Source organism: Pseudomonas sp. 1L-B-1-E-C1, from assembly GCF_057291835.1.
On record NZ_JBXAWN010000011.1, the window covers coordinates 227,937 to 268,812 of the forward strand.

At 61.1% G+C, this 40,876-nt stretch carries 30 protein-coding genes and 1 other RNA gene (1 of these 31 running past the window's edge); 12 read left to right on the plus strand and 19 right to left on the minus strand.

Annotated elements, in window-relative coordinates:
- Positions 1-262 carry the 5' portion of a hypothetical protein gene (locus tag AC0Z4S_RS20285; protein WP_485624367.1) on the minus strand. The gene continues 221 nt to the left of window position 1, outside the view, so the window shows 262 of its 483 coding nt (coding positions 1-262); it begins with the start codon at positions 260-262; its stop codon lies off the left edge, out of view.
- A gap of 154 nt (positions 263-416) precedes the next feature.
- On the opposite strand from AC0Z4S_RS20285, the gene fnr reads away from it, so the two are divergent.
- Complete coding sequence (fnr, locus tag AC0Z4S_RS20290; protein ID WP_485624368.1) at positions 417-1,151, plus strand: fumarate/nitrate reduction transcriptional regulator Fnr; 735 nt, start codon at positions 417-419, stop codon at positions 1,149-1,151.
- 75 nt (positions 1,152-1,226) lie between these two features.
- Complete coding sequence (locus tag AC0Z4S_RS20295; RefSeq protein ID WP_007918333.1) at positions 1,227-1,775, plus strand: adenine phosphoribosyltransferase; 549 nt, start codon at positions 1,227-1,229, stop codon at positions 1,773-1,775.
- A 90-nt stretch (positions 1,776-1,865) separates the two neighbouring features.
- Here AC0Z4S_RS20295 and AC0Z4S_RS20300 read toward each other — a convergent pair whose 3' ends face one another.
- The 5 genes from AC0Z4S_RS20300 to dnaX all read right to left on the minus strand — a co-directional run bounded on the left by AC0Z4S_RS20300 (position 1,866) and on the right by dnaX (position 7,635).
- Positions 1,866-3,014 (minus strand): acyl-CoA dehydrogenase family protein, encoded by a 1,149-nt coding sequence (locus AC0Z4S_RS20300; RefSeq protein WP_485624369.1) that lies wholly within the window; start codon positions 3,012-3,014, stop codon positions 1,866-1,868.
- A gap of 154 nt (positions 3,015-3,168) precedes the next feature.
- Positions 3,169-3,771 (minus strand): recombination mediator RecR, encoded by a 603-nt coding sequence (recR, locus tag AC0Z4S_RS20305; RefSeq protein WP_064363871.1) that lies wholly within the window; start codon positions 3,769-3,771, stop codon positions 3,169-3,171.
- A 66-nt stretch (positions 3,772-3,837) separates the two neighbouring features.
- Complete coding sequence (locus AC0Z4S_RS20310) at positions 3,838-4,872, minus strand: NADP-dependent oxidoreductase (RefSeq protein WP_485624370.1); 1,035 nt, start codon at positions 4,870-4,872, stop codon at positions 3,838-3,840.
- A gap of 273 nt (positions 4,873-5,145) precedes the next feature.
- Positions 5,146-5,484 carry a YbaB/EbfC family nucleoid-associated protein gene (locus AC0Z4S_RS20315; protein ID WP_003223337.1) on the minus strand — a complete coding sequence of 113 codons (339 nt, stop codon included), beginning with the start codon at positions 5,482-5,484 and terminating at the stop codon, positions 5,146-5,148.
- Positions 5,485-5,550: 66 nt separating this feature from the next.
- A complete protein-coding gene (gene dnaX, locus AC0Z4S_RS20320) occupies positions 5,551-7,635 on the minus strand; it encodes a DNA polymerase III subunit gamma/tau (protein ID WP_485624371.1) in 2,085 nt (694 codons plus the stop codon).
- Positions 7,636-7,780: 145 nt separating this feature from the next.
- Between dnaX and AC0Z4S_RS20325 the strand changes: the two genes are divergently transcribed.
- A complete protein-coding gene (locus AC0Z4S_RS20325) occupies positions 7,781-8,530 on the plus strand; it encodes a substrate-binding periplasmic protein (RefSeq protein ID WP_485624372.1) in 750 nt (249 codons plus the stop codon).
- Between the two features lie 105 nt (positions 8,531-8,635).
- On the opposite strand, the gene AC0Z4S_RS20330 is transcribed toward AC0Z4S_RS20325, so the two are convergent.
- The 8 genes from AC0Z4S_RS20330 to AC0Z4S_RS20365 form a co-directional block, all read right to left on the minus strand.
- A complete protein-coding gene (locus AC0Z4S_RS20330; protein WP_485624373.1) occupies positions 8,636-10,603 on the minus strand; it encodes a hypothetical protein in 1,968 nt (655 codons plus the stop codon).
- A gap of 36 nt (positions 10,604-10,639) precedes the next feature.
- Positions 10,640-11,128 (minus strand): hypothetical protein, encoded by a 489-nt coding sequence (locus tag AC0Z4S_RS20335; protein ID WP_485624374.1) that lies wholly within the window; start codon positions 11,126-11,128, stop codon positions 10,640-10,642.
- A gap of 205 nt (positions 11,129-11,333) precedes the next feature.
- An RNA gene (gene ffs / locus AC0Z4S_RS20340) (signal recognition particle sRNA small type) lies at positions 11,334-11,430 on the minus strand.
- A 134-nt stretch (positions 11,431-11,564) separates the two neighbouring features.
- Complete coding sequence (locus tag AC0Z4S_RS20345) at positions 11,565-12,728, minus strand: zinc-binding metallopeptidase family protein (RefSeq protein ID WP_485624375.1); 1,164 nt, start codon at positions 12,726-12,728, stop codon at positions 11,565-11,567.
- Positions 12,729-12,916: 188 nt separating this feature from the next.
- Positions 12,917-15,274, minus strand: coding sequence for an NAD-dependent DNA ligase LigA (ligA, locus tag AC0Z4S_RS20350; protein WP_485624376.1), 2,358 nt, complete (start codon positions 15,272-15,274; stop codon positions 12,917-12,919).
- 161 nt (positions 15,275-15,435) lie between these two features.
- Positions 15,436-16,299 (minus strand): cell division protein ZipA, encoded by an 864-nt coding sequence (gene zipA / locus AC0Z4S_RS20355; protein ID WP_016773851.1) that lies wholly within the window; start codon positions 16,297-16,299, stop codon positions 15,436-15,438.
- Between the two features lie 259 nt (positions 16,300-16,558).
- Positions 16,559-20,047 carry a chromosome segregation protein SMC gene (gene smc, locus AC0Z4S_RS20360; protein ID WP_485624377.1) on the minus strand — a complete coding sequence of 1,163 codons (3,489 nt, stop codon included), beginning with the start codon at positions 20,045-20,047 and terminating at the stop codon, positions 16,559-16,561.
- Positions 20,048-20,049: 2 nt separating this feature from the next.
- On the minus strand, positions 20,050-20,709 hold the full coding sequence (locus tag AC0Z4S_RS20365; RefSeq protein WP_039763015.1) for a GntR family transcriptional regulator: 660 nt from the start codon (positions 20,707-20,709) through the stop codon (positions 20,050-20,052).
- A 268-nt stretch (positions 20,710-20,977) separates the two neighbouring features.
- Here AC0Z4S_RS20365 and xdhA point away from each other — a divergent pair, with 268 nt between their 5' ends.
- The 4 genes from xdhA (at position 20,978) to guaD (ending at position 27,116) form a co-directional block, all read left to right on the plus strand.
- On the plus strand, positions 20,978-22,432 hold the full coding sequence (gene xdhA / locus AC0Z4S_RS20370) for a xanthine dehydrogenase small subunit (RefSeq protein WP_485624378.1): 1,455 nt from the start codon (positions 20,978-20,980) through the stop codon (positions 22,430-22,432).
- Complete coding sequence (gene xdhB, locus AC0Z4S_RS20375; RefSeq protein WP_485624379.1) at positions 22,425-24,824, plus strand: xanthine dehydrogenase molybdopterin binding subunit; 2,400 nt, start codon at positions 22,425-22,427, stop codon at positions 24,822-24,824. Before xdhA ends, xdhB begins: the two co-directional genes overlap by 8 nt.
- Before the next feature lie 116 nt (positions 24,825-24,940).
- Entirely contained in the window at positions 24,941-25,798 is an 858-nt protein-coding gene (gene xdhC, locus AC0Z4S_RS20380; RefSeq protein WP_485624380.1) for a xanthine dehydrogenase accessory protein XdhC, read from the plus strand.
- Between the two features lie 13 nt (positions 25,799-25,811).
- Entirely contained in the window at positions 25,812-27,116 is a 1,305-nt protein-coding gene (gene guaD, locus AC0Z4S_RS20385) for a guanine deaminase (RefSeq protein ID WP_485624381.1), read from the plus strand.
- 157 nt (positions 27,117-27,273) lie between these two features.
- On the opposite strand, the gene AC0Z4S_RS20390 is transcribed toward guaD, so the two are convergent.
- Positions 27,274-28,038, minus strand: a complete 765-nt coding sequence (locus AC0Z4S_RS20390; protein ID WP_485624382.1) for a GntR family transcriptional regulator — start codon at positions 28,036-28,038, stop codon at positions 27,274-27,276.
- Positions 28,039-28,392: 354 nt separating this feature from the next.
- Between AC0Z4S_RS20390 and AC0Z4S_RS20395 the strand changes: the two genes are divergently transcribed.
- On the plus strand, positions 28,393-29,583 hold the full coding sequence (locus tag AC0Z4S_RS20395; RefSeq protein ID WP_485624383.1) for a benzoate/H(+) symporter BenE family transporter: 1,191 nt from the start codon (positions 28,393-28,395) through the stop codon (positions 29,581-29,583).
- 133 nt (positions 29,584-29,716) lie between these two features.
- Here AC0Z4S_RS20395 and AC0Z4S_RS20400 read toward each other — a convergent pair whose 3' ends face one another.
- Positions 29,717-30,061, minus strand: a complete 345-nt coding sequence (locus AC0Z4S_RS20400; RefSeq protein WP_016773843.1) for a YggL family protein — start codon at positions 30,059-30,061, stop codon at positions 29,717-29,719.
- Positions 30,062-30,295: 234 nt separating this feature from the next.
- Between AC0Z4S_RS20400 and dacB the strand changes: the two genes are divergently transcribed.
- Complete coding sequence (gene dacB, locus AC0Z4S_RS20405; protein WP_253500633.1) at positions 30,296-31,756, plus strand: D-alanyl-D-alanine carboxypeptidase/D-alanyl-D-alanine endopeptidase; 1,461 nt, start codon at positions 30,296-30,298, stop codon at positions 31,754-31,756.
- 90 nt (positions 31,757-31,846) lie between these two features.
- On the opposite strand, the gene AC0Z4S_RS20410 is transcribed toward dacB, so the two are convergent.
- Both AC0Z4S_RS20410 and rlmKL read right to left on the minus strand, forming a co-directional pair.
- On the minus strand, positions 31,847-34,231 hold the full coding sequence (locus tag AC0Z4S_RS20410; RefSeq protein ID WP_485624384.1) for a sensor domain-containing diguanylate cyclase: 2,385 nt from the start codon (positions 34,229-34,231) through the stop codon (positions 31,847-31,849).
- 145 nt (positions 34,232-34,376) lie between these two features.
- Positions 34,377-36,647: a bifunctional 23S rRNA (guanine(2069)-N(7))-methyltransferase RlmK/23S rRNA (guanine(2445)-N(2))-methyltransferase RlmL gene (gene rlmKL, locus AC0Z4S_RS20415; RefSeq protein WP_485624385.1), complete on the minus strand. Its 2,271-nt coding sequence runs from the start codon at positions 36,645-36,647 to the stop codon at positions 34,377-34,379.
- A gap of 530 nt (positions 36,648-37,177) precedes the next feature.
- Between rlmKL and rmf the strand changes: the two genes are divergently transcribed.
- Positions 37,178-37,393 (plus strand): ribosome modulation factor, encoded by a 216-nt coding sequence (rmf, locus tag AC0Z4S_RS20420; protein WP_003223300.1) that lies wholly within the window; start codon positions 37,178-37,180, stop codon positions 37,391-37,393.
- Positions 37,394-37,637: 244 nt separating this feature from the next.
- Here the strand turns inward: rmf and AC0Z4S_RS20425 are convergent, their stop codons facing one another.
- On the minus strand, positions 37,638-38,660 hold the full coding sequence (locus tag AC0Z4S_RS20425) for a quinone-dependent dihydroorotate dehydrogenase (protein WP_460117789.1): 1,023 nt from the start codon (positions 38,658-38,660) through the stop codon (positions 37,638-37,640).
- 217 nt (positions 38,661-38,877) lie between these two features.
- Here AC0Z4S_RS20425 and AC0Z4S_RS20430 point away from each other — a divergent pair, with 217 nt between their 5' ends.
- Positions 38,878-40,089: a CmpA/NrtA family ABC transporter substrate-binding protein gene (locus AC0Z4S_RS20430; RefSeq protein ID WP_485624386.1), complete on the plus strand. Its 1,212-nt coding sequence runs from the start codon at positions 38,878-38,880 to the stop codon at positions 40,087-40,089.
- A gap of 15 nt (positions 40,090-40,104) precedes the next feature.
- The gene (locus AC0Z4S_RS20435) at positions 40,105-40,680 is read left to right on the plus strand and encodes an ANTAR domain-containing response regulator (RefSeq protein ID WP_007916390.1); all 576 of its coding nucleotides are present in this window, start codon (positions 40,105-40,107) and stop codon (positions 40,678-40,680) included.
- The last annotated feature ends 196 nt before the right edge of the window (positions 40,681-40,876 follow it).

A 40,876-nucleotide genomic window follows, 5' to 3' on the forward strand; every position in this document is an offset into this window, starting at 1 on the left:
TCTGGATTTTGCGGATCATCTTCAGCAACTGCTGGATGTTCTCCGGCAAGCCGCTGTTGTCGATGTCGCTGTTCTCGCCGCCGACAGCAGCGGATTTGGCGATGGCCGCGCCGGACAGCGACACTTTGACGCCCTCGACCAAGGTCGGGGTTGCCGTACGCGACAAGTCGTCATCGCGGTCGATTGCAACGTCGGGACTGATTACCTCGAGCGCGGCAGCAACGCCGCTGCTACCGGGGCCTAACGTGCCAATGGCGGTCATCGGAGCCTTCCCTGGATGAATGCAGATAGTTGTTTATCGGCCGCAGGTGCTGCGGCTTTATGTCTGTGGGACAACGCCGCCGCGTGCTGGCCTGAATGTCCTTGCGTGGGTTACCCTTACGGCTTATGTGTGTTTTCCCACAAGGATTGAAGAAATGTCCGAGCCAGTCAAACTGCGCGCTCACACCCAGGCCCACTGCAAGCATTGCAGCCTGGCCCCGCTCTGCCTGCCACTTTCGCTGAATCTGGAAGACATGGATGCGCTGGACGAAATCGTTAAACGCGGCCGCCCGCTGAAAAAAGGTGAATTCCTCTTTCGCCAGGGCGACACCTTCGATTCCGTTTATGCAGTACGCTCCGGCGCTCTGAAAACCTTCAGCCTGAGCGATGCCGGCGAAGAGCAACTGACTGGCTTCCACCTGCCAAGCGAACTGGTCGGGCTGTCGGGCATGGACACCGAGAAACACCCGGTGTCGGCCCAGGCGCTGGAGACTACTTCGGTCTGCGAAATCCCCTTCGAACGCCTCGACGAACTGGCCCTGCAATTGCCGCAACTGCGCCGCCAGTTGATGCGGGTGATGAGCCGCGAGATCCGCGACGATCAGCAAATGATGTTGCTGCTGTCGAAGAAGACCGCTGACGAGCGCATCGCCACTTTTCTGGTCAACCTGTCGGCACGCTTCCGCGCTCGCGGCTTCTCGGCCAACCAGTTCCGCCTGAGCATGTCGCGCAATGAAATCGGCAATTACCTGGGCCTGGCGGTGGAAACCGTGTCGCGGGTGTTCACGCGCTTTCAGCAGAACGAGCTGATTGCCGCCGAGGGCAAGGAGATCCATATCCTCGACCCAATCCAGCTGTGCGCGCTGGCCGGCGGTTCGATCGAAGGCTGATCACGACCCGCGGTTGAGCGAATCGTTTCAGCCGCGGGTATACTGCGCCGTTTGCAGCCCTGCCAGGACACCCCGATGGTCTTCGACTCCTTCGACATCAAATCCCTGATCCGCCCCGTGATCGACTTCCCCAAGCCGGGCGTGATCTTTCGCGACATCACCCCGTTGTTCCAGTCGCCGACGGCCCTGCGCCTGGTGATGGACAGCTTCGCCCATCGCTACGTCGAAGCCGACTTCACCCACATCGGCGCCATGGATGCCCGTGGCTTTCTGATCGGTTCGGTGTTGGCCTACCAGTTGAACAAGCCGCTGGTGCTGTTCCGCAAGCAAGGCAAATTGCCGGCGGACGTGCTGGCTGAAGGTTACGCAACCGAATACGGCGAAGCGTTTCTGGAAGTGCACGCCGACAGCCTGTGTGAAGGCGATTCGGTGGTGATGTTCGATGACCTGATCGCTACTGGCGGCACGCTGATCGCCGCGGCCAACCTGATTCGCCGCATGGGCGCGCGGGTGCATGAAGCGGCGGCGATCATCGATCTGCCAGAGCTGCAAGGCTCGCAGCGTCTGGAGGACATGGGTATTCCTACCTTCTGCCTGACGCAGTTTGCGTTGACCGATAAATAATCAAGATCAAAAGATCGCAGCCTTCGGCAGCTCCTACACAGGGATCCGCATTTCCCTGTAGGAGCTGCCGAAGGCTGCGATCTTTTGCTTTTAGAGCCCCATCTGCTTGCTGATGATTTCGTTCATCACCTCCCGCGTCCCGCCACCAATCGACAGAATGCGGTTATCCCGATACAGCCGCTCCACCAGGCTTTCACGCATATAACCGAGCCCGCCGAGAATCTGCACGGCTTCGGTGGTGATCCGGTCGGAGGTGTCGGTGGCGAAGTTCTTCGCCATGGAAATCTCCTTGATCACGCTCTGCCCCGCCGCCATTTTCGCCGCTTGCCGATAAGTGAACTCCCGGGACACTTCCAGCGCTGTGGCCATTTCGGCGAGGCGATGTTTGATCACCTGAAATTTGCCGATGGGTTTGCCGAACGCCTCACGTTCGCGCGCCCATTTCAAACTCTCCTCCAGCGCCAATTGCGCCGTCATGTTGGCCATCAGCGCCAGCGCCAGCCGTTCGCTCTGGAAATTGCCCATGATGCAGGCAAAGCCCATGTTCTCTGCGCCGATCAAGTTTCCTACAGGCACGCGGCAATCGTCGAAGAACAATTCAGCGGTGTCCGACGCCCACCAGCCCATTTTCTTCAGTTGCCGACCGACGCTGAAACCTGGGGTGCCCTTCTCGATCAGCAACAGGCTGATGCCGCCGAAGCCCGGCGCACCGGTGCGCACCGCGACGGTGTAGAAATCCGCGCGCACGCCGCTGGTGATAAAGGTTTTGCTGCCAGTGACCCGGTAGCAATCGCCGTCGCGCACGGCACGGGTTTGCAGGTTGGCGACGTCGGAACCGCCACCGGGCTCGGTCACGGCCAAGGCGCTGATCTTCTCGCCGCTGAGCACTTGGGGGACGACCCGCTCTCGTACTTCAGGCCGCGCCCATTTGACGATCGGCGGCAAACCGATATCCAGCGAGCCCAGCCCCGCTACGAAGCCGCCAGAGCCACAGCGCATTAGTTCTTCACTGGCGGCGACCTTGGCGAACAGATCGCCTTCATGGCTGCCACCGAGCGCCTCGGGATAGCCGATGCCGAGAATGCCCGCCGCTCCGGCCTTGAGGTACAGCTCACGGGGAAAGCTTTCGGCTTCTTCCCACTCATCGATGCCCGGCAGGATCTCGCGTTCGACGAAACGTCTGACACTGTCGCGGACCAATTGGTGGCTGGGGTCGAAGTATTCCTGAAAGGCAGGCATGGGCGAGCTCCACGGAAGGGTTCGCCGACGTTAACCGAGCGCTTGCTTGGTATTCAAGATGCAGAAGATCAAAAGATCGCAGCCTTCGGCGGCTCCTACATTGGAATGCGTTCCCTTGTAGGAGCTGCCGAAGGCTGCGATCTTTTGATTTTTATCAGAGGGAAATCGGTTTGCGCCCGGCAAACGAATGCGCCAGCGTGCCGCCGTCGACCAGCTCCAGCTCACCGCCCAGCGGTACGCCGTGGGCAATCCGCGAAGCGATCAGGCCTTTGTTCTGCAACAACTGCGCGATGTAATGGGCGGTGGCCTCGCCTTCGACCGTCGGGTTGGTGGCGAGAATGACTTCGGTAAACGTCCCGGCCTCTTCAATCCGCGCCATCAATTGCGGAATGCCGATCGCTTCCGGTCCCAATCCGTCCAGCGGCGACAAATGCCCCTTGAGAACAAAATAGCGGCCACGGAAGCCGGTCTGTTCCACCGCATAAACGTCCATCGGCCCTTCGACTACACACAGCAGCGTGTCATCGCGGCGCGGGTCGGCGCATTGCGGACACAAGTCGTCCTCGGTCAGCGTGCGGCACTGGCGGCAATGGCCGACGCCTTCCATGGCCTGGCTCAAGGCCTGGGCCAGGCGCGTGCCGCCGCTGCGATCACGTTCGAGCAACTGCAACGCCATGCGCTGAGCGGTTTTCTGACCCACGCCCGGCAAGGTGCGCAGGGCGTCGATCAGTTGGCGAATCAAAGGGCTGAAGCTCATGGGTAAACAGTCCGACTAAACAACGAGACGCGGTTTATACCCGCGCCTCTGGCCAGCGTCAAATCCTCAGTCCTGGGCGACCCGGACCACCAGTTTGCCGAAGTTGCGCCCTTCCAGCAGACCGATAAACGCTTCGGGCGCCTGCTCCAGGCCTTCGACCACGTCCTCGCGGAATTTCACCTTGCCGTCGCGAACCCACGGCACCATGTGGCTGATGAATTCCGGCTGACGATCACCGTAGTCGTCGAAGACGATGAAACCCTGGATACGCACACGTTTGGTCAACAGCGTGCGTTGCAACAGGGGCAGGCGATCCGGTCCAGTGGGTGCCTCGGCAGCGTTGTAGCCGGCGATCAGACCGCACAACGGGATGCGCGCCTTGGGGTTGAGCAATGGCACCACCGCGTCGAAGACATGGCCGCCGACGTTCTCATAATAAATGTCGATGCCGTTGGGGCAGGCCTTGGCCAGTTGCTCGGCAAAGTCATCGGCCTTGTGGTCGATGCAGGCATCGAAACCCAATTCCTCGACCACGTATTTGCATTTCTCGGCACCGCCAGCCACGCCAACTGCACGCAGGCCTTTGATCTTCGCCACTTGCCCGACCACCGAGCCGACGGCGCCGGACGCCGCAGCCACCACCAGGGTTTCGCCTTCTTTCGGCTGACCGATGTCCATCAGCCCCATGTACGCGGTCATGCCCGGCATGCCCAGTACGCCGAGAGCCATCGACGGACTCGGCAGACCGGCGGGAATCGGCATGATGTTGCGGCCGTCGCTGATGCTGTGGCTTTGCCAGCCAGTCGCACCCACCACCAGATCGCCGGTGTGGAATTTCGGATGATTGGATTGCTCGACCCGGCTGACCGCGCCGCCGGTCATGACTTCGCCGATTTGCACTGGCGCAGCGTAGGACGGTGCGTCGCTCATGCGTCCGCGCATGTACGGATCAAGCGACAGGTACAGGGTTTTCAGCAGCACCTGACCGTCCTGCAGATCCGGCAAGGCCTCGCGCTCGAGACGGAAGTTTTCCGGAGTCGGCGCACCAGTCGGGCGCGAGGCGAGGACGAAGCGTTGGTTAAGGGTGAGAGGGTCGGACATGTCGGCGTCTCCTGTGAATGGGGAATTCAGCGAGTATAGGGAGCAGACCGTTAAGGTTTTTGGGCGTTCGATGTTTCGCACTGCACCCCATTCATGCAGGAGCTGCGGAACGCTGCGATCTGTTGATCTTGCTTGTAAAACAACAGAATCAAAAGATCGCAGCCTCGTTTCACTCGACAGCTCCTACAGCGTGCGGTGTTACTGGGCCAGAAACAAAAATGCCAGGCGCGATGCCTGGCATTTTGTGTAGCTCATCTGCCGCGCAGTGGCGAATCAGAACGGCAGCTTCATACCCGCTGGCAGGTTCATGCCGGCGGTCATGCTGCCCATTTTTTCCTGGCTGTTGGCTTCGATCTTGCGCACGGCGTCGTTGACGGCGGCGGCGACTACGGCTTCCAGCATCTCTTTGTCATCTTCGCTCAGGCCTTCGACCAGGCTTGGGTCGATGCTCACGCTTTTAACGTCGTGACGACCGGTCATCACCACGGTGACCATGTCGCCGCCGGCCTTGCCGGTGACTTCGGCGTTGGCCAGTTCTTCCTGCATCTTGGCCATTTTTTCCTGCATCTGCTGCGCCTGCTTCATCAGGCCGGCCATGCCACCTTTCATCATGGGAATCACCTCAAACGTACTTGGATAAAACAGCGCCCGGCCCTCGTGGCCGAGCACCTTCAGTTATTAGCCTTGGGTGACCAAGGCGTCGACAGGTTCAATAGTATCGCTTCGCACCACCGCACCGAACTGCTGAACCATCTGCTGGATGAACGGATCACCATGGATCGATTCCTCCGCCTCGCGCTGGCGATTGGCGCGGCGGCGGGAGGCGGCCTGGGCCGGGGTTTCCTGCTCGGGCTTGATCAGCTCGATGGTCAGCGTCAGCGTGCGCCCGTGGAACTGGTTCAACGCATCGTTGAGACGCCGTTGTTGCGTGGCGTTGAACAGTGCGCTGTGGGCAGGATCAAGGTGCATCAGCCAATGATCGCCATCGACCGCAATCAACGTGCAGTTGGCGGCGATGCTGCCGGTCATGCCGGAAATCGGCAATTTCGGGAACAGCTCCAGCCATTGCAGGGCGAGACCGGTTGCCGGCGCGGCGGCAGGTTCCGGCTCGGGCTCGGGTTCAGGGTCGGCGGCGTGTTCGCTGGCCAGTTCGTCGAGGTAGCTATAGGCCGAATCCATGTCCGGCTCGATGTAGTCCTCGTCCAGCGGCGGTTCGTCGTCGAGGTCGATGCCCGGGGTGGCTGCGTCGACGTCAGCGACGGACGGCTCGGGAATCGGCGCGGCGGCCCACTCCGGCGCATCCGGCACCACACTGTCCGGGGTCGGCAGCGGCATCGGCGGCAATTCCGGCTGCTCGCCAGCGGTTTCCAGCACCGGTTCGACGGCGGGTTGCTGAACGGGCGCAGGTTCGGGCTCGACTTCTACCGGGTCGTTCCACGGCACATCGACCACAGCTTCGACGGCGACGGGCTCAGGCTCCGGTTGCGCTTCGACCACCGGCGCCACAAGTTCTGGCTCGGGAGTCGGCGCCGCTACCGGTGCGGGAGCAGGTGCCGGCGCAACAGCCGCAGCGACCACCGGCGCAGGCTTCGGCGCGGCAGCCACTGAGTTTGCGGAATCAACTGTGGCCTGGCTGATCCCCACTGGCTTTAGCGGTTGCCTCGGCGCGTCCGCGGTATCCGCCGGGCGGAACGCCAGCATCCGCAGCAAGACCATTTCGAAACCGCCACGGGGGTCCGGCGCCAGCGGCAAGTCGCGGCGACCAATCAGACCCATCTGGTAATAGAACTGCACGTCTTCGGCCGGCAACGCCTGGGCCAGGGCCAATACGCGATCACGGTCGCCGTGGCCATTGTCGACGCCTTCCGGCAACGCCTGAGCGATGGCCACACGGTGCAGCACGTTGAGAATTTCCGAGAGCACGCCGTTCCAGTCCGGGCCTTGCTCGGCCAGATGCCGCACGGCTTCGAGCAGCGCCTTGGCATCGCCCTCGATCAGCGAATGCAGCACGTCATAGACCTGACCGTGATCCAGCGTGCCGAGCATGGCCCGCACGTCGGTCGCGAGGACCTTGCCTTCACCGAACGCGATGGCCTGATCGGTCAGGCTCATGGCGTCGCGCATCGAGCCATCGGCGGCGCGGCCGAGCAGCCACAGTGCATCGTCTTCGAACGGGACGTTTTCCGCCGTGAGCACGTGGGTCAAATGCTCGACCACACGCTCGGGCGTCATGTTCTTCAGGGAGAACTGCAGGCAGCGCGAAAGAATAGTTGCCGGAAGTTTCTGCGGATCGGTGGTCGCCAGGATGAACTTGACGTAGGGCGGCGGCTCTTCGAGGGTTTTCAGCAGCGCATTGAAGGAATGGCTGGAAAGCATGTGCACTTCGTCGATCAGATAGACCTTGAAGCGCCCACGACTTGGCGCGTACTGCACGTTATCGAGCAGTTCGCGGGTGTCTTCGACTTTGGTGCGGCTGGCGGCGTCGATTTCGATCAGATCGACAAAACGGCCCTCATCGATCTCGCGGCACACCGAGCATTCGCCGCAGGGGCTGGAGGTGATACCGGTCTCGCAGTTCAGGCACTTGGCAATGATCCGCGCAATGGTGGTCTTGCCGACCCCGCGCGTCCCGGTGAAAAGGTAGGCGTGGTGCAGCCGTTGGCTGTCCAAGGCATTGATCAGAGCCTTGAGCACATGGGTCTGGCCGACCATTTCGCGGAACGAGCGCGGACGCCATTTACGTGCAAGAACCTGATAACTCATCGAAAACCGTCGCAGCGAAGGAAGCAGAAGCGGCTAATGCTAGCGGAGCAAGGGCAAAATTGCATCCGGTGTCCTCGTCTAATATGGCTAAGCTGCATCAGCAGAGGCTTTTATCGGCTCGGGACGGCGAATGACCGGAGCGTTTATGCGGTGGGCCCTGGGGGCATTGCTGGGAATCAGCCTCAACGCGATGGCCGCACAAGCGCCGTTGCGCTTCGCCGTGCCGGATAGCTGGGCGATGCCGATGGTGCAACTTCAAGGCGGCAGACCGACCCAGGGCATCCTGCACGACATCCTGCTCAGTCTGGCGACCCAGGTTGGCGCACCGGCGCAATTCATCGTCCTGCCGCGCGCGCGGGTCCAGAGCGCCATGGAACACGGCGACATCGATGTGCGCTGCTATGCCGCACAGTCGTGGCTGCCGAATCAGTCCGGCGATTACATCTGGAGCGTGCCGCTGTGGTTTCAGCGTGACCTGCTGGTCAGCCGCGAAGATCAATCGGCGCAGATCAATCCCGCCGATCTGCCGCGACAGGCCATCGGCACCGTCCTCGGTTACAGCTACCCGACCCTGCAATCACTGTTCGACGCCGACCGGTTGCAACGCGAAGACGCGCGCAATCAGGAACAGGTGCTGGAAAAGCTCCTCGCCGGACGCTATCGCTACGCGGTAAGCAATCAGTGGACGCTGGACTGGATCAATCAGCGCCTGTTGCCGGAGCAGCAGTTGCGAGGGGTCGCGGTGCTGCAGGAACAGCATATCGGCTGCTATGTCAGGAACGACCCGAAAGTGCCGGTGCAGCGGATTCTGCGGACGTTGCTGCGGATGAAAATGTCCGGCGAGATAGACGACATCATCCGGCTCTACACCGGCAGCTCTTCAACCACACCCTAACCCCTGTGGGAGCGAGCCTGCTCGCGAAAGCGTTGTGTAAGGCCACTCAGATGTTGAACGTGCCGACGCCTTCGCGAGCAGGCTCGCTCCCACAGGGTTGGCCGCTCAATAACCGTGCGATTCGCGGAATTTCGGCTCGCGGCTGTGGTGATAATCGATCCATTCCACCACGTCATAAGGCAGGTACAGCTGCTGCCGGGCGCGGGACACGGCGATGTACACGGCGCAGATGCGCTGATCGAACTCATAGGCGTCCTTGAATTTCTCATTGCTGAGCAAGGCCCGCGTCAACAGCACGCGCCTGAACTCCATGCCGCCGGCCTGCTCGGCCATCATCAACAGACAGGCCTTGCCCGGCTCGATGATCCTCTGGCTCAGTCGGGTCAGGTCGGCAATCCTGAAGCCTTCTTGCAGCTGCGCTTCGATCCACAGAAAGGCTTCATCGAAGCGGTTGGCCTCGCGCACTTGCCGCCAATCGGCCATGTCGCTGAAATACGGGTGCGGCCCTTTCTCGCTGGAGCCGGCATTGTAGAAGTCGCGGCGGAACAGCTCGATAGCGGTGGTCATGAAATGCTTGATGTCGTCCTGCGCTTCCCGGTCGGGAAAACTGAAGGCGCAATTGCAATCGTGCAGGTGGATGGCCCACATCATCGTGTCCCACGGTGACGCGGTCAACACCACGCAACCCTCGGGCGGTACGAAGGCTTGCGGGTAGTACTCGATATCGACGTCAGCATGGCGAGCACCTTCAAACGGCACTTTGCTCTTCTGCGTGTGGCGCGAGATCAGCGGATTGACCAGGCGCTCGACGTTGCGCCCCGAGCGCACCGAATAGCAGATATCGCTCTGGCGCACTTCACGCTTGCGCTTGAGCGGCTCGCCCTTGGCCCGCTGATATTCATCGCCGAGGGTGATCAGCACCTGCTTCCCGCGCTCGATGATCTGCAACAGCGATGCCGGCACATCCTGGCTTTCGTCGATGATCACATGGGTGTAGCGCGGCGGGACGCGGCAACCGGCCAGACTGGCGCGCTTGATCATCAACAACGTCTGAAATCCGCTCTGGCTGGCCCAGGCCGGGTTGGCTTCGAGATAGACCCACAGGCGACTGGAGTACTCCAGCAGCGCTTGCGAGTCTGCGCCGGTCAAAGGCTGCTGGAAATGTGGCAGATGCCTGGCGGACAGCGTGTGATCTCTTGATGCGCAATACAGCTCCAGCACGCGCAGACAGACCTCAAGGGTGCCCTGCCCGTCGTGGTGGCGAAAGCCGAACATATTCAGTTCCTGCGCCAGCGCCTGCTTGCTCGGGATCCGCGCTGGCGTCCTGGCCATATGCAACCGGGGGCCTAGCAACTGGGCCTGGGCAAAGTCGAAAAAGGTCTGGCCAATTTCCGTGTCGTGCACTTGCATGATGTGCTTGCGCAGCGTCGCCAGTTTTGCCGGGGTACGCGCCAACACCAGGGTTCGCTTCGAGCGCAGGCATTCGATCAGCGCGCTGAGCATGTAGCTCTTGCCGATCCCCGCATAACCCTGCACGTGCAGGTCTTCGTCGAGATTGGCGCGAAAGGTCCGCAGCAGCTTGTCCTGCGCGGCGCTTAACCAGTGCTCACGCTCGCGCGGTGTGACCATTTGCTGACTGAACGGGTTGTTCTGTTTCTGATGGCGAATCTTGTAGTCGACATCCCATTGCCCGTCGGGCAACAGGTATTCCTGCGCAGTGACTTCGTCAGCCATGAGAAAACGCAGGTTCAGGCCCTTGAGTGCATTGAGGCCGAAATACAACTTGCGCGAATCGAACAATCGCCGCGCCTCGGAAATCAGTCCCGTCGATCCAGAGCGCCGGGAGGTGACGGACCAGTCAATGAGTCGGGCGAGAATTTTCTCTGCCGCGCTGGCGCTCAAATCCTGTTCCGCTGCCTGGGCGAGGTTCTGGATAACCAGCACCGCCGCCAGTTCCGGGTCAGACAGGTCGGCCAGTGCCGCTTCACCCTCGGGCTGCAACAACGCCATACATGCATCATGGCTGATCGGTAGAAGTACCGGGGTGGCCAAATCAAAATGTTCCGGGTGCATACAACCTCGCCGCCTGGGCTTTGACACAACACCAGATCAGTCCTGGTCATTCTCGTCGCGCAGTTCATGGGTGGGCGGCAAGCATCCCTCATTGCCGGCCTCGGGGTGGATCCGCAGCTCGAAGAAGTAGTCGCCCAGCGTCCCGGACATGCCGCGTCGATCTGCGCAGTCAGTCACCGAGCCCGCATCGATCTGTGCCTGCACTTCGTAGAGCGCCATTTCCAGCAGTTTGCGCAGGTGTTCAGGGCTTTTAGCGGTGGCGTGCAGTTGCACGTGGTACTTGCCGGACTCCGACTCGGTGATGGCTGGCTGCGCCTCCACTTCGACCGGCTGCGCCGTTTCTTCAACCGCGTTGAACACGGTCGAAGCCGCCAGAATCGCGGCATGCTCTTCATCCATCAGGTCGAGCACTCGCGACAGCTCCAGCGTGCGCTCGGGCTGTTCCTGCATCTGCGCTTTGACTTCCAGACGACGTAACTGCCATTCGCGCAGTTTTTCCCGGGTCAGATCGTCAATTTCACCCACTTGCCTTACCTCTCGATGCCAGGCGAGGGAGTATGCCACTGTTCGGTGTCGGCAGCCGCACGGGCAACGAAACGCTGCGCTGCTCATCTGAGCGTTTCTGATAGCGGATCAACGCCAAAAGCCAAATCGCAGGCATAAAAAAACCGCAGTGGGCGAAACCCATGCAGTTCTGTCTGAAACCTTGGCTGGTTCGTTAAGGTGGTGCCCCCACCAGCCACACCCCGGCACACAATGTTCCCGCTGTGGCTGCTGCCTTCCGGCTCTGACCAGGTTCACGGGTAATCGTTGCGGGGGGACCGATGGGGTCACCATAACGACGCTTGCCTGTCGGCGAGCCGCGCCATTGTACCTGTCTGAGATGAAGTTACAACCGTTGGTTGCAGATAAAAAACATGAACGGGTTCAAGGACATAAAGATCGCAGCCTGCGGCAGCTCCTACAGGGCCAGGACTTCGTCTGCGCGACCGCCCGCCTGCTGGATCACCAGATGAATGAAGTGCAGCTTGGCGATTGCCGCTGCTGGCAGTACGAACGGGTAGAAATCCGGCTGGCCCATGCTGCGCGACAGTTCGTTGAGCATGCCGGCCAGTTCGATCCATGCGTTGACGAATGACAGAAACGCGCTCCCGCCGGGATGCTCGGGGTCGTACAGAGTGCTGGTCGGAAACGGCTGGTAGTCGAAATCCATTTCCCGTGCGCTCATGCCGAAGCCCAGCGCGGTGTCCACCGCGTCCATCATGTGCAGGTAATGCGCCCAGGTTTCCGCCCAGTCTTCCCACGGGTGCATGGTTGCGTAGGCGCTGACGTAGTGTTGCGGCCAGTCCAGTGGCGCGCCTTGCTGATAATGCCGGTCCAGCGCCTCGGCGTAACTGGCACGCTCATCGCCGAACAGGTTGCGAAATGCGCCGAGCCAGGGACCGTTGGCGATGAGGCGATCCCAGTAATAGTGGCCGACCTCGTGGCGAAAATGCCCGAGCAGCGTGCGATAGGGCTCGTGCATCTGCGCCCTGATCTGCTCGCGATGGGCATCGTCGGCTTCCTGGATATCGAGGGTGATGAGGCCATTGGCGTGGCCGGTCATCGGCGCATTGCCCTGCAAGTCGACTCCAATGAAGTCGAACGCCAGCCCGGTTTCTTCATCCATGGTTTTCGGGATCACCGGCAGGCCGAGAGTGATCAGTTGCGCGACCAGGCGGCGCTTGGCGATTTCGACCTTGCGCCAGCGCTCAGGGTTCTCCGCAACGGACAGGTCGGGGATTGTGCGGTTGAGGCTGCAAGCGATGCACAAGGTATCGTGATCGTTGGCCGGCAGCAGCCAGTTGCAGGCGGCGGGCATGTCGAGGTTGGCGCAGCGGCGGAACAGGCCGGCGTCGGGATCGACGTCGAGCGTCCAGGTGCCCTCTTCCGGCCCCGGTTGCAGCGAGGTCAGGCGACTTTGTTCGGGTTGATAACCAAGCAAGGCGTTACAGGCCAGGCACTGACTGTTGCGAAAGAACAGCGACTGGCCACAACGGCACGGCCAGACTTTGCTGTTGCGTGAGGATCCGGCCACGAACGGCGCGATGATGCGGGAACTGAGCTGCTCGAAAAAGCGGTGCATGGCGATCTCTCCCTGGGACTGGCCAAGACTAGATCATCCTGACAGCAACATCGTTCCCGCACTTTTCCGGGGTGCAGAGCAAAAGATCGCTGCCTTCGGCAGCTCCTACAGGAGATCAGCAAACATCCACAACTGCGCGGCGAAGCACTTACCGTGCAGGAGCTGCCGCAGGCTGCGATCTTCTGATCTTAAACGGCGACGCCGTGGGTTTTGAGGAAGGCGATAAACGCTTCTTCGTCCATGACCTTCACGCCCAGCTCATTGGCCTTGGTCAGTTTCGATCCGGCACCCGGGCCTGCAACCACGCAATGGGTTTTCGCCGAGACGGAACCGGCGACCTTGGCGCCGAGGCTTTCCAGGTGATCCTTGGCCACATCCCGGCTCATCAGTTCGACCTTGCCCGTCAGCACCCAGGTTTCGCCGGACAATGGCAAACCTTCAACGACTTTCTTCTCGCTCTGCCAATGCATGCCGAAATTGCGCAGTTGTTGCTCAGACTGCTCGGCGAGTTGGCGATTCTCGGGCGAGGCGAAGAACTCGCGCACCGAGTTGGCCTGTTTCTCGGGCAATGCCTGACGCATGTCCAGCCAGTCAGCGTTCATCACCGCCTCGAGTGAACCGAAGCGGTCGGCCAGTTTCTGCGCACCACCGGGGCCGACGAAAGGAATATGCAGCTTGTCGAGCAAGCCGCCTAACGTGGTACTGGCGGCGAACTCCGCACCCAACTCGCCTTGGTCCTGGATCTGCAAACCATGGCCGAGCAATTCGGTAATCACCTGCCGGTTATGCGCATCCTCGAAGAAACTGTGAATCTCGTGCGCCACTTCCAGGCCGACATCCGGCAGGTAGGTCAGCACATGCGGCAAGGCCTGCTGCACGCGCTCCAGTGAACCCAGCGACCGTGCCAGCACCTTGGCTGTTTCTTCGCCGACATCGGGAATGCCGAGGGCGTAGATGAAACGTGCCAGGCTCGGTTGCTTGCTGTCTTCGATGGCTTTGAGAAGCTTGTTGCTCGAGACCTCGGCAAAGCCTTCCAGATCGACGATGTCGTCGAATTTCAGCGCATACAGATCGGCCGGAGAACTGACCAGACCTTCATCGACCAGTTGCTCGACGCTCTTGTCGCCCAGACCTTCGATGTCCATGGCCCGGCGCGAGACGAAGTGGATGATCGCCTGCTTCAGCTGCGCGCCACAGGCCAGTCGGCCGACGCAGCGATACACCGCGCCTTCGCTGAAGGTCTCCTTGCCCTTGCTGCGTTTGACCAGTTGCGTGCGCTCAACGTGGGAGCCGCAGACCGGGCAGCTTTCAGGAATGGCCACCGGGCGCGCGTCATCGGGGCGACGCTCGGTGACCACCTGCACCACTTGCGGAATCACGTCGCCGGCGCGGCGGATGATCACCGTGTCGCCGATCATCAGGCCCAGTCGCGCGACTTCGTCCATGTTGTGCAATGTGGCGTTGGCCACGGTGACGCCAGCGACTTTCACCGGTTTCAGACGCGCCACCGGCGTCACCGCGCCGGTGCGGCCGACCTGGAATTCAACGTCGAGCAGCTCGGTGAGTTCTTCCATCGCCGGGAATTTGTGCGCGATCGCCCAGCGCGGCTCGCGGGCGCGGAAGCCCAGCTCACGCTGATCGGCAATGCTGTTGACCTTGAACACCACACCGTCGATTTCATAAGCCAGCGCATTACGCCGTGCGCCGATGTCGTGGTAGTACGCCAGGCATTCATCGATGCCCTTGGCCAGTTTAAGTTCGTGACTGATCGGCATGCCCCACTTCTGCAACTGCTTGAGGTTGCCGATGTGGGTGTCGGAAATATCGTGGGACACTTGGCCAATGCCGTAGCAACAGAATTCCAGCGGCCGGTTGGCGGTGATCTTCGAATCGAGCTGGCGCAGACTGCCTGCTGCCGCGTTACGCGGGTTGGCGAAGGTCTTGCCGCCGATCTCCAGTTGCGAAGCGTTGAGGCGCTCGAAACCGGCCTTGGACATGAACACTTCGCCGCGTACTTCCAGCGTCGCCGGCCAGCCCTCGCCGTGCAGTTTCAGAGGAATGTTGCGCACGGTGCGCACATTGACGCTGATGTCTTCGCCGGTGGTGCCATCGCCACGGGTAGCACCGCGCACCAGCAAACCGTCCTGATACAAAAGGCTGACCGCCAGGCCATCGAGCTTCGGCTCGCAGCTGTATTCAACCGCCGAGCCGCCACCGAACAGATCGCCCACCGGCACGTCGAGACCTTCGTTGACGCGGCGATCGAACTCGCGCATGTCGGACTCTTCGAAGGCGTTGCCGAGGCTGAGCATCGGGATTTCATGACGCACCTGGGTGAACGCAGTCAGCGCCATGCTGCCGACGCGCTGGGTCGGCGAGTCGCTGGTGATGAGTTCCGGATTGGCCGCTTCCAGCGCCTTGAGCTCGTGGAACAAGCGGTCGTATTCGGCATCCGGAATACTCGGCTCGTCGAGAACGTGGTAGCGATAGTTATGCTGATCCAGCTCAGCGCGCAGCTCTAGAATGCGGGTTTTGGCGGCGGTCATGGGTGTTCTCTCATAAAGCAAAAGAGCAGCCGAGGCTGCTCCAGTTCATTCCATTATCGGCGGCGGGGCCAAAAGATCGCAGCCTCGTTGCACTCGTCAGCTCCTACAGTATCGCGACCCTCTGTAGGAGCTGCCGAAGGCTGCGATCTTTTGATCTGGCCTTAGCGCTTCTGGGTCAATGCGCGGCGTTCGAATTCAACAATGCGCTGACGGTAGTGTTCGATGGTCTGCGCGGTCAGAACACTGCGCTGGTCGTCTTTCAATTCGCCGTTCAGTTCCTGGGACAGCTTGCGTGCTGCCGCCACCATCACGTCGAAGGCCTGCTTCGGATGACGCGGGCCTGGCAGACCGAGGAAGAAGCTCACCGCCGGGGTGCTGAAATGGTCGATGTCGTCCAGATCGAAAATGCCCGGCTTGACCGCGTTGGCCATGGAGAACAGCACTTCGCCGTTGCCGGCCATGCTTTCGTGACGGTGGAAAATGTCCATCTCGCCGAAACGCAGGCCGCTTTCGAGAATGTTCTGCAGCAGCGCAGGGCCTTTGAAGCCGGCCGGGTCGCGGCAGATCACGCTGATCACCAGGACTTCTTCGGCTTGCGGCTGATCCTTTTCCGCCACGGCCGCTGCAGGCTTGCTGTCTTCGGCGAAATCGTCATCACGGCTGCTGAAGCTCGGACCGCCGTCCAGATCGAGGTCGAGGTTCAGGTCGCCCTGCGCCGGACCATTGCTGCCGCGCTTGCCACGTTTCGAACCGGATTCACGCGGCTCGCGGGCTTCGCGGTTGGGCATGCTCACCGACGGCAGATCGTGCTCGTCCAGTTGCGGCTCCTTGTGCGTGTCCAGCACGCGGGCCGGGCCCAACAGCTCGGCGCTGGTGTCCTCGTCCGGCAGATTGGACAGGCTCCGGTCGAGACGGAATTTCAGCTTTCCCTTGCCGCCGCGCATACGGCGCCAGCCATCGAAAAGAATACCGGCTATCACAATGATGCCGATGACGATCAGCCACTCGCGCAGACCGATTTCCATGTAATCCCGTGCCTCTATAAAAAATGCTGAAAAATAAGGGGTTTACACTGCGTAAACCGCTTTAAAACGTGGCGCCAACTCTATGTTCTGACAGGCGTTTTGCCCACGTATACGAAAAATTGACATTAAACTAGCACGACCAAAGACAACTTTACACCGTCTGTCTCATTTGGCTTGCGCGAATATGTCGATTGGCCATCCAGCCGACGTCAGTAAAAAGTCCTACAGACCTGCAAAACTATTCCGACACCACAGCGACTCAGGCATCCACCATCGCCATCGCCTCCTCGACATCCACCGCCACCAGTCGCGAACAACCCGGTTCATGCATGGTCACGCCCATCAACTGCTCGGCCATTTCCATGGCGATCTTGTTGTGGGTGATGTAGATGAACTGCACGGTCTGCGACATCTCTTTGACCAGGCGTGCATAGCGTCCAACGTTAGCGTCATCCAGTGGCGCGTCAACCTCATCGAGCATGCAGAACGGTGCCGGGTTCAACTTGAAGATGGCAAAAACCAGGGCCAGTGCAGTCAGGGCTTTTTCGCCGCCGGAGAGCAAATGGATGGTGCTGTTCTTCTTCCCGGGCGGCTGCGCCATGATCGTCACCCCTGTATCGAGTAGATCTTCGCCCGTCAGTTCCAAATACGCGCGCCCGCCACCGAAAACTTTCGGGAAAAGTGCCTGTAAACCGCCGTTGATCTGATCAAAGGTATCTTTGAAACGGTTACGGGTTTCCTTGTCGATCTTGCGGATGACGTTTTCCAGGGTCTCCAGCGCTTCGACCAGATCGGCGTCCTGCGCATCCAGATAACGTTTACGCTCAGATTGTTGCGTGTATTCATCGATGGCCGCGAGGTTGATCGCACCCAGGCGCTGAATCCGCGCGTTGATCCGTTCGAGTTCTTCTTCGGCTTCGCGTTCACTGGCTTGTGCGGTCAATGTCGCAAGCACGCCGTTGAGATCGTAGCCGTCTTCAAGCAGTTGATCCTGCAAAGCCTTGCGCCGTACGGTCAGGGCTTGCCATTCCATGCGTTGTTGTTCGAGCTGGCCTCGAATCAACTGCGATTGCTGTTCGGCCTGGGTGCGGCGTTTTTCCGCGTCGCGCAATTCACGATCGGCGTCTTCCAGGGCGATCTGCGCAGTCTTGAGTTCTTCATCGACGGTCATGCGCTTGTCGAGCAGTTCTTCGAGTTTCAGACGCAACTCTTCCAGCGGTGCCTCGCCCTCCTCCAGATTCAGACTCAACTGTTCGCGCTTTTCGGTCAGACGCTCGGCCTGCATTTCCAGACGCTCCAGCGCCTGCCGGGTGGAATCGTGCTGGGCACGCAACGAGCCGAGACGCACGGCCAATTGATGGGCGTGATCCTTGTGCTGCCGCGCTTCCTGACGCACGCGGTCGAGGCGTTCGCGCAGGCTGTCGCGCTGGGCCAGCAGCAACTCGCGCTGCTCGGTATCCAGTGCCATGGCGTCCAGCGCTTCCTGCAATTGCATGCGCGCTTCGCCGACCTGTTCGTGCTCAAGCTCACGCTGTTCGGCGAGTTCGACCAGCTCTTCATCGAGCCGGGTGCGGCGCAATGTCAGTTGCTCGGCCTTGGCTTTGCCGGCGGACAACTGCGCTTTCAGTTCGCCTTGCTGGCGCGCTTCGTCCTGCAGCAAACGGCGCAGATGTTCGCGGCCGTTTTCCTGCTGACGCTGTTGCGCACGCAAGGTTTGCAGACGGGTTTCCATGGCCTCGACCGTGGCTTCGCGCTCTTCGCGCTCCAGTTGCAGGTCTTCGATTTCCTGGCCGCGGGCGAGCATGCCGCTTTCCGCTTCGCTGGCGCGACGAACGCGTAAAAAGTGTCGTCCCACCCAATAGCCATCGCGACTGATCAGGCTTTGCCCGGCGCTCAACTGACCGCGCAAGGCCAGCGCCTGTTCAAGGCTGTCGACCGGTTTGACCTGGCCAAGCCACGGCGACAGATCGATCTGCGCCTCGACTTTGTCCAGCAGACTGCCGGCCACCCGCACGCCATCACTGGCCGGGCTGAGCAGGCGCAAATCGCCTTGAGTGAAACCGGACAAATCAAAACCGCTGAAATCGTCGACCAGCACCGCTTGCAGATCGGCGCCGAGCACGGTTTCCACCGCCAGCTCCCAACCGGCCTCGACCTTCAGGCCCTCGGCCAGACGCGGACGCTCGGCAAGATTGTGTTCCTTCAACCATTCAGCAGTGCCGGTGCCCGGATCGAGTGCGGCCTGTTGCAAGGCTTCCAGCGACGCCAAACGACCGTTGAGCCGCTGTAGATCGCCCTGCGCCTGCTGCTGCGCGGTCAACGCCTGCTGTAATTCCTGACGCAGTTGTTCGAGCTTTTCGACCTGCGCTTCTTCGCTGGTCTGCAGATCTTCCAGGGTCGCTTCGGACTCGGCGAGTTGCTCGTTGAGGGCCATGATCGCCGCGTCTTCCGGATCGGCTGAAAGCAACGCGCGCTCTTCGCCGAGGCGTTTCTGCCGATCGGCCAGGCGCTCCATGCTGTTTTCCAGCTGCTGGATCCGCGACTGTTGCACTTCGGCCTGACGGCGCGGTTCGGCAGCGGTCAGGTTGAAAGCGTCCCACTGCTCCTGCCAGCCGTGCATGGTGGTTTCGGCTTCTTCGAGGGCCGCAGCGGCTTCCTCGGCGGCGGCGCTGGTGACTTCCTGCTCGGGGGTGAGCATGTCCAGCTCTTCGCCGAGGGTCAGCAGCAGGGTGCGGTCGTGGCCCAGGTGCGATTCGGTTTCCAGACGCGCGCGTTCGGCTTCCTTCAGATCGTCCTGCAACTGGCGCAGCCGCTGCTGGCCGTGCTGAATGCTCTGCTCGACCCGGGCAATGTCGCCGCCGACCGAATAGAAGCGGCCCTGCACCAGATTGAAGCGTTCGGACAGGTCGTGGTGGCCGTCGCGCAGGCGTTCAATGGCCGCGTCAGCGTTACGCTGTTCAGCGACCAACACTTCGAAGCTGACTTCCTGGTTGCCGATGATCGACTCGCGCTGGCCGACCTGCTCGTTGAGATCCTGCCAGCGCAGGGCCGACAGTTGCGCCTTGAGCTGACGCTCTTCGGATTTGAGTTCCTGGTACTTCTTGGCGGCCTCGGCCTGGCGGTGCAGGCGTTCGAGCTGGCGCTCCAGCTCTTCGCGCAGGTCGGTCAGACGCGCGAGGTTTTCATGGGTGCGGCGGATGCGGTTTTCAGTCTCGCGGCGGCGCTCCTTGTACTTGGAGATGCCCGCTGCTTCTTCGATGAAATTGCGCAGGTCTTCGGGCTTGGATTCGATCAGCTTGGAGATCATCCCCTGTTCGATGATCGAGTAGCTGCGCGGGCCGAGGCCGGTGCCGAGGAAAATGTCGGTGATGTCGCGTCGACGGCATTTGGTGCCGTTGAGGTAATAAGTAGTCTGGCTGTCGCGGGTGACTTTGCGGCGGATGGAAATCTCCGCGTAGGCGGCGTATTCGCCCAGCAGCGTGCCGTCGGAGTTGTCGAACACCAGTTCGATACTGGCCTGGCTCACCGGTTTGCGGCTGGTCGAGCCGTTGAAGATGACGTCGGTCATCGACTCGCCACGGAGGTTCTTCGCCGAACTTTCGCCCATCACCCAGCGCACGGCGTCGATGATGTTCGACTTGCCGCAACCGTTCGGCCCGACGACCGCCGCCATGTTACTGGGGAAGTTCACCGTGGTCGGGTCGACGAAGGACTTGAACCCCGCCAGTTTGATGCACTTTAGCCGCACGCTCAGGCAACCGTCAGCGCAGACACCACCAGATCGCAGCTGCGCTGGGCGTACGCCGTGAGCACGATGCGGATCTGCGGCAAATCACGGGCGAGGACGGCGGCGAGCAGGCGTTCGAACAGTTCGAGGAATTCGCTCATTTCCGCCTTGCGCTGTTCGAGGGCGAGAAAATAAGCGCGGCTCATCGCCGGCTGGAGGTTCTCGACGGTTTCCTGCAGGTACGGATTGTTGGCAAACGGATAGGCGGCGCGCATCACCGCGAAGCTGTCGTCGACGAAGCTGCGGATATCGCCGCGCTCGTAATTGGCGGTCAGGCGCTGCTGGATCTGCACGAACGGCGCCATGTCCGACTGCACTTGCCAGCCATTCGCTACGGAATTGCCGAGCAGGATGTACAGCTCGCTCATCAGCGTGCACAGGCTCTGCACCTTGTGCGGCGTCAGCTCGGTAACATGGGCGCCACGACGCGGCAGGATCGCGATCAGGTGACGGCGCTCGAGGATCAGCAAGGCTTCGCGGACCGAACCGCGACTGACGTTGAGCGCCAGCGTGACCTTCTGTTCCTGGATGCGCTCTCCCGGCTTCATTTCGCCACGAATGATGCGTTCGGCGAGGTGGTGAGCGATTTGCTCGGCGAGGCTGTCCGGCGCCTTGAACGTCATGGTTGTCCTTCAAACTCTATCGATCTGCACAAGCGGCGCAGTGTAGCGCAAATGCACGGTCATGGCGGAGTGCCCACTCAGCGGTTTTTGGCACGAATCCCGCAAAAAAGCGCAGTGACCGATGAAGGTCAATACTGAATAGACACGCTGTTGATCGACGAAATGGATTTTCCTGACCTTTAAGTCAGAAAACCATTGACCGAAAAGTCAGACCTGCTAAATTCGGTTCACGTCGGTTAACAACAATAATGAGTCTGCGAGGCCTTCCGTGATCCAGTTTTTACTTAACCAGGAACTCCGTAGCGAGCATGCCCTGGACCCGAATCTGACCGTGCTCAACTACCTGCGCGAACACGTGGGCAAGCCCGGCACCAAAGAAGGTTGCGCCAGCGGCGACTGCGGCGCCTGCACCGTGGTGGTTGGCGAGTTGCAGACCGATGACACCGGGCGTGAACACATCCGCTATCGCAGCCTCAATTCGTGCCTGACCTTCGTCTCGTCCTTGCACGGCAAACAACTGATCAGCGTCGAAGACCTCAAGCACAAGGGCGAACTGCACAGCGTGCAGAAAGCCATGGTCGAGTGTCACGGTTCGCAGTGCGGCTTCTGCACCCCCGGTTTCGTCATGTCGTTGTTCGCCCTGCAAAAGAACAGCGATGCGCCGGATCAGGCCAAGGCCCACGAAGCGCTGGCCGGCAACCTCTGCCGCTGCACCGGCTACCGGCCGATTCTCGCCGCCGCCGAACAATCCTGCTGCGCCAAGCCTGCGGATCAGTTCGACGCCCGCGAAGCCGAAACCATCGCCCGCCTCAAAGCCATCGCCCCGACCGATATCGGTGAACTCAACAGCGGCGACAAGCGTTGCCTGGTGCCGCTGACCGTCGCCGATCTGGCCGATCTCTATGATGCTTACCCACAAGCCCGGCTGCTCGCTGGCGGCACCGATCTGGCGCTGGAAGTCACCCAGTTCCACCGCACCCTGCCGGTGATGATCTACGTCGGCAACGTCGCGGAAATGAAGCGCATCGAAACCTTCGCCGATCGCATCGAGATCGGCGCCGCCACTGCCCTCTCCGACTGCTATGAAGCGTTGAACGCCGAGTACCCGGACTTCGGCGAATTGCTGCACCGCTTCGCCTCGTTGCAGATCCGCAATCAGGGCACCCTCGGCGGCAACATCGGCAACGCCTCGCCGATCGGTGACTCGCCACCGCTGCTGATCGCCCTCGGCGCGCAGATCGTGCTGTGCAAAGGCGAAACCCGCCGCACGCTGAACCTGGAAGATTACTTCATCGACTATCGCGTCACCGCGCGGCAGGAAAGCGAGTTCATCGAAAAAATCATCGTCCCGCGCGCCAGCGCCGAGCAGTTGTTCCGCGCCTATAAAGTGTCGAAACGTCTGGACGACGATATATCCGCCGTCTGCGCCGCGTTCAATCTGCGCGTGGAAAGCGGCGTGATCGCCGACGCCCGAGTGGCGTTCGGCGGCATGGCGGCGATTCCGAAACGCGCCGCGCATTGCGAAGCCGTGCTGCAAGGCGCGCCCTTCACCAACGCGGTGATCGAGCGTGCCTGCGCCGCGCTGGCCGAAGATTTCACGCCACTCTCGGACTTCCGCGCCAGCAAGGAATATCGCCTGCTCAGCGCGCAGAATCTGCTGCGCAAATACTTCATCGAACTGCAAACACCGCACATCGAGACTCGGGTGACCGCTTATGTCTAACCATCACGCCGTAGAGAAAACTCAGGCTGAGCTGGCCGAACTGTTCGCCCAGGACCTGACCACCGGTGTCGGCCGCAGCGTCAAGCACGACAGCGCCGCCAAGCATGTGTCCGGTGAAGCGCAGTACATCGATGATCGCCTGGAATTCCCCAACCAGTTGCACCTGTATGCACGCCTGTCGGACCGCGCCCACGCGAAAATCCTCAGCATCGACACGCAGCCGTGCTACGCCTTCGAAGGCGTGCGCATTGTCATCACCCACGAAGACGTGCCGGGCCTGAAAGACATCGGCCCGCTGATGCCGGGCGATCCGTTGCTGGCGATCGATGACGTGCAGTTCGTCGGCCAACCGGTGCTAGCGGTCGCGGCGAAAGACCTGGAAACCGCGCGCAAAGCAGCGATGGCAGCAATCATCGAATACGAAGATCTGGAACCAGTGCTCGACGTCGTCGAAGCCCTGCGCAAACGTCACTTCGTGCTCGACAGCCACACCCATCAACGCGGCGACTCGGCCTCGGCGCTGGCCACAGCTGAACACCGCCTCCAGGGCACACTGCACATCGGCGGCCAGGAGCACTTTTATCTGGAGACACAGATCTCCTCGGTGATGCCCACCGAAGACGGCGGCATGATCGTTTATTGCTCGACGCAGAACCCGACCGAAGTGCAGAAACTGGTCGCCGAAGTGCTCGACGTGTCGATGAACAAAATCGTCGTCGACATGCGCCGCATGGGCGGTGGTTTCGGTGGCAAGGAAACCCAGGCCGCCAGCCCGGCGTGCCTGTGCGCGGTGGTGGCGCACCTTACCGGCCAACCGACCAAGATGCGCCTGCCGCGGGTCGAAGACATGCTGATGACCGGCAAGCGCCACCCGTTCTATGTCGAGTACGACGTCGGCTTCGACAGCAGCGGCCGTCTGCACGGGATCAACATGGAGCTGGCCGGCAACTGCGGCTGCTCGCCGGACTTGTCCGCCTCGATCGTTGACCGGGCGATGTTCCACTCGGACAACTCTTACTATCTCGGCGATGCCACCATCAACGGTCACCGTTGCAAGACCAACACCGCGTCGAATACCGCTTATCGCGGTTTCGGTGGCCCGCAGGGCATGGTCGCCATCGAGGAAGTGATGGACGCGATTGCCCGGCACCTGAAGCTCGACCCGCTGGCGGTGCGCAAGGCCAACTATTACGGCAAGACCGAGCGCAACGTCACCCACTACTACCAGACCGTCGAGCACAACATGCTCGAAGAGATGACCGCCGAACTGGAAGAAAGCAGCCAGTACGCCGAGCGCCGCGAAGCGATCCGTCGCTACAACGCCAACAGCCCGATCCTGAAAAAAGGCCTGGCGCTGACCCCGGTGAAATTCGGTATTTCTTTCACTGCCAGTTTCCTCAATCAGGCCGGCGCGCTGATCCACATTTACACCGACGGCAGCATCCACCTGAACCACGGCGGCACGGAAATGGGCCAGGGCCTGAATACCAAAGTTGCCCAGGTCGTGGCCGAAGTGTTCCAGGTCGAAATCGATCGCGTGCAGATCACCGCGACCAACACCGACAAGGTGCCGAACACCTCGCCGACCGCTGCCTCCAGCGGCGCCGACCTGAACGGCAAAGCCGCGCAGAACGCAGCGCAGACCATCAAGCAACGCTTGGTCGAATTCGCTGCGCGACACTACAAGGTCAGCGAAGAAGACGTTGAATTCCGCAACGGCCACGTGCGTGTGCGCGAACAGATCCTGACCTTCGAGGCGCTGGTCCAACAGGCGTATTTCAACCAGGTCTCGCTGTCGAGCACCGGGTTCTACAAGACCCCGAAAATCTACTACGACCGCAGTCAGGCGCGGGGCCGTCCGTTCTATTACTTCGCCTTCGGCGCGGCCTGCTGCGAAGTGATCGTCGACACCCTGACCGGCGAATACAAGATGCTGCGCACCGACATCCTGCATGACGTCGGTGCCTCGCTGAACCCCTCCATCGACATCGGCCAGGTCGAGGGTGGCTTCATTCAGGGCATGGGCTGGCTGACCATGGAAGAACTGGTCTGGAACAACAAAGGCAAGCTGATGACCAACGGCCCGGCCAGCTACAAGATCCCGGCGGTGGCGGACATGCCGCTGGATCTGCGGGTGAAGCTGGTGGAAAACCGCAAGAACCCGGAAGACACGGTGTTCCATTCCAAGGCTGTCGGTGAACCGCCGTTCATGCTCGGCATCGCCGCGTGGTGCGCGATCAAGGATGCCGTGGCGAGCCTCGGTGATTATCAGCACCAACCAAAAATCGACGCCCCGGCCACGCCGGAGCGGGTGTTGTGGGGGTGTGAGCAGATGCGTCAGTTGAAGGCTGTGAAAGCTGTAGAAGCTGAAACCGAGCTGGCTCCGCTCTAGGACCGAGGCGCGGCTTTCGCGAGCAAGCTCGCTCCCACAGGGATATGCATTGCCAATGTGGGAGCGAGCTTGCTCGCGAAGAGGCCGGCATAGACAACGAAGATGTCGAGGTGAACATGTACAACTGGATCGACGCCCTCGCCGACCTGCAGAACCAGGGCGAGCCCTGTGTGCTGGTGACGATCATCGAAGAACTCGGCTCGACGCCACGCAACGCCGGCTCGAAAATGGTCGTCAGCGCCGACCGCCTGTTCGATACCATCGGTGGCGGGCATCTGGAATTCAAAGCCATGCAGATCGCCCGCGAGATGCTCGCCAGCGGCAAGCAGGACACCCATCTGGAGCGCTTCAGCCTCGGCGCCAGCCTCGGCCAGTGCTGCGGCGGCGCCACCGTGTTGCTGTTCGAACCGATGGGCCAGGTGCAGGCGCAGATTGCCGTGTTCGGTGCCGGTCATGTCGGTCGCGCCCTCGTGCCGCTGCTCGCCAGCCTGCCCTGCCGGGTGCGCTGGATCGACTCGCGCGAAGCCGAGTTCCCCGAACACATTCCCCACGGCGTGCGTAAAATCGTCAGCGAAGAACCGGTGGATGAAGTCGATGACCTGCCCGCCGGCAGCTACTGCATCGTCATGACCCACAACCATCAGCTCGACCTGGAGCTGACCGCCGCAATTCTCAAGCGCAACGATTTCACCTGGTTCGGCCTGATCGGCTCGAAAACCAAACGCGCCAAATTCGAACACCGCCTGCGCGATCGTGGTTTCGACCCGAGCGTGGTGCAACGCATGCGTTGCCCGATGGGCATCGGCGAAGTCAAAGGCAAATTGCCTGTGGAAATCGCCATCTCCATCGCCGGCGAAATCATCGCCACCTATAACGCCAGTTTCGGCCAGCACAGCGCCCGCGCCGAACCGATTGCCCGACTGCTGCCCGCCTCGCGCCGCAGTCAGGCGGCCAAACTCAAAGCCTCAAACTGATTAGAGAACCCTCATGCCTCTGACTCGCAAAGCCTACCGCGCCGCCATCCTGCACAGCATTGCCGACCCCGCCGAGGTCGGCATCGAAGCCTCCTATGAATATTTCGAGGATGGCCTGCTGGTGGTCGATGACGGCAAGATCAGCGCCGTCGGCCACGCCAGCGAACTGCTGCCAACCCTGCCGGCGGATATCGAGATCAACCATTATCAGGATGCGCTGATCACCCCGGGCTTTATCGATACGCACATTCACCTGCCGCAAACCGGCATGGTCGGCGCCTACGGCGAGCAACTGCTCGACTGGCTGAACACCTACACCTTCCCCTGCGAAAGCCAGTTTGGCGACAAGGCCCACGCCGACGAAGTGGCCGACATCTTCATCAAGGAACTGCTGCGCAACGGCACCACCACCGCGCTGGTGTTCGGCAGCGTGCACCCGCAATCGGTGAATTCGTTTTTCGAAGCCGCCGAGAAGCTTGACCTGCGCATGATCGCCGGCAAGGTGATGATGGACCGCAATGCCCCGGACTACCTGGTCGATACCGCCGAGTCCAGCTACGTCGACAGCAAGGCGCTGATCGAGCGCTGGCACGGCAAGGGCCGGTTGCACTATGCGGTGACGCCGCGCTTCGCCCCCACCAGCACCCCGGAACAACTGGCCCTCGCCGGGCAACTGCTGACTGAATATCCGGATCTGTACATGCAGACCCACATCAGCGAAAACCTCAAGGAAATCGAGTGGGTCAAAGAGCTGTTCCCGGAGCGCAAGGGCTACCTCGACGTCTACGATCACTACCAGTTGCTCGGCGAGCGCTCGGTGTTCGCTCACGGCGTGCATCTGTGTGACGACGAATGCGCGCGGCTGGCGGAAACCGGCTCGGCGGTCTCGTTCTGCCCGACCTCGAACCTGTTCCTCGGCAGCGGCCTGTTCAACCTGCCGATGGCCGAGAAGCACAAGCTCAATGTCGGCCTCGGCACCGACGTCGGCGGCGGCACCAGTTTCTCGCTGCTGCAGACGCTGAACGAAGCTTACAAGGTGATGCAACTGCAGGGCGCGCGGTTGAGCCCGTTCAAGTCGCTGTATCTGGCGACGCTGGGTGGCGCGCGGGCGCTGCGTCTGGAAGATAAAATTGGCAATCTGCAACCGGGCAGTGACGCCGACTTCCTGGTGCTGGATTACAACGCCACGCCGCTGCTCAGCTATCGCTTGAAGCAGTCCAAGAACATTGCCGAGACGTTGTTCGTGCTGATGACGCTGGGGGATGACCGCACCGTGGCGCAGACGTATGCAGCTGGGTCGCTGGTGCATCAGCGCTAAGCCTTTTCCAAGGCATAAAAAATCCTCCGGTGGTGCACGCCCCGGGGGATTTTTGTTGGCGGTCAGATTGTCTTCGCGAGCAGGCTCGCTCCCACCTTTGAAATGCATTCCCCTGTGGGAGCGAGCCTGCTCGCGAAAGCCGCGACTCGGTTTCAGATCAGAGCTTGGCGCTCGAGCGCCCCGGCTTTTTGGTCTGCAACAAATGCGAGAACACCGCATGCAGATCATCCGACGCACCTTCCTCGTCGAGGTTGAGCTTGCTGTCGATGTGATCCATGTGATGCATCATCAGGTTCACCGCCAACTCGCCGTCGCGCTTCTCGATCGCGTCGATCAGTTGAGTGTGTTCGTCGTACGAGCAGTGCGAACGGTTGCCGCTTTCATACTGGGCAATGATCAGCGAAGTCTGCGAAACCAGGCTGCGCTGGAAGCTGATCAACGGTGCGTTCATCGCCGCTTCCGCCAGTTTCAGGTGGAATTCGCCTGACAGACGAATACCGGCGCCGCGATCGCCACGGGAGAAACTGTCGCGTTCGTCATTGACCATCTGCCGCAGTTCGGCGATCTGCTCGGCGGTGGCGTGTTGCACGGCCAATTCGGTAATGGCGCGTTCGACCAGACGCCGGGCCAGGAAAACCTGACGCGCCTCTTCAACGCTCGGGCTGGCGACCACCGCGCCACGGTTCGGCCGCAACAGCACCACGCCTTCATGGGCCAGACGCGACAGCGCGCGGCGAATGATGGTGCGGCTGACCCCGAAGATTTCCCCCAGCGCTTCTTCGCTCAATTTGGTGCCGGGCGCCAGACGCTGTTCGAGGATGGCCTCGAAGATATGCGCGTAGACAATATCGTCCTGGGTCCCGCTGCGGCCGGCTTTGCCTGGTCGCGGTTGTTTCTTGAGGGGTTGCAACTGTTCGTTCATGGGCACTCGAGTCGGGAAAACTGCGGCGAATAGACCGCGACTGTAATACGGCACAGTAGGTCGCTGGCAAGTATCGCGTAAAAAACAGCGCGATTGTACACAATGAATGGTGGCAACACGACTGTACGGCTGTTTGCGCCTGCGGCTGTATTGCAACGATTCGTAAGGTTTGAGTTTAGGCTTGATCGCAGAATCCGCTGCTTTAACACCACCGGCCCTGTAGGAGCTGCCGAAGGCCGCGATCTTTTGATCTTGCTTCTCAAAATCAAAGTCAAAAGATCGCGGCCTTCGGCAGCTCCTACAGGGATTCGTGTTGAGGCGGACATCTCCATTGGTATAAGGAACACCGCCGTCATGACCGACGCCACCCACGCCCGCCTGCGCCCTCTGGCCGACACTTCGCCTTCCGCCATCGTCGCCGGTTTCATCGCGATGATGACCGGCTACACCAGTTCGCTGGTGCTGATGTTCCAGGCCGGGCAAGCGGCCGGGCTGAGCAGCGGGCAAATTTCCTCGTGGATCTGGGCGATCTCGATCGGCATGGCGGTGTGCTCGATCGGCCTGTCGCTGCGCTATCGCACACCGATCACCATTGCCTGGTCGACCCCCGGCGCGGCGTTGCTGATCACCAGCCTGGGCGGCGTCAGTTACGGCGAGGCGATCGGCGCCTACATTACCTGCGCGGTACTGGTGACGATCTGCGGCCTGACCGGCAGCTTCGAACGGCTGGTGAAAAAGATCCCGGCCTCTTTGGCGGCAGCTCTGCTGGCAGGGATTCTGTTCAAGATTGGCAGCGAAATCTTCGTCGCCGCGCAACACCGTACCGGGCTGGTGCTGGGGATGTTCTTCACCTATCTGCTGGTCAAACGCCTGTCGCCACGCTATGCCGTGCTCGCGGCGCTGCTGATCGGCACTGCGCTGTCGGGCTTTATGGGGTTGCTGGATTTCAACGGCTTTCACCTGGAGGTGGCCACCCCGGTCTGGACCACGCCGCACTTCTCCCTCGCCGCGACCATCAGCATCGGTATTCCGCTGTTCGTGGTGGCGATGACCTCGCAGAACATGCCCGGCATCGCCGTGCTGCGTGCCGATGGCTATAACGTCCCGGCCTCGCCACTGATCACCACCACCGGCATCGCCTCGCTGTTGCTGGCGCCGTTCGGCTCCCACGGCATCAACCTCGCGGCGATCAGCGCGGCGATCTGCACCGGCCCGCATGCCCATGAAGATCGCAACAAGCGCTACACCGCAGCGGTGTGGTGCGGGGTGTTCTACGGGATTGCCGGGGTGTTCGGAGCGACGTTGGCGGCCCTGTTTGCCGCGCTGCCGAAAGAACTGGTGCTGTCGATTGCCGCGCTCGCACTGTTCGGCTCGATCATCAATGGTTTGAGCATCGCCATGAGCGAGGCGAAGGAACGGGAAGCAGCGTTGATCACCTTTATGGTCACCGCGTCGGGGCTGACGCTGTTTTCCATTGGCTCGGCGTTCTGGGGGATCGTTGCGGGGGTGGTGACGCTGGTGATTTTGAATTGGCGTAAAGCCTAGAAGCAAAGATCGCAGCCTTCGGCAGCTCCTACAGGAGACCGCGTTCCCCTGTAGGAGCTGACGAGTGCAACGAGGCTGCGATCTTTTGATCGACGAAAAAAAACGGCGACCCGAAGGTCGCCGTTTTTCAGTATCACTTCGCCGCGTTGATCGGCTTTTCCGGATACCACACGTCCAGCAGCGGGCTGACTTCGTATTTGGTCAGCTCGGAGCGGTTTTTCAGCCAGGCTTCAACGGCAGCGCGCTGCTCTTCGTTGACCGAGCCACGCTTCTGCAGGCATACCAGACCGAAGTCGTCGCCGCCAACATAACCCAGACCGTTGGCTTCCATGGCTTCTTTGATGAATGCTTCGAGGAAAGCGTCAATGGCTTCTTCGGACAAGTCTTCTTTGAAGTCCAGGTTCAGTTCGAAACCCAGCTCTTGAAATTCATCAACGCACAGTTTTTTGCGCAGACGCTGGGAACGGTTAGTCGCCATTGGAACAATCCTCTTAAGTAATAACGGCCGGCACTTTACCAGTTTAAGCCGGCGATTGCCCGACTCTCTGGCCGCTGCGGCCGACCGCCTGTAAAAAAATAACCGATTGGCCGTCCTCGATACGGCACAAGCCGTAACAGCTTGGGGCATAATGCCGACACTTTCATGACCACTGAGGGCCTTTTCATCCATGTCCTCGTCTTTTTCCCCCTCTTTTGCAGGGTTTTATTGCATATGATCAAATCGTTGCGTCCACTGTTTCTCGCCGGCCTTCTTCTGCCTCTGGCCCTGCCTGTCTCCGCTGCCACCATCAACACTTCCCTTACCCCGAACGTCGAAAAAGCCCTCAAGGCCAGCAAGCTGCAGCCCACCGCGCTGTCGCTGGTGATGGTGCCGCTCGACGGTCCGGGCACGCCGACCGTGTACAACGCCGACGTCTCGGTCAATCCGGCCTCGACGATGAAACTGGTCACCACTTACGCGGCGCTGGAAATGCTCGGCCCCAACCATCAGTGGAAAACCGAGTTCTACACCGATGGCGACCTCAGCGGCGGCATCCTCAACGGCAACCTGTACCTCAAGGGTGGCGGTGACCCGAAGCTGAACATGGAAAAACTCTGGCTGCTGATGCGCGACCTGCGCGCCAACGGCGTGACCCAGATCACCGGCGATCTGATCCTCGACCGCAATTTCTTCGTGCAGCCGCAATTGCCGGAATTCAACGATGACGGCAACGACGACAACAAGCCGTTCCTGGTCAAGCCCGATTCGTTGCTGGTCAACCTCAAGGCCCTGCGCTTCGTTGCGCGCAATGACGGGGGCCGGGTGTTGATTTCGGTGGAACCGCCGATTGCCAGCATTCGCATCGAGAACACCGTCAAGGCGCTGCCCTCCAAGCAATGCACCGGCGGCGTGCGCTACAACCCGGTGCCGCAGGCCGATGGCAGCGTGACCGTGACCGTTGGCGGCCAATTGGGCGAAGGCTGCAGTTCACAGACTTACCTGTCGCTGCTCGACCACGCGACCTACACCGCCGGCGCCGTGCGCGCGATCTGGAAGGAACTGGGCGGCAGTATCCAGGGCAAGGATCGTCTGGCGCCAACGCCGAGCAGCGCCAAGTTGCTCGCCCGCGCGTACTCGCCGGATCTGGCCGAGATCATCCGCGACATCAACAAATACAGTAACAACACCATGGCTCAGCAGCTGTTCCTCAGCCTTGGCCAGCGTTTTCGCAACGATGCCGACGGTGATGACGCCCGGGCGGCGCAGCGCGTAGTGCGTCAGTGGCTGGCGAAGAAAGGCATTACCGCGCCGCATCTGGTGATGGAGAACGGCTCTGGCCTGTCGCGGGCCGAGCGGGTCAGCGCACGTGAAATGGCCAACATGCTGCAGGCCGCCTGGCACAGTCCGTATGCCGCCGAATACATCAGTTCGCTGCCGATTGCCGGTACCGACGGCACCATGCGCAAACGTCTGAAAACCACGGCGATGCGCGGCGAAGCCCACGTCAAGACCGGTACTCTGAACACCGTGCGCGCGATCGCCGGGTTCAGCCGTGACGTCAACGGCAACACTTGGGCAGTGGTTGCGATCCTCAACGACAAGGCCCCGTTTGGCGCCTCGTCGGTGCTCGATCAGGTGCTGCTGGATCTGTACAAACAGCCGAAACTGCCGCAGACCGCTTCGGTCTTGTAACCCTCCAAAGCAAAAGATCGCAGCCTTCGGCAGCTCCTACAGGTGTCCGCATAACCCTGTAGGAGCTGCCGAAGGCTGCGATCTTTTGATCTAACCTAACTCCCGCTCAACCCGATCCCGGCCATTCTGCTTCGCCGCATAAACCCCTGAGTCCGCGCGCAACAGCAACGCATCCGCGCCCTCCCCCGGGCGCCAGCTGGCGATGCCGAAACTGGCGGTGACCACGCCAACCACGTCCACCGGCGTGCTGCGCAGGCCTTCCCACAATTCCATTGCCAGCATGTACGCGTGCTCGCCGTCGATGTCCGGGCACAGCACCATGAACTCTTCGCCGCCCAAGCGGCAGAACACGTCGGTGCGGCGCAGGCGATGGCCGATCCGCTCGCACACCGCTTGCAGCACACGGTCGCCGACGGCGTGGCCGTAGTGATCGTTGATGCGTTTGAAATGGTCGATGTCGAGCATGATCACCGACAACTCGCCGCCGCCACGCTCGACCCGAGCCATTTCGGTGGTCAGGCGCTCCTGAAAATAGCGGCGGTTGTGAATGCCGGTCAGCGAATCGGTGATCGACAATGCACGCAATTCTTCTTCCACGCGCTTGAGGTCGGAAATGTCCGAGATGTAGCCGTGCCACAGCACCCCGCCACCCGGCAGCTCCTCCGGTGTCGCCTCGCCGCGCACCCAGCGCAGGCCGCGTTCAGGCAGTTGCACGCGGTACTCCTCACGCCACGGGCTGAGATTTTCCGCCGACTCGCGGATTGAGCTGCGCACACGAATCGCGTCCTGCGGGTGAATGCGGCTGAAAATTGCCTCGGAGTCGAGCAGCAGGACATCCGGCTCCAGTTCGTAGATCTCGCGAATGCCATCGCTGGCATAGATCACGCTGAAGCGCCCGTCGAATTCCATCTTGAATTGGTAGATGCCACCGGGAACATGGGCGCTGAGCTTCTTCAGCAACGTGTCGCGTGCTGCCAGCACTTCGTGCACACGCTTGCGCTCGGTGATGTCGATGCAGATCGCCAGGTGGCCGACCCACAGGCCCTGCTCATCCAGCACCGGCGTGGCGAGCATGTTCACTGGCAGATGACTGCCATCGCTGCGCACCAGCGTCCACTCGCGTGCTTCATGGCCGCCGACTTCGCCGCCCTCGACAAGCATGGCGTGGCAGGTCGGGATGCTTTTTCCGTAACGGGCACCCAACTCGGCAGCACGGGCGGCCAGTTCCCGAGGCAAATGCAGGTTTTCCAGGGTCATCCGCCCGACGACCTCGGCGCTGCTGTAGCCCAGCATCTGCTCGGCGCCGGGGTTGAAGGTGTTGATCACACCGCGCAGATCGGTGGCGATGATGGCGACCTGAGTGGCGGCATTCAACACGCCGCGCAACTGGCCATGAGTACCGCGCAGTTCCTGCTCGCGCTCGTGCAGTTCCTGGGTGCGCACCTGCACCAGGCGCACCGCACGCTGACGCTGACTCACCAGCACGTACAGCAATGCGCTGAGCAGCAGGCTGAGCAAACCGCCCAGAATGATCACGCTACCCACCGAAGAATGATTGGCTTGCATGAACGCGTAGCTTGGCAGGATATCGACCTGATAGTCGTGATCGGCCATGCGCAGCAAACGCGTCGCCGCCAGATCGCCGGGTACCGCCTCGTTGGTCGATTCGAACAGCGCCTCGTGCTGGTCATGGACCGACAGATCGAGAATGCGCACCGACAGATAATCGTGCAAGGCGTCCGGCAACCCGTCGGCGAGCAATTGACGCATGCTGATCACCGCCATGACATAACCGAACGGCTGCGACTCGCCCTGGCGATTGACCGGCGCCAGCAACAACACCCCACGCGCGTAGGACGGCTCGATTCCGACCAGATGCATCGGTTGCGACACGACCAGACTGCCGAGGCGGTCGGCGCGTTGCAGGGTTTCGCGGCGCAAGGGTTGGGCGAGCAAGTCATAACCCAGTGGCGGCGCCAGTCGACTCTGGGTCTGGGTATAGAGAACCGGCACGTATTCGTCGCGCGACTCGGCCAGTCGCAACTCGCCCTTGTCGTCCAGCTCGCGAATGGTAAAGGTGCTCAGGCCTTCTTCACGCACCCGTTGTTCAAAAGCAGTCCGGTCGGCGCCGCTGACTATCGGGGCGTAGGTATAAGCTTGGGTGCGCAACAACAAAGGTCGGGAGTAGCCGTCGAATTCGGCGCGCGACACCGATTCGGAGTTGGTGAAGAACCGGCGCAGACCGTCGAGACGTTGCTCCTGATCCTGAAAGCGTTCGGCGATGCGGCTGTAGCGTTCGTTGGCCAGCAGTTGAAAGCGCTGACGCGATTGTTGCTGGAACTGGTTATGTGTGCCCCACGCCAGCAGCCCGGTGAGAATTCCACCCGCAAGCCATACCAGCAACACGACCAGCCAGGCTGACACGTCTTCGCTGATGAAACCGAGGATTTTCGGGCGCACGGGGTGCAACGGCATAAGCACGACTCACTCCGCCAGATTCCCGGGAAAGACCCCATTGGCGGTGTGTGAGTTATAGCTATTAGCCACTAATTTAGCCAGCACCGCTGGATCCACCGAGCCGTTAAAAATCAACGCTCTGTGGATCCAACCGGCAAGACTGTCAACGAGCCGTGATTTTCCAGGCGCGATGGATCTTGGTATTGCGGGCGAAATCCGGATCAATGGTCTGCGCGCTGATTTCCTCCACCGCATAGCGCTCGGCGAGGTTCTCTTCCAGTTGGAACTTGCGGAAGTTGTTGGAGAAATACAGCACGCCACCCGGCGCCAGACGCGCCATCGCCAGGTCGAGCAACTGCACCTGATCGCGTTGCACGTCGAAGATGCCTTCCATGCGCTTGGAGTTGGAGAACGTCGGCGGGTCGATGAAGATCAGGTCGTACTCGTCGCGACTGCTTTCCAGCCACGCCATGACGTCGCCCTGCTCCAGACGGTTCTTGTCCGAGAAGCCGTTCAGCGACAGATTGCGCCGGGCCCAATCCAGGTAGGTCTTCGACAAATCGACGCTGGTGGTGCTGCGCGCGCCGCCCTTGGCCGCGTGCACGCTGGCGGTCGCGGTGTAGCAGAACAGATTGAGGAAGCGCTTGCCGGCCGCCTCTTTCTGAATGCGCATGCGCATCGGCCGGTGATCGAGGAACAGGCCGGTGTCGAGGTAGTCAGTGAGGTTGACCAGCAGCTTCACGCCACCTTCATTGACCTCGACGAACTTGCCCTGCGCAGCCTGACGCTCGTACTGCTTGGTGCCGCTCTGGCGCTCGCGGCGCTTGACCACCACGCGGTTCTTGTCGACGTTCAACGCCTGCGGAATGGCCGCCAGCGCATCGAACATACGCGCCGAGGCTTTTTCCGGGTCGATGGATTTCGGCGCGGCGTATTCCTGAACGTGCACCCAGTCGTGGTACAGGTCGATCGCCATTGCGTATTCCGGCATATCGGCATCGTAAACGCGGTAACAATCGATGCCTTCGCGCTTGACCCACTTGCCCATCGCCTTGAGATTCTTTTGCAGACGGTTGGCAAACATCTGCCCGCCTTCGCTCAGGCGCGGCTGCTCGATCACCGGCGCCGGGACTGGGGTTGGCTTGATCGGGTTGCCGTTCTTGTTGAACTTGCGCTCTTGCGGCTCGTCGGGGGTCTGGTCGTAAGCCGCTTGCTCGCGCTCGGCCTGGCGCTGTTCCGGGGTGCGCCGCTCGCCAGTAACGAACTGATCGGGCAAAACCTTGATCAGCAACAGCTTGCACGGCAGCGCGCCGTTCCAGAACGAATACTGTTTGTGGCTGCGAATGCCCATGCGCTTGCCCAGATCCGGCGCGCCGGTGAACACCGCCGCTTCCCAGTTCAGGCAGGCCTGACGCAGACGCTCGCCGAGGTTCTGGTAGAGATAAAGCAGGCTGGCTTCGTCACCGAGACGCTCACCGTACGGCGGGTTGCAGATCACCAGACCTTTCTGGTTCTGATCCGGGCGCGGCTCGAAGGTCGCCACTTCGCCCTGGTAGATCTTGATCCACTCGCTGAGGCCGGCGCGCTCAACGTTGTTGCGACCCGGCTGAATCAGGCGCGGATCGGCTTCATAACCACGAATCCACAACGGGGGCTTGGCCAGACCGGCAGCGGCGCGCTCGACGGCTTCTTCGTGAAGTTTTTTCCACAGCGCCGGCACGTGACCGAGCCACGCGGTAAAGCCCCACTGCTCGCGGCGCAGGTTCGGCGCCATGTCGGCGGCGATCATCGCCGCTTCAACGAGGAACGTACCGACACCGCACATCGGGTCAGCGAGCGCGCCGCCCTCGGCGGCAATACGCGGCCAGCCGGAACGGATCAGGATGGCCGCCGCGAGGTTTTCCTTCAGCGGCGCCGCGCCCTGCTGCAAGCGATAGCCGCGCTGGTGCAGGCTGTGGCCGGAGAGGTCGAGGGACAGAATCGCTTCGCCGCGGTCCAGACGCAGGTGAATGCGCAGGTCCGGATTGAGCTTGTCGATCGACGGACGGTCGCCCTGCGGGGTGCGCAGTTTGTCGACGATGGCGTCTTTGACTTTCAGCGCGCCGAAGTGGGTGTTGTCGATGCCCGAGCCGTGGCCGCTGAATTCGACGGCCAGGGTCCCGTCGCTGAGCATGTGATCCTGCCAGTCGATGTCGAGCACGCCGTGGTAGAGGTCTTCAGCGTCCTTCATCGGGAAACGCTTGAGCACCAGCAACACCCGGTTAGCCAGGCGCGACCAGAGGCACAGGCGGTAGGCGGTTTCCATGGTTGCCATGCCACGCACGGCGGAGGTGTGCTCGCGCGCTTCTTCAAGGCCAAGCCCGACGGCTTCCTCGATGAGCAGGCCTTCAAGGCCTTTGGGGCAAGTGAGGAAGAGTTCGAAACGATCGGACATGGTAATTCCAGAGCCTTTGGCTAGTGGGCCGGCAACGCATTGCCGACCCGGTTTTCAATCAGGCGCTTTTCTGAAAGAGCGCCCGCGTGGCACGAAGGTGTGCCGTTCCATCCCCGCTGCTCGGGTTAAAAGAGCTTAGATGCCGGGACAGATAAAAAAGTTGGTGAAACAAAAAGACCCAAAGCGACCCTTCGTCGAATAGTACCCAAGCGCAAACGTGGGTCATTCTCACTTGAGGATTAACCTGCTGGGTCAGCGGGGCGCCGATCATACCGGGGTTTGCGCAATGATCGTTGAATAAATACGCGGTTACTTATCGCCATAGCATCCTTTCCGTTACGTGCTTATGACAAAACGATCATTCCCTCGATGTGACTCATTGGTTAGAACTGAGCACAGGTTGACGTCGCAACGGCGTCAACACCTTGGCTCGCCACGCCGGCAGCGAGCCGCACGATGGCAGGTTTTTTCTGCCAGACCTCAATTGAGGTCAACGCGACACTACAGTCAACAAGTGAGGGAAACACCCTATGAGAAGACTTAAGCGTGATCCGTTGGAAAGAGCATTTTTGCGCGGATATCAATATGGCGTTGGTGGCAAATCCCGTGAGCTTTGCCCATTTACTCTACCGTCGGTACGTCAAGCCTGGATCAACGGCTGGCGAGAAGGACGCGGCGACAACTGGGACGGTATGACCGGCACTGCGGGAATCCACAGACTCAACGAACTTCACGCCGTCGGCTGACACAGGGCATTTATTCCGACACGACAATCTGAATCTGCATTGAATTAACCACGCACGTCCCTCCCGGACGGCGGGCTACGGCCCAGGGGCTCCTTCGAGGAGCCCTTTTTATTGCCTGAAGATTTTGTGCCGCACACAGAACCTGTAGGAGCTGCCGAAGGCTGCGATCTTTTGATCTTGTCTTTTCAAATCAAGATCAAGATCAAAAGATCGCAGCCTTCGGCAGCTCCTACGGGAACCGGTGTTATTTGCGCAACGCGGCGATCGCATCCACCGATTCGCGAATCAGCGCCGGGCCTTTATAGATGAAGCCCGAATAGATCTGCACCAGGCTCGCGCCGGCAGTGATTTTCTCCGCCGCGTGCTTGCCTTCGGTAATCCCGCCCGCGGCAATGATCGGCAAACGCCCGGCCAACTCGCCCGCCAGCACTTTCACGGTGTTGGTGCTCTTCTCACGCACCGGCGCCCCCGACAGACCGCCCGCCTCGTCGCCATGTTCCATGCCTTCGACGCCGACACGGCTCAGGGTGGTGTTGGTGGCGATCACCGCGTCCATCCCGGTTTCGATCAGCGCCTGGGCAACCTGCGCGGTTTCTTCGTCGGTCATGTCCGGGGCGATCTTGATCGCCAGTGGCACATGCTTGCCGTGACGCAGGGCCAGTTCGGCGCGGCGCGTCGCCAGATCCGCGAGCAATTGCTTGAGCGAATCACCGAACTGCAGGCTGCGCAGGCCCGGGGTGTTTGGCGAGCTGACGTTGACGGTGACGTAGCTGGCGTGGGCGTAGACCTTGTCCAGGCAGATCAGGTAATCATCGACCGCACGCTCGACCGGGGTGTCGAAGTTCTTGCCGATATTGATCCCCAGCACGCCCTTGTATTTCGCCGCAGCAACCCGCGCCAGCAGGTTATCCACACCGAGGTTGTTGAAACCCATGCGGTTGATGATCGCCTCGGCTTCCGGCAGGCGGAAGATTCGCGGTTTCGGATTGCCCGGCTGCGGACGCGGAGTGACGGTGCCGATTTCGACAAAACCGAAACCCAGTTGCGCAAAGCCATCGATGGCCGCGCCGTTCTTGTCCAGACCAGCGGCCAGCCCCACCGGGTTCGGGAACTCCAGCCCCATCACTGTCACCGGCATCTTCGCCGGCGCCTTGCACAGCAAGCCGTTAAGGCCCAAACGCCCACCCGCGCCGATCAGATCCAGCGACAGATCGTGGGAGGTTTCCGGGGAAAGTTTGAACAACAGCTGACGGGCCAGGGTGTACATGGGCGGCAATGACTCGGGCGGCGAAAAGAGGCGGCGATTATAGCCGGGCATCGCCCCCCGGCGCGAGGCGCCTGCACGAATCAGGCGACTGGCATATGCCTTGCACCGGCCTGCCTATCAGTCTGCCGACCAATGACGGCGCGCAGGCCAGGACAATGGCGTCGTCCACGGGTTTGCCTGCGCAGAATCCGGGACGACGTTTTTTTTGAGGTAGCGTATGAACGAAACGTCCTTGGGGCCTCTGGCCTGGGTCAATGGCAGCGATGCGCCAGAAAAGAGCGCGATCAATCTCGGCTTCATGGCACTGAGCGACTGCGCCTCGGTGGTGGTCGCCGCCACCCAGGGCTTCGCCCAGCCCTACGGGCTGACGCTGAACCTCAAGCGGCAGGCGTCGTGGGCCAACCTGCGCGACCAACTGGTCAGCGGCGAACTGGATGCCGCGCACAGCCTGTACGGGCTGATTTATGCGGTGCACCTGGGCATCGGCGGGATCGCCCCGACCGACATGACGGTGCTGATGGGCCTGAACCAGAATGGCCAGAGCCTGAACCTGTCCCATGGCTTGCAACAGGCTGGCGTGAACAGTCCTGAAGCGCTCGACCGGCACGTGCACCAAAGCCGCGCAAAACTGACCTTTGCCCAGACCTTCCCCACCGGCACTCACGCGATGTGGCTTTATTACTGGCTCGCGAGCCAGGGCATTCATCCGTTGCAGGACGTCGACAGCGTGGTGGTGCCGCCGCCACAAATGGTGGCGCACCTGCAAGCCGGGCGCATCGACGGCTTTTGCGTCGGCGAGCCGTGGGCGGCCAGCGCCGTGCAACAGGATCTCGGCTTCACCTTGGCGACCAGCCAGAGCATCTGGCCCGACCACCCGGAAAAAGTCCTCGGCTGCACCCGTGAATTCGTCGAGCAGTATCCCAACACCGCGCGCGCCCTGGTCATGGCCATTCTCGAGGCCAGCCGCTTTATTGAAGAAAGCCCGGAAAACCGCCGCAGCACCGCACAATTGCTCAGCGCTGCGGAATACCTCGACACTCCCGCCGCGTGCATCGAACCGCGCTTTATGGGCGACTACGCCGATGGCCTCGGCAATCGCTGGCAGGATCCGCATGCGCTGCGTTTTCATGGCGAGGGCGAGGTCAATCTTCCCTACCTTTCCGACGGCATGTGGTTCATGACCCAATTCCGTCGCTGGGGTCTGTTGCGCGAGGATCCGGACTATCTGGCCGTCGCCCGTCAGGTTCAACGTCTGGATCTGTACCGCGAGGCAGCGAGTGCTGTCGGTGTCGCGACTTCCTGCGCAGACCTGCGCAGCAGCCAGTTGCTCGACGGCAAGGTCTGGGACGGCAGCGATCCGGCGGGCTATGCACGCAGTTTCAAACTGCATGCCCTGAACGACGCCGCCCCGCTTCTCGCCCAGCGCTGACAGGAGACCGCGAACATGTTGCGCATTCTGCTGATCAACGACACCGCGAAAAAAGTCGGCCGCCTGAAAGCGGCGCTGACCGAGGCCGGCTTCGAAGTGATCGACGAGTCCGGCCTGACCATCGACTTGCCCGCGCGCGTCGAAACGGTGCGCCCGGACGTGATCCTGATCGATACCGAGTCACCGAGCCGCGATGTCATGGAGCAAGTGGTGCTGGTCAGCCGCGACCAGCCACGGCCGATCGTGATGTTTACCGACGAACATGACCCAGGGGTGATGCGTCAGGCGATCAAGTCCGGGGTCAGCGCCTACATCGTCGAAGGCATTCACGCACAGCGTCTGCAGCCGATACTCGATGTGGCGATGGCGCGCTTCGAGAGCGACCAGGCCTTGCGCGCGCAATTGCAGGCCCGTGACCAGCAACTGGCCGAGCGCAAGCGCATCGAACTGGCCAAGGGGTTGTTGATGAAGATGAAGGACTGCAACGAAGAGGAGGCCTACACCCTGATGCGCCGCCAGGCCATGAGCCGCCAGCAGAAGCTGATTCAAGTGGCAGAGCAGATCATTGCCATGAGCGAGTTGCTGGGCTGACCCTTGTGCTGAAAAATCAAAAGCCCCCCTCACCCTAGCCCTCTCCCTGTATGTACCGGACACATGGTGGACAGGTGTTCGGAGACATGGTGGACACTTTCTAATAGGCACATTGCTCATCATCAAGGAGATGACCTGTGTCCTGGCAAGAGGCATCCACCATGCAACTTCGTACAGAGTTTGTGCATTTGGCTCG

What these genes read in the sequence shown, in the direction of transcription:
- AC0Z4S_RS20430 (WP_485624386.1), top strand. Translation starts at nt 38,878, where the DNA reads ATGAACGAAACGTCCTTGGGGCCTCTGGCCTGGGTCAATGGCAGCGAT.
- recR (WP_064363871.1), bottom strand. Translation starts at nt 3,771, where the DNA reads ATGAGCTTCAGCCCTTTGATTCGCCAACTGATCGACGCCCTGCGCACC.
- guaD (WP_485624381.1), top strand. Translation starts at nt 25,812, where the DNA reads ATGCCTCTGACTCGCAAAGCCTACCGCGCCGCCATCCTGCACAGCATT.
- AC0Z4S_RS20325 (WP_485624372.1), top strand. Translation starts at nt 7,781, where the DNA reads ATGCGGTGGGCCCTGGGGGCATTGCTGGGAATCAGCCTCAACGCGATG.
- AC0Z4S_RS20330 (WP_485624373.1), bottom strand. Translation starts at nt 10,603, where the DNA reads ATGCACCCGGAACATTTTGATTTGGCCACCCCGGTACTTCTACCGATC.
- ligA (WP_485624376.1), bottom strand. Translation starts at nt 15,274, where the DNA reads ATGACCGCCGCCAAAACCCGCATTCTAGAGCTGCGCGCTGAGCTGGAT.
- zipA (WP_016773851.1), bottom strand. Translation starts at nt 16,299, where the DNA reads ATGGAAATCGGTCTGCGCGAGTGGCTGATCGTCATCGGCATCATTGTG.
- fnr (WP_485624368.1), top strand. Translation starts at nt 417, where the DNA reads ATGTCCGAGCCAGTCAAACTGCGCGCTCACACCCAGGCCCACTGCAAG.
- dnaX (WP_485624371.1), bottom strand. Translation starts at nt 7,635, where the DNA reads ATGAGTTATCAGGTTCTTGCACGTAAATGGCGTCCGCGCTCGTTCCGC.
- AC0Z4S_RS20295 (WP_007918333.1), top strand. Translation starts at nt 1,227, where the DNA reads ATGGTCTTCGACTCCTTCGACATCAAATCCCTGATCCGCCCCGTGATC.
- rmf (WP_003223300.1), top strand. Translation starts at nt 37,178, where the DNA reads ATGAGAAGACTTAAGCGTGATCCGTTGGAAAGAGCATTTTTGCGCGGA.
- AC0Z4S_RS20425 (WP_460117789.1), bottom strand. Translation starts at nt 38,660, where the DNA reads ATGTACACCCTGGCCCGTCAGCTGTTGTTCAAACTTTCCCCGGAAACC.
- AC0Z4S_RS20300 (WP_485624369.1), bottom strand. Translation starts at nt 3,014, where the DNA reads ATGCCTGCCTTTCAGGAATACTTCGACCCCAGCCACCAATTGGTCCGC.
- dacB (WP_253500633.1), top strand. Translation starts at nt 30,296, where the DNA reads ATGATCAAATCGTTGCGTCCACTGTTTCTCGCCGGCCTTCTTCTGCCT.
- AC0Z4S_RS20345 (WP_485624375.1), bottom strand. Translation starts at nt 12,728, where the DNA reads ATGCACCGCTTTTTCGAGCAGCTCAGTTCCCGCATCATCGCGCCGTTC.
- rlmKL (WP_485624385.1), bottom strand. Translation starts at nt 36,647, where the DNA reads ATGTCCGATCGTTTCGAACTCTTCCTCACTTGCCCCAAAGGCCTTGAA.
- AC0Z4S_RS20395 (WP_485624383.1), top strand. Translation starts at nt 28,393, where the DNA reads ATGACCGACGCCACCCACGCCCGCCTGCGCCCTCTGGCCGACACTTCG.
- AC0Z4S_RS20315 (WP_003223337.1), bottom strand. Translation starts at nt 5,484, where the DNA reads ATGATGAAAGGTGGCATGGCCGGCCTGATGAAGCAGGCGCAGCAGATG.
- AC0Z4S_RS20390 (WP_485624382.1), bottom strand. Translation starts at nt 28,038, where the DNA reads ATGAACGAACAGTTGCAACCCCTCAAGAAACAACCGCGACCAGGCAAA.
- xdhC (WP_485624380.1), top strand. Translation starts at nt 24,941, where the DNA reads ATGTACAACTGGATCGACGCCCTCGCCGACCTGCAGAACCAGGGCGAG.
- AC0Z4S_RS20435 (WP_007916390.1), top strand. Translation starts at nt 40,105, where the DNA reads ATGTTGCGCATTCTGCTGATCAACGACACCGCGAAAAAAGTCGGCCGC.
- AC0Z4S_RS20400 (WP_016773843.1), bottom strand. Translation starts at nt 30,061, where the DNA reads ATGGCGACTAACCGTTCCCAGCGTCTGCGCAAAAAACTGTGCGTTGAT.
- AC0Z4S_RS20365 (WP_039763015.1), bottom strand. Translation starts at nt 20,709, where the DNA reads ATGACGTTCAAGGCGCCGGACAGCCTCGCCGAGCAAATCGCTCACCAC.
- xdhB (WP_485624379.1), top strand. Translation starts at nt 22,425, where the DNA reads ATGTCTAACCATCACGCCGTAGAGAAAACTCAGGCTGAGCTGGCCGAA.
- AC0Z4S_RS20310 (WP_485624370.1), bottom strand. Translation starts at nt 4,872, where the DNA reads ATGTCCGACCCTCTCACCCTTAACCAACGCTTCGTCCTCGCCTCGCGC.
- AC0Z4S_RS20410 (WP_485624384.1), bottom strand. Translation starts at nt 34,231, where the DNA reads ATGCCGTTGCACCCCGTGCGCCCGAAAATCCTCGGTTTCATCAGCGAA.